This window comes from Chlorobium phaeovibrioides (assembly GCF_003968655.1).
Taxonomy (GTDB): Bacteria; Bacteroidota; Chlorobiia; order Chlorobiales; family Chlorobiaceae; genus Chlorobium; species Chlorobium phaeovibrioides.
The window spans coordinates 1-56,396 of record NZ_RXYK01000002.1 but is presented as its reverse complement, the minus strand read 5'-3'; the positions used below and the strand labels follow the sequence as shown (position 1 = coordinate 56,396).

Genomic DNA, 56,396 nt, shown 5'->3' with positions numbered 1-56,396 from the left:
CAGCACCATTCGTCCAGCTGTTCTGGTTGAGTCACATGCGCAGCCAGCCGACACGGAATTTCTTTTGGCGCTGCTTCAGGACTACTCATCACTGCACCTTGAGCAAAGCGCAACCGGGCGTAACCGCTCCATTGTAAACCAGATTCTGATGAAATAGTGCCCACCCGATTCGGGATTTCATAATCTCCCTGAGTCTTTCTATCTTATGCTCACATCTGCATTTTTCCAGCATCGCCTTGTTTCACTTCAAAACCGCATTGACCGACATGCCGAAACTCACCAGATCAGCTGAACTCTTTGAGAAAGCCAAGAAATTTATCCCCGGAGGAGTCAACTCGCCGGTACGGGCATTCAAATCCGTTGGAGGCAATCCAATCTTCATGGCAAAGGGCCAGGGCGCCTACATGACCGATGTTGACGGCAACACCTACCTCGACTATGTCGGCTCGTGGGGCCCGTTCATCCTCGGCAGCATGCACCCCCGCATCACCGCAGCGCTTGAGCGCACCCTCACAACAATCGGCACCAGCTTTGGCACACCGATTGAAATGGAAATTGAAATAGCTGAACTGCTTGTGGAGATTGTTCCCTCCATAGAAATGGTCCGCATGGTCAACAGCGGCACCGAGGCCACCATGTCGGCCGTTCGCCTGGCAAGGGGCTGCACCGGCCGCGACAAAATCATCAAATTCGAAGGCTGCTATCACGGCCATGGGGACAGCTTCCTCATCAAAGCCGGCTCAGGAGCCCTGACCCTTGGAGCCCCCGACAGCCCCGGTGTCACCAAAGGAACCGCCGAGGACACGCTGAATGCCAAATACAACGACATTGCGTCCGTTGAGCTGCTGGTAGCTGAAAACAAAGGGAACATTGCCGCCATCATCATTGAGCCGGTTGCCGGCAACACCGGCGTCATCCCTGCGAAAAAAGAGTTCCTGCAGGCACTGCGCGACCTTTGCGACCGCGAAGGGATTGTACTGATTTTTGACGAGGTGATGTGTGGATTCCGCGTGGCCCTTGGCGGCGCACAGGAGCTCTATGGCATTACCCCGGACCTCACCACCATGGGCAAGATCATCGGTGGCGGACTGCCGGTCGGTGCATTCGGGGGCAAACGGAGCCTTATGGAGAATGTAGCTCCGCTCGGTGGCGTCTATCAGGCCGGAACACTCTCAGGCAATCCGCTGGCACTGACAGCCGGTATTGAAACACTGAAAATCCTGAAAGACGAGAACCCCTATCCGGAACTTGAGCGCAAAGCTGCATTCCTTGAAGCCGGCTTCAGGGACAACATGCAGAAACTCGGACTGAACTTTGTGCAGAACCGCGTCGGCTCCATGGCCTGCCTCTTCTTTACCGAAACACCGGTGGAAAGCTACGACAGCGCCATCACCTGCGACACGGAAATGTTCGGCAGGTACTTCACCTCAATGCTTGATCAGGGAATCTATCTCGCCCCATCACAGTTTGAGGCAATGTTCACCAGCGCGGTGCATAGCAATGCCGATCTGGAGAAAACGGTCAAGGCAAACTACATCGCCCTCCAGGCAGCAGCAAAGTAACTCCCCCCGAAAATAACGCTGGAGAGTGAAAGAGAAAAAGGAGGCTGAAGAGCCTCCTTTTTTCGTTCCCCATTGAACTCAACAGGGCTATCTGCCGGAACCGGTCTACTCAATAATCCCGGAACGAACCACCTCGCGGGTAATCATTACTCTTGAAGCGGAATCATGCACCATCTGCTCAAGCACAGGAATGAATCGGTCTATTTTCTCCAAATCGTCCACAAGCTCCACAACCATGGGAAGATCCTGCGCAAGCTCCATCAGCTTTGAGGTGTGAATAGCAAGATCGTGGCCGAACGAGAGCACCCCTTTCAGGGCAGTGGCACCGGCCATTCCCTGCAGGCGAGCTTCCCGGACAATCTCCTCATAAAGAGGGCGATGGCCGAAACGGGCATGCTCGCCCACAAAAACCCTCAGCAACTCCCTGGTCTCAAGTTCCATCATGTCCATGGTTTTGCAGCAAGAGTGCCCGAGTAGAGCGCAGCAAACCCGCCAATGACGCTCCCTGCAAGGTAGACCCCTGTATAGAGCAACTGGCCGTCCCTGACAAGCGACGCGCCTTCATACATATACGACGAAAATGTAGTAAACCCCCCACAGAAACCTGTCACGAGAAAAAGACGCGCCTGGGGAGAGATTATCGTGGAGGAAACGGCAAGCTCGCTGATAAAACCAATCAGAAAACTCCCAAGGATATTGACCGTAAAAGTAGCAAACGGAAACCCCGGCATGGAGGGACTGAACGCCAAAGCCACCAGGTAACGGGCAACCGTACCAAGAAAACCCCCGGCCCCTGCAAGCAGAACAGAAGAGAACTGCATCATAAGCCGCTCCTACTGCTCATCATCACCCTTCTGGCGACCCTCAATGCGCCGGTGTGCACAACACATCTCATCATGGATCCCAAGAAGAGTGTTGAAAATACCTATAGCAATGATGGTCGGGGCCCAGAGACCAATAAAAATACCGACCAGCTCATGGTTACCCCCGGTGCCAAAAATGAACACATAAATCGAGAGCAGGATGGAAAGCGTCGCCCCAATAAAATAGTACATCGGATTCATGCGCAAAAAGCGTTTGAAAGATGAGCAAAAACATCTGTTGCATGAATGAAATGTACACATTTGACTCCATTATGAAAACACGAGAGCAGCACGCAATGCATGTGCTCTATGGAGCGGAAGTCGAGAGAATCCGGGATTTAACAATTGGAGAAACGGGCCCCCGGGGTTATATTTCTGTCTTTTCGTTTCATGGCGAAAACAGCAGAACGGCAGTGGCTATCCTCCGTTTTCCCATCTCCCTTCCTTTTCCACAAGGAAATCACTGCTATTTTTTCATCTGTCTGAAGAGAAAATTCTATGCAAAAAACTATTTCACGCCGCCAGTTCCTGAAAGTTGCCGGTGTTCTGGGGGGCATGTCGCTGCTTCGTCCCGTATGGAGCCTCAGCCAGGCGGGAGCACCTGAAAACGGTGGCGCCGTTTCGGGCACCGTCACCTGGGTTCCAAGCATCTGCAATTTCTGCTCCTCGTTCTGTGACATTCATGTTGCCACGAAGGAGATTGACGGGGTCAAGCGAGCCGTCAAAATTGAAGGCAATAAAGAGAGCCCTCTCAACCGCGGACGGATATGCGCACGCGGGCAGGCAGGCCTCTACCAGACCTACGACCCTGACCGCCTCAAGCAGCCTCTCATAAGGGTTGAGGGAAGCAAACGCGGGGAATGGAACTTCAGAGCTGCTACATGGGATGAAGCTTACAGCCACATCATCGGCAAAATGAAGAAGGTCAACCCCTGGGAGATCAGCCTTGTCGGAGGATGGACGGCGTGCGTCTCATACATGCATTTCAGTCTCCCGTTCTGCCAGTCCCTTCAGATACCAAATATTGTAGCATCCCCCCTTCAGCACTGTGTAACGGCGGGACACCTCGGCACTGATCTGGTGACCGGCAACTTCAATGTGCACGACGAAATTCTCGTAGACTTTGAAAACGCCCGCTATATTCTTTTCAGCCTCAACAACGCCTCAGTAGCGGCAATTTCCACAGCCCGTGCCGTCCGGTTCGGTCAGGCGAAAAAAAACGGAGCGAAAGTGGTATGCCTCGACCCGCGCATGGGCGAACTGGCATCAAAGGCTGACGAATGGATTCCGGTAAAACCCGGCACAGACCACGCCTTCTTCCTCGCATTGCTCCACACCCTGCTGCGCGAAAGGCTCTATGACGGGCCCTTTGTTTCAAAGCATACCAACGCCCCGTTCCTTTCTTTTGTGGACGAAAAAGGCGCAGTACAACTCGCTGCAGACAAGGGCGAAGACGGCAACCCTTCAGCATATTATGTTTTTGACCTCATCAGCCAGGAGGTCCGCGCTGTACCAGCGTACACCAACACCAACGAACGCACCAAATCAGGCGCACGGATACAGCCGGGCCTCAACGCCCCGAAAAACCTGACCTGGGAAGGCCGTGCGGTCACAACCGTTTTTGACCGTTTCATTGCGGAATCGGAACAGTACACCCCCGAATGGGCAGCCGAAATTACCGACATCCCTGCGGCAACAATCAAAAGAATTGCCATCGAGTTCGGTCAGGCACGACCAGCCGTGGTCGACCCCGGCTGGATGGGCGCCAGGTATCACCACCTTATCGGCCAGCGGCGTCTGCAGGCCATCATACAGACCCTCGTCGGCGGCATTGACCGTCCCGGCGGCTGGATGATGAACGGCGAACTGCACCACAAGGCAGAGAAGTCCTGGCACAACATGCAGCAGGGCAAGAGCGACAAGGACCTCCTGCCTGTCGAACGCCCCGGCATGGGCTTCGCATACGGCCTGCTTGACATCTTCGCCAACCCCAAGGCCTGGAAGCACGGCATGCCGGCATTCTCGTTCGCATGGGCCGAAGAGCAGGCGAAAGCCGGCAAGCAGTCCGCGTTCCTCCCGGCAATGGCCGATACCGGCCTGCTTGAGGCGGTGAGGGGAGAACTGAAGTACCACGGAAGACCTTACAACATCAAAGCCATCATCCTCAACGCGGCCAACCCGATCCGCCACTACTTCCCGGCAAAGCGGTGGGAGGAGATCCTCTCGCACAAGAACCTCGATCTCGTGGTAGCCGTCGATGTGCTGCCCTCCGACTCGACGCTCTATGCGGATGTTATTCTGCCGAACCATACCTACCTTGAGCGCAACGAACCCCTGCTCTACCCGCTCGGACCCAATACGGGCATCGGCTTCACGACCAGGATCAGGGCCATCGACCCGATCTACGACACACGCGACACGGCCGACATTCTCTGCGCCATCGCCGAGGGGATGGGCAAGCTCGACTCTTACATCCACGGAGTAGCCGAATACGCGGGTCTTGATCATGCAATGCTGAAGCGCGAAGTCGCAGCCGCAAAAAAAGCCGGCAAACCGCTGAACGAGGCGTTCCTGAAAACCGCCTATGAAGCCATGGGACACTTTGCCGGGCATGTGACCGGCAAGCACATGAGCGCCGCCGAGGTGGAAGCGACCATCATGGACAAGGGGCTGCTCATGCTGAAAGACGCCGATACGGTGGTTGACGAAATGAACATGCCGGGCAAAATCCCCGTACCGACATCCACCGGACGGCTCGAGCTCTTCAGCCCGATCCTATCATCCTTCGGTGAAAAAGCCGGACGCAAACCCATCTTTGACCCGATTCTTGGGTATGTGCCGAGGGTAATCAGCGACACCTCTCCCGAACCCGCCCTCAAGGCGGACGAATTCTACTTCACCTACGGCAAGGTTCCTGTGGTGTCGCACGCATCGACCAACAACAACAACGCGGTGCTTGCCGCTGTGACAAAACCCAAAGAGGGCGCATTCACGGGCCTCTGGATGAACGCCACGAAGGCGCTTGCACTCGGCCTCCGGGAGGGTCAGGAGGTGGAAGTAACCAACCTCCGCTACGGCCCGAAAGTAACGGCAACGCTCTTCGTCACCGAGATGATACGCCCGGACACGGTCTTCCTCCCTTCGTCCTACGGAAGCCGCAACAAGATGCTCTCGGTCGCAGGAGGAAAAGGAACGGCACTGAACGAGCTGATGCCTTACAGCCTCGAGCCGATAGCAGCATCGTTCATGTCACAGGAATTTACGGTAAGCGTCACGCCCGTCAACAGTTAAATGGAGGAGTAAGCACCTATGGCGCGATATGGAATGGTAATGGACATGCGAACCTGCGTTGGATGCCAGGCCTGTATGGCTGCGTGCACGGCGGAAAACCAGACCCCGTTCTGGAACGAAAAGTTCCGCACGCATGTCGAAGACAAGGCTGAAGGCATCTTCCCTGATGTACGAAGAGTTCTGCTTCCGAGGCTCTGCATGCACTGTGAAAACACACCATGCCTCACAGCCTGCCCGACCGGGGCCACATACATGACTGAGGACGGCATTGTCAAGGTCAACTATGACCGATGCATCGGCTGCTACGCCTGCTGCATTGCCTGCCCCTACGATGCACGGTACGCCTACGACGGTGAGGATGTGAAAAAGGAAGAAGAGGTTTACGGCAAATTCACCAGCCACGATCAGCCGCATGTTGACAAATGCACATTCTGCGACCACAGGGTTTCAGAGGGGCGCGAACCCGCATGCGTCAGCACCTGCCCGACCCATACAAGGATTTTCGGCGACCTCGACGATCCCGAAAGCGAAGTACACAAACTGGCAACGAGCGGCAAAGCCCAGGCATTGAACCCGCAGCTCGGAACATCCCCGAAAGTATTTTACATCCCATCATAGTTTAGGAGGAGGACCATTATGACATTTGTTCATCAGGAAGTGTGGCACTGGCAGATTGCCACATACCTTTTCTTGGGCGGACTTGGCGGCGCAACATTTGCAATCAGCGCCCTCATTCACCTGTTTGAAGGGTGCGACCGCAAAATGCTCTCAATAGCTGTCATGTCGTCGATAGGGTTCCTTGTTCTCGGGACCATCTTCCTCCTTGCCGACATGCTCCAGCCGCTGAAGGCGATTTATGCGCTCACAAACCCGAGCTCATGGATATTCTGGGGTGTTATTTTCATCAACTTCTATTTTATTGCGGCCATTGCCTATGTCATACCCCTTCTTGAGGTATGGCCGAAGCTGCTGCCCATCATCAAGAAAATCCCTACCGGCATACTCAGCCTGCTTGAGCGCTTCAACAACCTTGCCGCTCTCGTTGGATCAGCCGCCGGATTCCTTGTTGCCATCTATACCGGCCTGCTCATTTCTGCAGCACCAGCCATCAGCTTCTGGAACACACCTGCCCTGCCGCTGCTCTTCGTCATCTCCGGATTCTCGACAGGGGCCGCGTTTCTTCTCCTTCTCTCAACCTTCTCAAACAACGAAGAGTCGTGGAAAATCGCCGCAAAGCTTGAGGAGCTGGACGCAATCCTGATTGTAACCGAACTGATCATCCTCGGAGCCTACTTCAACTTCGCCCTTTTCCTCCCCACCGGAGCCAGAGAATCAGCACAAGTTCTTTTCCACAGCCCGGTATTCATCATCGGCTTCTTCATACTTGGCCTCATCGTCCCCCTTGCCATTGAAACCCACGGAATCTTTTTTGCGGACCATACGAAGAAATCCAGAAGCCTGCTCATGGCAGCAAGTATTTTCGTACTGGTAGGCGGATTCCTCCTCCGGTACTATGTTCTCAAGGCGGGTCTCTACCAGTTCCCCTGGTAGGCATCAAGCCCCGAACCGGCAACAGACACCCAAAAGCCCGTCCAGCAAAAGAGCCGGACGGGCTTTTAACTCATAGGATACAATGAACGATCCCCAACAACGGGCACTTCACTTCAGGTTTTTCAGCAGGGCATTCGCATACCCGAACGAAGCCTTCATGCCCGAACTCCGTAAATGCGCAACAGAGCTGACTGATACCCCCGAAATATTCATGGCGTTGATCGGCGCATTTGAGCAGGAAGAGACAGAGCAGCTTCAGGGTGAATATACCCAGCTCTTCCTCAACGGCTACCCGACCACACCCTGCGTACCCTACGAATCGGTATACCTCGAAAAACGCATGCTCGGAGAATCATCCATTGGCGTTCAGGCAGCTTACAGTGAGTGGGAAATGACCGTCGCGCCAGGTCTTATTGACCACATTGCCACCGAATTCGAATTCCTCGCCTTCCTCGCCTCAGCCGAATCCATGGAAGGCTCACTCGCCAAAGATGCCCGTACCGCCAGAGAAACATTCATGAAAGAACACCTCTGCCGCTGGATGCCGCGCCTCGCTGCCGATATGGCAAAATCCGCCAGAATGGAGCCCTACCGTATCCTCGCCGCCGCCCTCAAGACAATCTCCTGCACCGACTGACCAAACTAAAAGTTGGGGACACTCATGACAGAGTGTACTAATTAGTACACTCTGTCATGAGTGTCCCCAACTTTTACGCGGTTTTTTCGTGATGGACGGCTTTGAGGATTTTGATGTTGAGGATGATGAAGCGCCAGAGCTGATAGAGCCGGCAGCGCATCAGGAACTTTTGGAATGTTGTGGGCCTCATGGCGTCTCCTGTGGTTTGGTTATTCGGGGATGTACTGCCAGCCGATGCGGCCCTGGAATTTGTGCATGAAGGTGGTTTCCACCATCTGCTTGAGCCAGGCGCCGCTGATTCCCCTCTCTACTCTGGTGACGAACATGTCACGACCTTCGCTGTTGTCGTAGTGGGTGTGGTCGGGAACGACGGGGTAGATGATCATGACAATGGCGGAGCCGTTCCAGAGGGATTTACCGTTGGAGGCTATGCAGACGGTCAGCATTTCGGTCATGCGTTCGCGGTGGGTCATGCGGCCTGTCCGTATCAGGTCAATCACATTGAAGGCGACCACCCTGCCGGTGACACCGGAAATCATGCCGGTTCTTGGGGCGCCGGCGATAATGGCTGTCCCGTTTTTTGTGATGTGGGGGCGGGAGATCGGCCCGGGAGGGGCAAAAGCGATGCCGGCGGAGAAAATATTTTTATAGATCGGGTGGTTGTATTGCGCAGGCCAGGCCTGGGGTGTGTGGCGGAGTTCGTCGTACTCAAGGCCGTAAATGCCATCGGCATAGATGAAACCTGCCGGGTTGCATACCTTTGAGGTGATGTCGTTCCCCTCACCGTCGAAAAAGGGAAAGGTGACCCCTTTCGACTGGGGAATGAGCATGGCAAAATCGTAATCGGTCTGGCCATAATTGCCCTCAAAATCCTCCCAGTGGATACTGCGTTCATCTACCGAGTGTACGCCGCGGCGGACTGCTTTTTCAATACCGAACTCGTCCATGGCATCCTCGATGAGGTCGCCCCCACGGGCAATTCTGCCGTCCTGGCGCACAACATTGATGCCGCCAACGCCGAAGTCGCCTATTTCGGGTTCATTGGAGAGGTATACAAGATCCGCCCTGTCGCGCAATCCTCTTTGTGTGAGGTCGTGATGGATGTTGGTGATGTACTCGAATGCCGCTCCCTGGCAGGCGGCCATGGGGTGACCTGTACCGATAACCAGCTTGCGCCGCTCGCCCCGTCTCATGCGCTCCACGGCCTCAAGGTAGGCATCACGAGTCTGGATGGCGGTATCGAAATGGCAGATAGACCGGGTGAACTTATGGGGTCCGAGACCGGGTGTCGCATCATAATTCATGTGGGCGCCGGTTGCAATAATCAGATAGTCATACTCCAGTATAACCTGAGAGGGAGAGCCGGCAGATTCAAGAACCACATGGTTGTTATCGGGATGGACCGAAACAGCCACTCCCTGAATGAAGTTCACATTGAATTTGTCATAAATCGGCTTTAACTTGAATACGGTGTTCCGGGGCTTGACCGCATCAATACCGAGCCATACCCATGAGGGCACAAATCCGAAATAATCAAACTTGTGGACAACCGTTATTTCATGCTCTTTACCCAGGGAGTCCCCCAAGTACATTGCGGCAGTATGGCCTGCAAAGCCGGCGCCGATAATGACAACCTTTGCCATGGTGATCTTCTCCCGTTTATACTTAGTGCGAGGCAGCTTGAGGAAAGTCCTTTCGGAGAGCAACACCATAAAATACTGTTAAAAAAAGACAGAAGCGAACAGATGAGATGGCAACGGGCGAAGAAGCCCTGAGGAACAACAACAGAGATAAGGAATGCAAAAGAAACGGCTGGTTGGCATTGATTACGGAACCAAACGCATAGGACTGGCCGTGGCCGATCCACTCCGCATATTTGCCCGTCCTGTGGGCACATTCAGCCGCGAAGGGCTACAGGGGGCGCTGGAGGAGATTGAACGCCAGGACGGTATTGCAACACTCGTTGTTGGTTACCCGCTCAGCTCCGGAGGCGAAACAAACGCAATGACCGGCGTCATTGACCGCTTTATTACAGAGCTCGGGGAGGCGTTTCCCGATGTCGCAATTGAACGGGTTGATGAGTACCACTCCTCCCGTGAGGCCGTGCACATTCTTGCTGCAGCGGGAGGGAGCAGAAAAGATCGCCAGAAAAAGGGGCGGCTCGACACGGCAGCCGCCTGCGTGCTGCTCACCCGTTACCTTGAAGAAAGCTCCGGAAGCCTGTAAGTGCGCTGTTTTTCGTGTAGCTTTTCCTGCATGGCTTGTTTATCTTACAGATGAAAACCTTCCATAAACCACCACCACTTCACCCCGTCCCGCAATAGTAATGGAAACTTCTGCAATGCTCAGCATATTCAAAGAGACCCAGGCCCTTCTTGATGGCCATTTCAAGCTCACCTCCGGCCGCCACAGCGACTCCTACTTTCAGTGTGCAAAAGTGCTGCAGCACCCGGAACATCTCGGCACTATCTGCAGCGCCATTGCCGACCATTTCAGGGAAAGCGGCGTGGACACAGTCATTTCGCCTGCCATCGGAGGGATTGTGGTCGGCACCGAAGTAGGACGCCAGCTCGGTGTCAAAACAATTTTTGCAGAGCGCAAGGACGGCAGAATGACCATCCGCCGCGGCTTCAGCCTTGAAAAGAACGAGCGGGTACTGGTGGTGGAAGATGTCATCACCACGGGAGGATCGGTCGCAGAGGTGATGGCCCTGGTAGAAGCCGCAGGAGCAGAGGTTGCTGGCGTCGGCTGCGTGGTCGACCGAAGCAACGGCACTGTCAGGCTTGCCGACTCTCAATTCTCCGTCATCTCGCTTGAGGTACACAGCTGGCCGGCCGAATCCTGCCCGCTCTGCCGTAACGGCGTGCCCATTGAGGCCCCCGGAAGCAGGGCCGCCAGCCCCTCCCCCTCTGCATGAGCAGCCGCCAGCCCATCAGGACAGTCTCTTTCATCGGCCTCGGACTGATAGGGATGTCGCTCCTCAGGGCACTGAAAGCCAGTGTTCCGGCAGGGAAAAACTCTCCCGTCATGAGCGGCTACGATCCTTCGTTCAGCGAAAGCGACCGCGAAGCAGTCCTGTGCCTTGGGCTTGACCGTTTCACCGACAACAGAAACGAGCTCTTCAGCGCCGACCTGGTGGTGCTTGCCGCTCCAGTTGAAACCAACATTGCACTCCTGGATGAACTCAAAGAGCTCGCTCCGAAGTCCACTCTGGTGGCGGATGTGTCCAGCACGAAAACCATGATCTGCCGTCGGGCAAAAGAGCTCTCAATCCCCTTTATCGGCATGCACCCGATGGCAGGAAAAGAGCAGCAGGGCTATCGGGAAAGCAGTGAAGAGTTGATTCGGGGCAGCCGGGTGATTCTCTGCGGGGAGCCGGATGATCTCAACTCTTTCAGAGGGACGCTTCTCCGGGAAATGCTTGAGGCGGCAGGATGCCGCATCAGCCTGATGGACGCCGAGGAGCATGACCGCGTTACAGCCTGCATCAGCCACCTTCCCCAACTGGTATCAACGGCACTGATGACCCGGTGCGCCGGTGCGCTGGAGTCTTCAGGACCCGGATTTCTCTCCATGGCGAGGCTTGCCGCGAGCCCCTGGAGCATATGGCGCGACATCATCTCGACCAACAGCGGGAACATTGCCGATGAACTTGAACGGTTTTCTCTTGAGCTGAAGGAACTTGCGGATGAAGTCCGCCGGAATGACCGGAAAAAACTTGAAGGACGATTCAATGAAGCCAACCGGCAGCATACCCTGCTGAAGGAGATGAACCGCAAATGAGCCTTGGAATTGTTGTCAATGTGTCGCGCCAGAGCGCAATTGATCTTGCCCGCAGGCTTGCCCGGTGGCTGGACGAAAGGAAGGTTGACTATGTGTTTGAATCGCTTTCGGCTGAAAAAACCGGGAGCCATCGTAGTGCGCCGATTGAAGAGCTCAATACTCAATGTGATGCATTCATTTCGCTCGGTGGTGACGGCACCCTCCTTTTCACTTCACAGCACTCCGTCACAAAACCTGTCATCGGGGTCAATGTCGGCCGGCTCGGATTCCTTGCGGAGTTCTCGCCAGAAGAGATGCTGCCTGCCGTGGAACGGTTCCTCAATGGCGACTATTCCATCCACACCCGATCACAGCTTGAAGCAGGTCTTCTCACCAATGGCAGCCCGGAGCATTTCCGGGCCCTCAACGATGTCGTGATTGAAAAGGGAACCTACCCGCGCATTCCCGCATTCATCATAAAGCTTGACGGCGAACTGCTCAGTTCATACAGGGCTGACGGCATCATCATTGCAACCTCAACCGGATCCACCGCCTATTCAATGTCGGCAGGCGGCCCCATCATTGCCCCGAAATCGAGCGTGGTGGTCATCACCCCCATCTGTCCGCACATGCTGACCGTCCGCCCGATAGTCATCAGCGACGAAAAGAGTATTGAGGTATCTGTTGACGCACCCGACGGCGCTTTTCCGCTCAACTGTGACGGCCATCTGCGTAAAATGCTTGCCCCACAGGAGGTGGTGACGATAAAAAAGTCAAACCAGTCCATCAATCTGGTGGCCAACAGCAGCCGCGACTACTGCGAAGTGCTCCGGACGAAACTGCTCTGGGGCAGGGAAGCCTGAAAACAACACTGCACCCCGAGGTCGGCAGCGGAACCCTTACCCTTCAGCAGAAGAGGCTTCACAAAAGGGCCATTTCCCCTGCTCGGACAGAATCATCTCAACAATCTCCCTAATGCATCCGTCGCCTCCCTCATAGGCAGAAATATATCCCACACGGTTGCGGAGATAGTCGGCCCCATTGATGGCTGTCACGGGAAACCCGACCTTTTCAAGAACAGGAATGTCACCGATGTCGTCGCCAATGCAGGCACACGCTTCGTCAGATAGGGCGTATCGATCACGAAACGACTCATAGGCCGAGAAAAAGTCGTCGGCAGAAAAATAGAAATCCCTCACACCCAGTTCACCCAGAAGGGTACGATACCCCTCAGAACTTCTGGGGGAGTAGACCGCAACCCGAATCCCCTGACCAACAGCCTCCTTTATGCCCAGAGCGTCCCGTATGGAAATGGAGCAGAGTTCAAGACCGTTGCCCTCAACGGTAATGCGACTGCCATTCAGCACTCCGTCAATGGGAAAAAACAGGGCACGGACCGCCTTAAGCGCCTGGCTGACCCGTGAAGACGGGTCGGCCTGGGAGGGCTGCATACCGAAGTATTGGAAACCTGACAATGTGGTGGGGTTTAGGATGAAGGAAGTGACTGCACGCAGCCATAAAGAGCGAGCAACTGACTGACAAGAGGAGCAAAATCGCCGAGAGGAATCTGGGTGGCAGCATCCGACATAGCCCTCTCCGGGTCGGGATGCACCTCAAAAAACAGTCCATTGACGCCGGTGGCAACCGCTGCCCGTGCCAGCGGCAGAACATACCCGCGCTCTCCGCCCGAAACCCCATCTCCGGCACCCGGCAGCTGCAAGCTGTGTGTTGCGTCGTAAATGACAGGCCAGCCTGACTCGGCCATTTTCACAAGCCCCCTGAAATCAACAACAAGGTTGTTGTAACCAAAACTTGTGCCGCGTTCAGTCAGCATGATGCGCCGGTTACCGGTTGCTGAAACCTTGCCGGCAGCGCGTGCCATGTCCTGCGGCGCCATGAACTGCCCTTTCTTGATGTTGACGGCAAGTCCGCTCTCTCCGGCAGCCACAAGAAGCTCGGTCTGGCGGGAAAGGAATGCAGGTATCTGCAGCACATCAACATACCGCGAAGCCAATGCAACATCTTTGGTTTCATGCACATCAGTAAGCACCGGCATACCGTATGTCCTGCCTATATCGGCAAGCACCTCAAGAGCCTTCTCGTCACCAATTCCGGTAAAGGAGCTGCCTGATGTCCGGTTGGCCTTGCGGTATGAACCTTTGAAAATAAACTGAACGCCCGTTGCGGCTGTTATGCGCCGCAGCTCTTCAGCAACTTCAATAGCCATCTCCCGACTCTCAATAAGGCAGGGGCCAGCAATCAGAAGGGGGCTTTTGGTTGAAGAGAATTCAATAGGGCCAATCGAGAACTTTTGCACGGCAGAGGAGTGTTGATATTGAGAAACAGAGAATACCCCGAACATTGCAATGTTGAGAAGGTAATCGTTAAATTTACAACATTATCCGTTTAATCACACCCGTCAATCAAACCAGCATGAACCATGAGCAGCACTGACACAAAAGAGCGACTCAAAGAGATAGAGAAACAGCTGGCCGACCTCGTCGGAGAGCAGACACTCATCAAGGCAAAATGGGATGCAGAAAAAGAACTGCTCCGGCAGTCGCGCGATCTGAAATCGCAGCTTGAAAACCTGCGGGTTGAAGCAGAGGAATATGAACGGCAGGGCAACTACGGCAAGGTTGCTGAAATCCGTTATGGAAAAACCGGAGAGATAGAAAAAGCCATAGAGGAGAACAGCCGCCAGATGGAGAGCCGGCAGGCGGCGGGCGAATTGATCATGAAAGAGGAGATAGATGCGGAGGACATTGCTGAAATTGTGGCAAAATGGACAGGCATTCCTGTGAGCAGAATGCTGCAGTCGGAACGCCAGAAACTGTTGCACATAGAGGAGGAACTGCACGCCAGAGTCATAGGGCAGAACGAAGCCGTCACAGCGGTCAGCGACGCGGTAAAACGCTCAAGAGCGGGAATGGGCGACATGAAACGACCCATTGGCTCCTTTATCTTCCTCGGTCCCACCGGTGTAGGAAAAACAGAGCTCGCAAGAACCCTTGCAGACTACCTCTTTGACGACGATGAGGCGATGATACGCATTGACATGAGTGAGTATATGGAGTCGCACACGGTCAGCCGTCTTGTGGGTGCCCCTCCAGGTTATGTCGGCTATGAGGAAGGGGGACAGCTGACCGAAGCGGTCCGGCGCAAACCGTTTTCCGTGCTGCTGCTTGACGAAATTGAAAAAGCGCACCCCGATGTCTTCAACATTCTGCTCCAGATTCTTGACGAGGGCCGACTGACAGACAGCAAGGGAAGAACAGTGAACTTCAAGAACACCATCATTATCATGACCAGCAATATCGGCGCTCAGCTGATACAGTCGGAGATGGAGAAAATTGACGGCCAGAAACGCGAGGATGTGCTTGAAGGGCTGCAGGAAAAACTTTTCACCCTGCTCAAGCAGCAGGTCCGGCCCGAGTTTTTGAACCGGATAGATGAAATCATACTCTTTTCACCGCTCACAAGAGAGGATCTGAAAAAAATCGTCTTGATTCAGTTCAATCTCATACGCGACACGGCACTTCGCCAGCACATCAGCCTCACCATTTCGGAGGATGCCCTCCAGTGGCTTGCCGATGCGGGGTTTGATCCTGCGTTCGGCGCCCGGCCGCTGAAAAGAGTCATGCAGCGGAAGCTCACCAACCGCATTTCAGAACTGATACTTGAAGGAACAATCAGGGAGGGGGAAAGCGTGGCCATTGATCTCCAAGAGGGAGCACTTACCTTTACGGGTGGCAAAAGCACATGATGCAGCTGAAGCTTACTGTACTCCTTTTAGGAGCCTTGCTGCTGCCGCCCTCCATAGCAGCAGCAGGCGGCAGCCATGCCGCTGACAGCCTCTCCATTAAAATAGGGCAGATGCTCATGGTAGGATTCCGGGGAACGACAGCTGCGAGTTCACCCGATATCCAGCGCGCCATCAGGGAGAACCACATAGGAGGAGTCGTACTCTTTGACTATGATGTTCCGTCCCGTTCACGCCCCCGCAACATCGTCAGCCCCGAACAGCTCGCTCATCTTACCCGCGATCTGCAGGCGCTCTCACAGACCCCTCTTCTCATTGCCATTGATCAGGAAGGAGGAAAAGTCTCGCGCCTCAAAGAGTCAGCAGGCTTCCCCCCATCGGTAACGGCGGAGTATCTGGGGAGCGTCAACAATCCCGACACCACCACCACCGCTGCCCGGAGAACCGCCCGCACCCTCCGAAGCCTCCATATCACCATGAATCTCGCGCCGGTGGTTGATCTCAATACCAACCCCCGGAATCCGGTCATCGGCCTGCTCGGCAGAAGTTTTTCGGCTGAAGCGGACCGGGTGACCCGAAATGCCGCACTGACGCTTGATGCATTTGAAAAAGAGGGCGTTCTCGGCACCCTCAAGCATTTTCCCGGTCACGGGAGCTCAACGACCGACTCACATCTTGACTTTACCGATGTATCCGCCTCGTGGTCGCCGGACGAGCTGCTTCCCTACCGGCGCCTCATCGCAGATGGGTTCAGTGGCGCCATCATGACAGCTCATGTTTTCAACGCCACGCTTGACCCCCGATATCCCGCCACACTCTCAAAACCGACCGTGACAGGATTGCTCCGAAACGAACTGGGGTTCCGCGGAGTGGTTCTCAGTGACGACATGCAGATGAAGGCCATTGCTGACCACTACGGCCTTGAAGAGGCCATTGCGCTGGCCATCAATGCGGGAGTGGACATCCTCGTCTTTGCCAACAACACTTCAAAATATGAGCCTCATATTGCAGGGAAAGCTGCAAAAATCATACGGTCTCTGGTCAAGAAAGGAACCATATCCCAACAGCAGATTGACGCATCGTTCATTCGCGTCACAACACTCAAAAAGCAGCTCCTCCCCACCTCTCAAAAAGTAAGAAACCAATGAAAACCCTTTACCTCGCACGGCATGCAAAATCAGACTGGAACAGTAACTGCTCCGACTTTGAACGGACACTGAACGAGAAAGGGATGAATGACGCGCCTCTCATTGCGGCAGCCATTGCAGCAAAAAAAGGGCCGAAACCCGACATTCTCATCAGCAGCCCTGCCAAAAGAGCGCTCAGCACCGCTGAAGCGTTTGCAGAAGCCTTCGGAATCGGGAAGGAAACAATCCATATGGAGATGGGGATATACCATGGAGGTGCTGATGAACTGCTGGAACTGGCACAAAGCGTCCCCGACAGCGCAGAGAGCCTGATGCTGTTCGGCCACAACCCCGCCATGAGCGAATTTGCCAACCGCATGGGAAGGAATGCGCCGCACCATCTTTCACCATGCAGCGTGGTGCGCATTGACCTGGATGTTGCGGAATGGAAGGAGGCAGGAAAAGAGAAGGGAGAAACCCTGTGGCATGAACATCCTGAAAAGAATCACGACCACTGAAGGGCGCCCCCCTGGAACATTCAGTCGCGCTCGGGCTTTGGCTCCCTGGTCATAAGATCAAGAATCGCCTCCTCTGCAGCCTTCCCCTCAAACAGCATTTCGTAAACCGCGCGGGTGATGGGCATGTCCACATCGAGCGAACTGCTCAGCTCATAAACCGCACGGGAGGTATGCACTCCTTCAGCAACCATGTTCATATGGGAGACAATGTCCTCAAGCGTGCGCCCCTTTCCGATCTCCTCACCAACAAAACGGTTCCGGCTGTGCCGGCTCAGGCAGGTTACGACCAGGTCACCAATGCCCGAAAGTCCTGAAATAGTCATGGGATCACCACCCAGCTTCAGCGCAAAGCGGGATATTTCCGCCATCCCACGGGTAATGATGGCCGCCTTGGCGTTGTCACCGAAACCGATGCCATCGGAAATACCCGCCGCTATGGCGATGATGTTCTTGACCGAACCGGCAACTTCCACGCCCACAATATCGGTGTTGACATAGACCCGGAACATCCCCGTATGGAAAACCTCCTGCACCGCTTCAGCGGTTTCAATGGAAGGGGAGGATGCCACAACTGTAGTAGGCTGGTTGCGGGCAACCTCTTCTGCATGGCTGGGCCCATACAGGGCGGCAACCTGAGAGGGAAGAAGATTGGGAAGTTCGTCAGCCAGAACCTCCGACATGCGTTTGCCGCTCCCCACCTCAATACCTTTCGCCACATTAACCACAGTGCGCCCCTCAAGCCGAAGAGAGCTGAACTGTCGTACAGTTTCGCGAAGCGCCTGTGAAGGCACTGCCGTCACTATCATGGAGGTGTCTTGAAGCGCAAGGGAAAGATCGGATTCAACCTCCAGTGAAGGGGGGAAAATTGACCCCTTTAGGTAACTGGTATTTTCACGATCGCGCCGAAGCTGCTCCGCAAATGCCGGCCGATGGGCCCACAGTTTCACCCGGTACCCCTTTTCAGCCAGAAGAATGGCAAGTGTGGTTCCCCAGCTGCCAGCACCGAGTACCGAAATATCCATCAGCTGAGAACGAGTCGCTTATGCATGCTTTCTGAATGTCACGCGGTTTTCCGTCCCGGAAATAAGGCGGCGGATATTGGCCCGATGGGTAAAGAGAATGGCAAAAGCCACCAGAAGGCCGAAAATTATCAGGTGGTAGTCAAGGCTGTCATGAAATGAGAATGACTCGCCGAACAGGCGGATGTAATAGTCAAGCCCTCCACCAAGCTCAAACACATACTTCCGTATGGCGATGATGAGGGGGAATGCTACAGCAGCAAAAATGGAAGCCACAGAAACATAACGGGAGAACCAGACGGTCAGGAGAAAAATGCCTATGACCATCAGCATGCTCACTGGAGCAATACCTATAAGCATTCCTGCGGCGGTACTGACCCCCTTGCCCCCTTTGAACCCGGCAAAAACGGTAAAGACATGGCCGATGACGGCACTCATGCCCGCAAGAAGACGAAGCGCCACCTCATTGATGTCGGGGAACGCCCCTATCGGGTGGTGACGGAAAAAGGCGACGACCGACACAGCGGCAACAACACCTTTGACGATGTCAATCAGGGTGACGGTCAGTCCGGTTTTCCATCCCAGAACCCGGAACGCGTTGGTTCCGCCGGCATTTCCGCTACCGAAGTTTCTGATGTCAATGCCCTTCATCATCTTTCCAGCCATGATGCTGGTAGGAATGGAGCCGATGATGTAGCTCACGGTAAGAATCGCAAGTAATGTCAGCATATCCTGTTCTGATTTTGTTTTATGGAGTGAACCCCGCTCACCTCCATGAGAAAAAACAAAAAAACATCAGGCATTGGAGACCTGACCTATAAGATAGGCATTTTCTCCCTGAGATTTCAAAGCCTCCATCACCCGGTCCGATGCATCCGGGGCAACAATCAGCACAAGACCGATACCGAGATTGAATGTGCGACGCATATCCTCCTCCGGAACAGAGCCCTCACGGCGGATGAGATCAAAAATCGGAAGCTCCGGCCACGCATCCCAGTTCACATCAAGCCTCAGTCCATCGGGCACAATGCGCATGGTATTGCCCATGAGGCCGCCACCGGTAATGTGCGACAGTCCGTGAATATCCGGCGAACCGAAAAACGGCTCTACCACCCGGAGATAGGAACGATGCACTTTCAGGAGCTCCTGACCGACTGTTCCCTGAAGGCCGCTGAAGGTCTCGTTCATTCTGCCCTCAAACACCTTTCTGGCAAGCGAGTAGCCATTGGTGTGGAGGCCGGTGGAAGGAAGCGCAATCATCACATCGCCTGCCTGTATTCGGGAGCCGTTGACAATTTTTGCATGGTCAACAACACCCACAATTGTGCCGGCAAGATCAAAATCCTCCAGAGTATACACGCCCGGCATTTCAGCCGTCTCACCCCCAATCAGAGCACAGCCGTTTTCACGGCAGGCATCTACCATGCCGCTGACAACTGCAGCTGCAACCTCAGGGTCAAGCTTTCCGCAGGCATAGTAGTCAAGGAAAAAAAGCGGTTTTGCTCCGCAGACAAGAATATCGTTGACACAGTGGTTCACCAGGCATGAGCCGACCGTGTCGTAGGCGCCAAGTTCCACAGCGATTTTCAGTTTTGTCCCCACGCCATCAATGCTGCTGACCATCACAGGGCGCTGGTAACTGGCGAAATCAGGTTCAAAAAAGCCGCCGAAGGCACCAATGTCAGTTATGACTCCCGGCGTATTGGTCTGACGGACCTTCCCTTTGATGAGACGGACAAACTCTTCGCCTGCCCCGATGTCGACTCCTGCTTTTTTATAATCCATAGCTCTCTGGCTCCATCCTGTTTTTTATCATTTATGCTCTCCCGGCCCCGGGCCACAAGAAACTCAGGGCTTTCCTGCGGGGACCTCAAAAATGCCCGCAGCATCTTCACCGGAAAAAAACTCGCTGTGCAAGGCATTGATGGCTGCCACAACATCATGCTCCCCGACAACAAACCCCACATTGATTTCGGAAGCTCCCTGTGAAATCATACGGAGGTTCACCTCCTTCAGGGCACCGAAAATTCTTCCGGCAACACCCCGCGACATGCGGAGATTATCACCAACAACACTGACGGTGGCAACACCATGCTCAACATCAACCTCGCCGAACTCTCTGAGGTCGTCGAGAAGCATGTCGGTAAAACACGCATCATCAACCGTAACGGAGACGGAAACCTCACTTGTCGCAATCATTTCAACTGAAATGGCGTAACGGGCAAACACATCAAACAGTTCGTTCATGAAACCGTGCCTTCCCAGCATACGGTTTGAACGGATATTTATTATTCCCTGGCCCTTTTTGACCGCGATGGACTTGACCAGACCGCCGTAGCTCATACCCGAAAGGCGGACGGGGTCGTTGGTTATAACGGTTCCCCGGGCGTCGGGATGCCAGGTATTGAGAACAAAAACCGGAATATTCTTTTCAACTGCCGGGGCTATGGTATCAGGATGCAGTACCTTGGCGCCGAGATAGGCAAGCTCCGCAGCCTCGGAAAAGGTCATCACTCTGATGCTTCGTGCATCAGGCACCACTCTGGGATCGCAGGTCATCACACCGTCAACATCGGTCCATATCTGAATGGCCGAAAGATGCAGCCAGGCACCAAGCAGCGCTGCCGAAAGGTCGCTTCCGCCTCTACCGAGCGTCGTTGTCCGACCATCAGCAGTTGCGCCTATGTACCCCTGGGTCACAACGGTCGTGCCTGCTGCAAGCAGCGGGGCGATGACTTCAGTTGCCCTCGCCCTGCACTCCGCCTCAATCGGGCGGGCGAACCCGAAGTTGCCATCGGTTATCATGATGGTGCGGATATCCACCCACCTGGCGCTGTGGCCGGCCGCCTGCAGCGCTGCCGCAAATACTGTTGTGGAGAGGAGTTCGCCAAAGGAGCAGAACATGTCACGCGAGCGTTCGGTCAGTTCGCCAACAATTTCAACGCCTTTGACGAGAAGCTCAAGGCGCGAGAGAATTTCCTCAATCCTGAGGACAAGCTCCGCTTTTGCAGCCTCTTCGGTGAGAAGTTCGTCAACAAGACCAAGATGGTGGGCGCGCACCTCTCCGGCAAGCGCCAGCGCATCATCAAGCAAACCGCTGCCGGAGGCATCGGCAATACGAAGAAGCATGTTGGTTATGCCGCTGCAGGCGCTGAGCACAACCAGCGGGGTTGACTCCTGCTCCTGTCGGGCAACAATCGAAATGGCCTGCCGCATAGCCTTGGCGGATCCAATGGAGGTACCGCCGAATTTCATCACAGCCATAAAATCTTGCACATTGTTTACAGCAGCAAACCCGCTGCCGTGAATGCCCCGACCCGAACGGGAAGGGAAGGTTCTTTCAGGAGTGCAAATATAGCTTAAAAAATGAAAATCTTCTATGGCCCCGCGAGGGGAAGAGCTTGTAGTATGGGAGAATGTTTATATTGTGCCACTGAATTTGAACAACGATACCATATGCCCCTGTCAGGAAAAAACAACACAGTCCAGCTGGCGATAGCTCTTGAAGCCACCAGCCATGAACTGGCAATTGCGCTTCTCTCGCTTGAAGGCATCGTCTCCTTCCAGGAGGAGGATGAACTGCTGCTGGCCTATCTGCCCGAACAGGGCTGGGACCCTGACAGGGAACAAGCCGTGAGGGCCATACTGCAACGGCTTCCCGGTGAACCCCCGGCAATGGAGGTTTCATTCATCACCGATCGGAACTGGAATGCCGAGTGGGAGGCCCACCTGAAACCCGTTGAAATATCAGACCGGTTCCTCATTGCCCAGAAAAAAGGGGAGGCGCCAAGAAAGCCCGGGCAGATTGTGCTGACCATCAATCCAAAAATGTCGTTCGGCACCGGATATCACGAAACGACACGGCTGATGCTCCGACAGCTTGAAGAGATGGACATCAGGAACGAGCGGATTATCGACATTGGAACAGGGACCGGCGTGCTGGCCATCGCTGCACGAAAACTCGGCAACACCCAGCCGATTCTCGCGTTCGACAACAGCAGCTGGGCTGCTGAAAACGCAGCTGAAAACATTGTTGAAAATGAGGTCAGCGACATCCGCGTTGAACTGCTGGATGCTGAAGAGGATCTGAAAAACAATCTACAACAGGGATACACCCTCATACTCGCCAACATCAACAAAAATGTCATCGACCGGATTCTGCCGGTCATCGCCCAAAGCGCACCCGAGGCATCCGTCCTTCTTTCCGGCATCCTTGCCTGGGACGAGGCCTGGCTCAAAAAACTGCTCAAACGGCTCAAGTACGAGGCCGTGAGGACAATCTACGAAGAAGAGTGGCTCTCCGCTCTGGTCCGACGCAGTTCACCATAAACCTTATCACAAAACAGACTCATAGTATGGAACGCGTTTCCTGCATAGATATTGGCACCAACACCGCTCTTCTTCTCATTGTCGACATTGACCCGCTGAAAGGCACAATAGAGCCGGTATATCACAAACAGGCAATAGTGCGCCTCGGCCAGCAGGTCGACGAACTGAAAATCATTGATCGCGAGGCCAAGGAACGGCTGATCAACTGCCTGCTGGACTTCAAAAAAATCAGCGACGACGAGGGGGCGGATACCATTATCGCAACCGGGACCAGTGCGCTGCGCGATGCAAAAAACCGGATGGAGGTCACCAGCGAACTGGTCCGGTCAACCGGTATCGTCGTTCGCTGCATCAGTGGCGAAGAGGAGGCCGAGCTCACCTTTTTCGGGGCAGTTTCAGGAATGGGGAACATTCCCGACCCCTTTACAGTCACGGACATAGGTGGGGGAAGCACAGAAATTTCCATGGGCTCCACAGGCGGCATTACCCAAAGCGTCAGCCTCGATATCGGCTCCGTTCGGCTGACCGAGCGGTTTTTCCACTCCCTCCCCCCGGCACCCGAAGAGTACACCATGGCAAAAGAGGAGATCAACCGTGTTCTGACCGGGGCGGTCCTCCCCTTTTTCGCCTCCCGCGAACAGGTATATGGCGTAGCCGGAACCATAACGGCCATTGCACAGATTGTTCAGGGGGACAGGGAGTTTGATGTGACGAAAGTCCACAACTACCTCCTCAGCTACAACGATGTTCATAACCTTCTGGAGCGCCTGAAAGAAATGAAGCTCGAGGAGATTACCGCATTGGGTATTCCCGAAGGACGGGCAGATGTGATTACCATGGGCACACTGATTCTCCATCAGTTCATGCGCCTCCTGGGCATCGGAGAAATCCGTGTCAGCGCACAGGGGCTCCGCTACGGTCTTGCACTCAAGGAGCTTCTTCGCCTTCAGGGCGAAGGCTGAGGCAGAAATAAACGGTCGCTTCACCGGCAGCATTGCGCGAGAAAAAGAGAAATCGGCTGCTGCTCTCTTTGAGGCGGTAAAGCCGGCGGAGTTCTTCGGGCGAAAGCGGAAAATCCCTTCTCTGTATGGAGGCCCCGAAAATCTGATGCTCTTTAAGAAACCGCCGGAACAGCTTGGGTTTGTAGGGGGTGAGGGCAACAAGCCGGAACGCCCTGCCGGGAAACACTGCTTCTGAAGGGCCGCCCGTCAAGTAATCTACCGAGTGGTTCAGAAACTCCAGCCCGAACTCTTCGGCAACCTCCGCCGAAAGCCCTGCCTTGATGATTGCAGGGTCGGGCTCAAAGAAACAGGGGCCGGGCTCCGCCGTAACCCTCCTCTCTACCCCCTCTCTACCCGAAACCTCGTACTCACCAATACCCGATGAGTGAAGGCAGACCGCTTTGCGTTCAGGCTCTTTCTCCTGCGCCGTTCCCTTGAGGAGAATCAGCATGCTCTCCCTGCACTGACGGTCGAGAGAGACAACAATGATTGAGGAAAGTGAAGGGAGTTCTCGCTTCAACCCTGAGAGTTCAAGCGCAGGGGAGGCTTTTATGCATACCCCGGGCGCCTTGTGGATCAATTCATTGTGGCCCGAAACAACATCCGGAGAGCTCTCGCTGAGTCCCACCCTCCGCCTCCCCGACTCACGCCGGTCGGGGTCAACGAATATCCAGTCAAGAATGCCGGAAGGAATGGAGTCGAGAACAGCGAAGGCATCGCCACATTGAATGGCCACATTCTTCCGTTCAAGAACCTGCATGGTATGGGAGGCAAGTCTGCAGAGAAGAGGATCGCGCTCAACGAAATCAATACGGGCGAACGCTCCTGCAAGAAAAGAGCTGTCAATGCCCAGTCCGCCTGAGAGATCAATCGCCCTCTGACCACTCATCTGCGATGCACGATAGGCAGCCACCCGTTCAGCCGATGCCTGCTCAAGAGCACGGGAGGTATAGAGCAACGGTCGGGTGGAAAGTCGGGGCAGTTTTTTTGCCGCCTTCTTCCTGCAGGCTATCTGCTCTGCTATCGCCCTGACGGGAATGTCTGTCCGGCCGGCATTGCGCATGGCGTATGCAGCCGGATCCTCATCAGCGTTCCGGCCTATCTCCTCCATCACTTCAGGCCGGAGGAGCAGCTCAAGCTCATCCTCCCTCACCCTTTCACGCCCTCCAGGGCCACAACCTCGCCAAGCGCCGCCGTCAGCAGGTCCAGATCCCCTTCGTCAATAATAAAGGGGGGCATCAGGTAGACCAGCCGGCCGAAGGGGCGCACCCAAACCCCGCGCCTCACAAACTCCTTCTGGATGGCGGCCATGTTGACCGGCCGATCCAATTCAACCACGCCGATGGCTCCCAGCACCCTCACATCCACCACACCCTCAATCGAGTGGCAAGGCTCAAGCCCCCGCAAGAGACCCGCCTCAATTCGCTGCACCGAGTTCTGCCAGGAAGACGAATGCAGCAGTCCGAGACTTGCTGAAGCTACCGCAGTGGCAAGCGGATTGGCCATGAAGGTCGGGCCGTGCATGAAGACCCCCGGCTCGCCCGACGAAATTGCATCGGCAACCTCTCCCGAAGCCAGGGTTGCGGCAAGCGACATGTACCCACCGGTCAAAGCCTTTCCAACAGTGAGAATATCGGGCACCACGCCGGCATGCTCCATGGCGAACAGTTTCCCTGTCCGGCCGAATCCGGTAGCGATTTCATCAAAAATGAGCAGCACGCCGTAAGCTGTGCAGAGCTCACGAAGCCTCACCAGCCAGTCGGCAGAATAGAACCGCATACCCCCCGCCCCCTGCACCACCGGCTCCACAATAACAGCAGCCAGCTCATCGTGATGCTTCTCCAGCAGGCCGGCAAGCGGCGCAATATCCTCTTCGGTACAGGGTTCACCATAGCGGCACCGGGGAGCGGGGGCAAAAAACTGCTCCTGAATGGCGCCGCGGAACAGTGAGTGCATTCCAGTCATTGGATCGGAAACCGACATGGCGCCAAAGGTGTCGCCGTGATAGCCGCAACGGAGCGCGAGCATCCTTTTTTTTCCCGGCCTGGAAAGGGCTTCCCAATACTGGACAGCCATTTTGATGGCAATTTCAACAGCAACAGAACCCGAATCGCTGAAAAAGACCCTGTCGAGTGAATCGGGAGTCATTTCCACCAATTGGCGGGCAAGCCTCACCGCCGGCTCATGGGTAAGCCCCCCGAACATCACATGACTCATCCGCTCCAGCTGCTGGCTTGCTGCACTGTTGAGCACGGGATGATTGTAGCCGTGAATGGCCGCCCACCATGACGACATACCATCAACCAGCTCCCGACCGTCCTCCAGCTGCAGGCGAACCCCGCTTGCCCCGGCAACCGGAAAAACAGGCAAAGGATTCTTCATTGAAGTGTACGGATGCCAGATGTAGCGGCGGTCGAAATCAAGATCAATCATGACAGTGCGAAATCGTCTTTATGGAAAAAGGTCACGGTTCTGGCACAAGAAAGCCCAGCTGCTCAAGATCAGTCCTGTGGAAAGAGGCGGAGCGGAAATCAATCACAGGCAAAGAGAGAGAACGGCGCGACAGCTCCCGCCGGATGGTTTCAAGCGAGTCCTCTGCAATGAGGGGATCGTGCTCTCCAAACCGGTTGTAGATAATCCCCCTCAGCGGAACTTCACGACAGAGGCAGGCCTCGACGGAAAGCAGGGTATGGTTGATGCTTCCGAGGCGCGGAGTTGCAACAAGCAGAAGATCCCATCCACCGCTCTTGACATAGTCAAGAAAAAGCATGTCGGGAGAAAGAGGGACAAGCAACCCTCCCACTCCCTCAAGCAGCACCTCGTCATACTGCTCCAGAAGAGCGTTTACGGAGGCACTGATACCGGCAAGATCAACCTCGCTTCCAGCCATGCGGGCGGCAAGATGGGGAGAGGCGGGAAGGGGAAAAACCTGAGGGCAGGTAAGCCGGAGACGGTCAGCCTCCTCAAGGGGGATGCCCATCAGCCGCCGGTGCTCCACAATATCGTCTGCAATGCCGGTGCAGCCGGTCTGGACTGTTTTTGAAGTCATGACCCGCACCCCCCGGTGAAGCAGGGAGGCAGCGAGCAGCCCGGTCACAGCGGTCTTTCCCACCCCGGTATCAATTCCGGAAACAACCGTAAGACGGCCATTCACAGCTCTCTTCTCCTCAGCACGCAATAGAGCGGGCGATAGGTAAGGCTGACCCCTCCCTGTACCCGAAACAGGCGGCTGTAGTTCTCCATAAAGTCCAGATAACGGCTTCTGCTCCACCGCTCCCCGCCAAGACCGTTGACTCCGGTCTGGCGAATATGGCCAAGCACCTCACGAGGCGAGGAAAAAGTGAGCTGCTCCCGGCTCTCCTTCAGTTCAAGCAGCTCAAAATGCCGTCCGGCAATCTCCCCGATCTCCTCCGTGGTCCGGTAGCTGAGGCCTCCCCCTCCAAGCATGGCAATTTCCTCCATATTGCCCACAGTAAAAGAGGTGAAGGCAAACAGTTTTCCCGGGACGAGGCTCCGCCTGACTGCGGCAAAGAGCTTGTCAAGATCGTTGAGCCACTGCAGGGTAGCGTTTGAGACCACAAGATCCTGCGAACCGGGCAACTCACCGCACTCCTCAATATCTCCCTTGAGAAAACTGAACTCCGCGATACGCAAACGGCGGGCAATCTCCCGCAATGGCTCCCGGCACTCCCCGACAAGATCGTTGGCCGTCAAGCTGGCCACCGGAAAAGCCTCCAGAAGAAGCTCCGTCAAAAGCCCCGAGCCCGCTCCGATTTCCAGAACCCTTCCCAGCCTCTCCTCTCCAGCATGCAGGCGTACCATGGAAACCAGCTCACGGGCCATAGCCTCCTGCACCACCGCACTTTCAGGGTAGGAGCAGAGCGCCCGGCGGAAACGCTCTCCGACAAGCATTTTGTCCTTCACTCCGCTCATGCCGTCAGCTCCATAATGGTTGAATGGTGAAAAAAAGGCCAGTGAGGCATTTCTGAAACAATCCGCTGCCCGGTCCCCTCCCATGCGGAGCGCTGGCTTTCGGGAAGAAAAATTGCGTCTTTCAGCCCGATAATTGCCCGGGAATAGCTCCACCCCGTCGGCTTTTCGGCCGGCCCGCCGGAAATCGCCTTCCTGATCAAACGAAGCTCCTCCTGCTGGTCGGCAGCGCCTCTCATGGATGACATGGTGGTGAAATGACGGAGCACCTCCCGCGAACCGCACATCCGCCGGTTGAAACGCACTCTGTTCTCTTCAGAGTAGCTCTCAAGCGTCGCGTCAAACACAGCAGGATCAATGCCCAGATCCGCATGACGGGGATAGAGCGTTCCATTCACGGCAACAGCGAAATGGGGCACCGGAACGCCGGAGCGCCCGGCCGCCCAAACGCCCAGAGACCATGCCAGAAGAGTCCGGCGGGGATACTCCTCAGCCGCCAGGCAGAGTTCCGCGCTGCACTGCGGGCTCCGGTAATCATGAAAAGCAACCATGTCGCCCCGGAACCCCTGTTCAACGGAGCGGGCAAAAAGAGCCTTCGCCGGAGCAGAGTCCATACCCCACCCGCTGAAAAAAAGCACCAGCTCTTCAGCTCCCGTTTTTCTCAACCACACCTCCTTCATGCAACCTCCCCGAGAGCATCCAGAACTCCCGAAACATCTTCCCGGTGAAGGGTGGCGCGAAGGGAAATGCGGAGACGGGCCGTATTTTCAGGAACCGTCGGGGGACGAACCGGCAGAGCCAGAATTCCCCGTTTTCTGAGTGCTGCGGCCATGGCAACCGCCTGACTGTTCGCTCCGGCGTAAACCGGCACAATATGGCTGTCTCCAGGAACAGTGAACCCCTTCTGCTGCAGAGAAGTGCGGAGGCTGGAGGCAAGTGCCTGCAGCCACGCCCTCTCCTCCTGCATCCGGCTCTGGCGCCGAAGGGTCCAAAGACTCCAGGAAAGCATCACCGGAGGGATGGCCGTCGTAAAAATAAAAGGCCTTGCAGTATTGACCAGATACTGCCGCAGGAGAGGAGCCATGATGGCATAGGCTCCGGTGGACGCAAATGCCTTGCCGAATGTGCCCACAATAATGTCAATTTCTTCACCCAGACCCTCCTGTTCAGCGAGCCCCAGACCCCGGAGGCCAAGTGTGCCAACCGCATGAGCCTCGTCAAGGATGAGAATGGCCCCGTACCTCTTTTTCAGCTCAACGAGGCGTCCGCAGTCTACCCTGTCGCCATCCATGCTGAAAATGGATTCGGAAATAATAAAACACTGGCGCTGATTTTTCGTCCCCTCAGAGAGAAGCTCCTCAAGATGGTCGTAGTCGAGGTGGCGGTAACGCATCCAGCTGGCATCCGAAATTTTCAGCCCGTCAATAATACTTGCATGGTTGAGCCTGTCGGAGAGCACAAGGTCATGGCGGCCGGCAAGAGCGGGAAGAATGCCTGTATTGGCATGGTAGCCGCTGTTGAACAGCATGGCCGCCCGGTCGCCATAGAGCGTTGAGAGCTCCGCCTCCAGCGCATCGGCAAGTGGATGGTTTCCGGTGAGAAGGCGAGAGGAACAGCTGCTCATGGGGGGCAGCTCAGGGCCCATCTCCCTGAGCCACGCAGAACGCAGGGCGGCGTCATCACCAAGACCCAGATAATCATTGGAAGAGAGGTTCAGGAGAGACTCCCGGCCGATTGTAATATGACGACCGGAGCGACCGGCAACACCGGGTATTGTCCGGTACCGGTCGGCCCTCTGCATTGCGTTGAGCTCGCGCTGTAAACGGTCATGAAACTCCATACTGCCCCTTCAGGAAAAACTGGCAAGGCGCTCGGAAAAACGCTGGTCATCAGCCAAGTCACGCCCCCGTGTGGTCAGGTACCCTCCCGTCAGGTAGCCATCCGCGCCCGAAAGCATCAGAAGCCCCTGAAAATCCTTCATGAGCGTCTCACGGCCGGCAGCAAACTTGATAATCGAATGCGGGTGGACAAGACGGGCCAGGGCGAACACCTTCACAATGTCGGCAAGAGGCACCGATTCGGCAGCCTGAAGCGGAGTCCCCTCAATGGGAACGAGAACATTGATGGGGATGACTGAGACATCAAGATCGCGAAGAGCAAAAAGCATGGCAACGCGATCCTCCATGCTTTCACCCACGCCGATAATTCCCCCGCAACACACATTGACTCCCTCCCGGCGAAGCAGGCGGACGGTCTCCATTCTCTCTTCAATCCCGTGCGTATCGGCAATGAGACCGGCATACTTTTCCGGCGCCACCTGAAGATTGATATTGTAATGGGCAATGCCGTGGCGAGCCAGAGCTGCTGCCGTTTCAGGTCCGAGTATGCCGATGGATGCGCAGACATTGAGCTCAGGCAGTTCCTCGTGCAGCCGGTCAATCATGGCAAGAATCCGCTTGAACTCCGCATTCATTGTTCTGTAACCGTAACCACTGGTGACAAGCCCGAAATGAGACACACCATGTTCGGCGCAGCTTCTGGCCTCAAAGAGTACAGCATCCTCGTCAACCAGGGGATAAACCTCAATATCAGCATGGTTATGTCGCGACTGGGCGCAGAACCGGCAATTCTCGCCACAGACCCCCGACTTGGCATTCATGATGGAGCATGCATGAATACCGCCCTTTCCCCAGCGGTTTCTGACTTTGTTGGCCAGCGAGGCAAGATCAAGCGAAAATTCCCCGGGAAGCGAAGCAAGAAGCTGTGCCTCTTCAAGAGAGATTGGCTCTCCAGTTTCAAGAACCCGGTATGCTGCTGCAATTGCCGGATGAAGCGTTTTTATGTCCATATTCTGCATTGAATTTACTGTCCAACCGGTTTACTGTTTCAGGGTAGCCTCTCCCGACCCTATCAGATGAACTGTTCCGTCCGACTCCACAACTCTCAATTCACCCAGAGCAGAAAGGCCCGAGACCCGCCCGGCTATTTTTCCATGAAGACGCGAAACCTCAACCTCCCGGTCTTTCAGCCAGGCGTGGCGCTCAAGATAGTCGAGCACAAAAGCAAGATCATCAACTTCACACCATTCATGGTAGAGTGGCTCGAAATGGTTGAAAATCTCCGCCAGAAGCTGCGGCCTGGACGCGATTCTGCCGGAGGCAAGCAGGAGCGATGTGGCGCTTTGGGAAAGATGGGGGGGAAAGCTCTCCTGATTGACATTGATGCCGATACCAACCACGACGAAATGCGCACAGTCCGCCTCCGACTCCATTTCGCAGAGAACTCCCGCCAGCTTCCGGCCATCGGAATAAATATCGTTCGGCCACTTGATTGCGGCTGAAAGATCCGGCAGAAGTGAGGCAATTGCCTTGTGGATTGCCACGGCAACAAGCAGAGTAAGCTGGGGAATGCGCTGAAGAGGCACACGGGGTCGAAGCACAAGGGAACAATGGATATTGACCCCCGGAGCCGACTCCCAGCTCCGGCCAAGCCGTCCCCGACCCCCGGTCTGTCTGTCAGCCGAAACAACAAGACCTTCAGCAGCCCCTTTCCCCGCAAGAACCCGTGCCGTTGTGTTGGTTGAAACAAGCTCCTCTTCCCAGACCATTTCCCTGGCGAACGCACTGGTATTGAGAAAGCGCGCAACCTCCGGCCCCGAAGGAGTTCCCGTCATTGAGGAAAGCCTGTAACCCCGCCCGCTGAGTGCCTCGATCCCGTAACCCCCCCTTCGAAGCATCATGATATGCTTCCAGACCGCGCTCCGGGTCATGCCGAACTCCCGCGAAAGAGCAGCGCCGGAAAGAAAACCGGAAGCAGAAGAGAGTCGGCCGAGAATCTGCTGCGAAACTTCGTTCATGAGAGAGGCAGGGAAAGATTGCCGAAAGAGGGATCGGCAGTTATTGTCAACCTGAATGTAGCATCAGGTTGACAACTTTGCAAGAAGAGAAAGCCCGAAGCATTCAGCGCTCCATGGCGGCAAGCCGCGAAGCCTCGTAATTTCTTCTGTAGACCTCAAGTCCCTGAAACACCCTGTAGGCTATTTTGGTCTGTTCCTGGCGGTCGCGAAGAATCTTCTCCTCCTGAGCGTTGGAGATATAACCGACCTCAACCAGCGCACTGGGCATGGAGGGAGTCCAGAGCACCATGAATCCGGCCTGTCGGACGCCCCGGCCGTTAATGGTGGACGATCGGTCAATGGGTCGAAGAATTTCCTGGGCAAGGGAGGTTGACTGGCGCACAAAGGCGTTCTGGGCCATGGTACTCATGATCAGATGCTCCTGTGTAAAGCCCTTGTACCTCTCCTCGGAATCGACCTCCTGACTGATGACGGCATTTTCAAGCATGGCCACATCAAGGGCGGATTTCGTTTTATGGGGGCCAAGAATGTATACCTCCGCTCCACGGATACTTCTCTTGTTGTTTGCGTTGGCGTGAATGCTCAGAAAGAGCTTGCCCCCTTCATGGTTGGCAATTTTACCCCGTTCATGCAGAGGAATGAACCGGTCGTCCTTTCGCGTATAGACCACCCGTACGCCAGGCCACTTCCTGGCAATGATGCTGCCGAGATCACGCACGATATTAAGCACAACATCCTTCTCCCTCGTACCCTTCAGCCCTACCGCCCCGGGATCTTTTCCGCCATGGCCGGCATCAAGCACAATGGTGTCAAACTTCCATTTCTCCATATCCTTCTTGATGACACTGGCTATCTGGCGCGTTTTTTCGCTCTGGCGCAAGGCCTTCACATCCGCTTCGCTTCGCACAAGAAGCCGGTAGCGGTTGGAGGTCTGGCTCTTCTGGAATTCCATCGGGGCGACCACCCTCGCCTCCGGATCAAACGAAACGGCAAAACGCAGCCCCTCCGGAGTAACCGACGCCCTGATGCCGCGAACGACTCCCTCCCCGAAAGTTTTTGAGAGCGCCGCAATATCGCCGGAAGCCCCCTTGAGGGTAAAAGCCGCATTACCTGAGGCATCCGGCTGCAGAAGCACAGCCTCCGTCGGTGCTCCCGATGCCGTCATGATAATAATGGCGCCGTTGGCCCGCTCTTCAACAGCAATACTGACAATACGGGTCGGACCGGCAGATACGGCAGAAGAAGTGTCAGTCGAAGGCGTAGTCAACGACCCCAATGAAGCGGTTGAACGCGCCCGGGGACGCGGCTGCATCCAGACCTTCAGCATTCCCTCTTTCTGACTGTAGAGTATGTCCCGATCAAGCCAGAGAGAAAACATCCCGGCGGCGTCGGCAGCAGGAAGAAAAAGACGGCCGCCAATCAGGCGAGGCGAGGCACGAAGCTGGAGCATTCGAGGCGCCGCAGAACGGCCGCGAGGCTCAATGCGCACAAACGCTCCGCCATCCCTCGCAATCAGGACACTGCCGGGCGAATTGAGAGCCTCTTCAGCAGAAAGCGTCCCTCCTGCAACACGGAGACTGAGCCGCAACGCTCTGGTCATGGACTCAAGATCAACACAAAGGGAGCCCCTGTCGTTACGGGTAAAAACCCCTATGGTATACCCCTCCCCCCCTCCAAGCGAAACCCGCAGTGGAAGGGTCGGCTGTGCCTCACCCGAAACCGGGGCGGCAGCCGCGGCAACGGAAAAAAATGCCGCAAAAAAGAAAGCCATCAGAAAGGGAACAGCTGAACAGCGGCGAAGCCGTGACAGGGAGAGCATCATGAAAATCCCGTGCGTTAGGGGTTAGGTTACAGGGTTCAGGGGGAATTTCCTGAATCAGTATAATAAATATACTCTTCCTCTGAAACCCCTCTGAACGAAAGTAGCGGGAGAACCCTTTTGGGAGTAAAATTTGTTTTTACGGATGCAAGGTCTATCTTTTTCAAAATTCCCATCAACACACTCTTCTTGATAACGCACTTACCACCGGGACTGAAGCAATGGCAGTAAAAACACCCTCACTTTCAGCCAAGAACAGAACCCTCATTGTTGTTGAATCGCCCTCAAAGGCAAAAACCATCAACAAATATCTGGGTGACGGCTATGCGGTGTTTGCATCGGTCGGACACATCAAGGACCTTCCCAAAAAAGAGATCGGCCTTGATTTCGACAACCATTACGAGCCCAGCTATGAGGTGATAGCCGGGAAAGACAAAGTGGTCCGCCAGCTGAAAAAGCTCTCCGCGGAGGCCAGTGCCGTCATGATTGCAACTGACCCCGACCGCGAAGGTGAGGCCATTGCATGGCACATTGCCAACGAAATCGGAAAAACGAGCAAACCCGTCACCAGGGTCATGTTCAATGAAATCACCAAAAGCGCCATTCTCGAAGCCATAGCAGACCCCCGCCAGATTGACTACAAGCTGGTCCGCTCACAGCAGACCCGACAGGGTCTTGATAAAATTGTAGGCTACCGCATCAGCCCTTTTTTATGGAATGTGGTTATGCGCGGCCTCTCCGCCGGTCGGGTCCAGTCCGTCGCTCTTCGCCTCATCTGTGAAAGGGAAATGGAGATCAACCGCTTCGAGATACAGGAATACTGGACCATTGCCGCCGACTTTATCACTTCAGAAAAAGAATCGTTCAAGGCTCGCCTGATGAGCATCAACGGCGAAAAGCCCGACCTCAAGAACCAGGCCTCAGCCGAAGCCGCGGCTGCCCTTGTCTCAAAGGGCAACTACAGGCTGAAGGCAATCGCACCGCGCACCCAGCAGCGCCGTGCGCCCCTTCCGTTCACCACATCACTGCTCCAGCAGGCCGCATCGAACCAGCTCGGGTTCGGTTCAAAAAAAACCATGCGTGCCGCCCAGCAGCTCTACGAAGGCATTGACCTTGGAAGCGAAGGGGCAACCGGCCTCATCACCTACATGAGGACCGACTCCATACGCATTGGTGATGAAGCAAAGGGGCAGGCGCGCCATTTCATTGAAAACGCTTTCGGCAAGGAGTATATCGGTTTTGGTGGAGCCGCAGCAAAATCATCAAAAAACGCACAGGACGCCCACGAAGCCATCCGCCCGACTTCCGTCAACCGATGCCCTGAGGATCTGAAACCCTATCTGAGCACTGACCAGTACCGCCTCTATGACCTTATCTGGAAGCGGTTTGTCGCAGCCATGATGGCGCCGGCCAAAATTGAGCAGACCCGCGTTGACATTGCCGACCCCGAAGCCCGTATTTCGTTCAGAGCCAACGGCAGCAGGGTGCTTTTTCCCGGATTCATGAAAGTGTTCAACGACCAGGAGGAGTTGGCCTATGAAGAGCGGAAATCAACAAAAGACGAGGGAGAAAAAGAGCAGACTGTCCGGCTGCCCAAAGTGCTTAGGGAGAACGACCCGCTCAATCTCGGCCCGATAGACAGCCGCCAGAGCTTTACCCGTCCCCCGGCCCGCTTCAGCGAGGCCACGCTGGTCAAGGACCTCGACAATTACGGCATTGGCCGACCCTCAACCTATGCATCGATTTTCTCAACCCTGCAGGACAGGCGGTATGTTGAGCTGCAGAAAAAGAAGATTATCCCGACAGTCCTCGGCATGGATGTTTCCGAGATACTGGTCTCCAACTTCCCCGAACTGTTCAATGTCGATTTCACCGCCGGGATGGAAAACGAACTTGACAAAGTAGCCGTCGGCGAGGATGACTATGAGTCAGTGCTCGACCGTTTCTACAAGCCCCTTGAAGCAACCCTCAGCGCCCGGAAAGAGGACCCTGTCATTCCCCAGAACCGGGATGCGGCCCCTTGCGAAAAATGCGGAGAGGGGAGGATGATTGTCAAATGGACCCAAAGCGGAAAGTTCCTCGGCTGCTCGCGCTATCCGAAGTGCCGCAACAACATCCCCATTGCCACAAACAAAGAGAAGCCAAAGGATACCGGCATTCTCTGCCCCTCCTGCAATGAAGGGCACATGCTGCTGCGCAATGGCCGCCACGGAGCCTTCCTTGCCTGCTCAAGCTACCCGAAATGCAAGGGTCTGCTCAATCTGGGCAAGCAACGCCAGATTGAACCAATGAAGCTCCCTCCCGTACTGACTGATCTTACCTGCCCGAAGTGCGGCGCTCCCATGAACCTGCGAATCGGCAAACGGGGACCGTGGCTCGGATGCTCCAAATTCCCAAAATGCCGGGGACGCATGGCATGGAACTCGCTTGAAGAACCGGTACGGCTGCATTGGGAAGAGGTCATGGCAGAACACATCAAAGCCAACCCGGCCATCACCATCACCATGATTGACGGCAGTCCTGCATCCATGACCATGCCGATTGACGACATCATCACCAGCGCAGAAGAGCGTGGGCTGGTAAGGGTTGAGGCAGAGGAGCAGGCTGCCGAGAAAACCCCGGCTACAGAATAAGCAGCGCTGTCCGGTAGACAATGAACGACATCACCCAGGCTATCGAGAGCGAGTAGACCGAATAGAGCAGGACGGGCTTCCAGCGGCCGACCTCTTTTTTCATCACCCCCAACGCTGCCATGCAGGGAAGGTAGAGCAGTACAAACACCATGAGGCTCAACGCTGTCGCCTTGTTGAATGAAGGATCCCTCTGGAGTGTCGCTTTGAGATCAGCCGACCCCTCCTCTGCTGAAAGAGCATAAATGGTCGCCATTGTTGAAACAACCACCTCTTTTGCTGCAAGCCCCGTCACCAGAGCTATTCCTATTCTCCAATCAAACCCGATCGGCCGGAGCACTGGCTCCATCAGCATACCTGCCCTTCCCGCAAATGAATATGCCAGCTGGTCACTCCGAAGCATGCGCCCAAGCTCGCCACTCAGCTGCTCCTTTTCAGCCGGCGTCATACCGCTATCCGCCTGAATTTCCGCACTCCGCACAGCAAAAGCCCCATCAAGCTCCGGATTCTTCGGATAGTTGCCGGCAACCCATATCAGAACAACTGCAGCCAGAATGAGCGTCCCGGCTTTTTTGACATACATCAGCGCTTTGGCCCTGGCCTGAAAAATCACCGAACCGAAGGTCGGCCACCGGTAGGGAGGAAGCTCCATGACAAAAGGCTCCGAATCACTTCCCAGAACGGTCGACTTGAGAACCCACGCGGTCCAGAGCCCAACGGCTATACCGAGCAGATAGATGCCGAAAAGAATGTTTCCCGCCATGGCCGGAGAGAAAAATGCACCACAGAGCAGCACATAGACCGGAAGCTTCGCGCCACAACTCATGAAGGGAATGATCATGATGGTAACCAGCCGGTCTGTCCGGCTCTGGAGAGTACGGGTTGCCATAATGGCTGGAATCGAACAGCCGAATCCCGTAATCATGGGGATGAATGACTTGCCGTGAAGGCCGAACCGGTGCATGACCCTGTCAATGACAAAAGCCGCCCTGGCCATATATCCCGATGCCTCCAGAAAAGAAAGGCCGATGAACAGCAGCACAATGTTGGGAAGAAACACCAGAACGCCCCCAACCCCGGCAATGACTCCGTCCACAAGAATGGAGCGGAGCATCTCATTGGGAAGAAGCGGCGCAACGGCATTCGCCGCCAAAGCAAAAAGAGAAGAGAGGGCATCCATGGCAGGAGCTCCCAGAGAAAATGTAAGATGGAATACCGCCCAGACAACAAGCAGAAACACGGGGAGCCCAAGGAGACGGTTGAGAACAACCATATCAATGTAATCCGTCATGGTTGCCGGCCTCTCCTTCGGCCCCCGGACACACTCCTTCATTGCTCCACGGATAAAGGCGTTCCTGTCTTCGGCAATCAGCTCCTCCGGATCTGAATCATCCTGGCGGCGCACTTCCTTCATTGCCTCCTGCAGAACCACCTCAACCTTCACCCATACCGGATACTGCCTCACCTCCCGGTATGCCTCCTTGTCACTCTCAAGCAGCTTGATTGCAAGCCAGCGGCTGTTGAACCCCTGAAGTTCCGGCTCATGGTGCACCAGAGAGGCAATTTCATTGATTCGCTCCTCCAGAGCGGGCCTGAAAAACAGCTTGTTCTTCTGTATCTCTATCTTCCCCGTTCCGACCCGTACAATATGATTGAGAAGGGCATCGATCCCTGTCATTTTTTTCGCTGAAGTGGGCACGATATGACACCCCAGAAGCTGCTGCAGCTGTTTGGTTTCAATGGATATCCCCTGCTCCTCAACCTCGTCCATCATGTTCAGGGCCACAAGAAAGTCAACCTCCATCTCCATCAGCTGCGTGGTAAGCAGAAGGCTCCTCTCAAGATTAGGGCCCTCAATCACATTGACAACCACATCCGGCCGTTCTTCAATCAGATACTGGCGGGTCACAATCTCTTCGGGAGAATAGGGTGTCAGTGAATAGGTGCCGGGAAGGTCGACCACCCGTATGCGGTAGCCGCCGAAATCACAATGTCCCTCATATTTTTCAATGGTGACTCCCGGGAAATTGCCAACCTTCTGGTGAGCCCCGGTCAGAGCATTGAACAGAGAAGACTTGCCACAGTTCGGGTTTCCCGCAAGCGCAACCGTCAGCTCCTTCATGGCCGTGCCCCCCACTGCCAGCGATTCCTCTGCCCGCCAGACATAGGGCTGCCGTCACCAACGCCCCCGTTTCTCTGAACCATAACACCCTCTGCCTCCTGGCGGCGCAGAGTAAGATAGAGCCCCTTGAAAAAAATCTCCATCGGGTCTCCCAAAGGCGCCACCCGCAGAACCTTGAAGCGGGTTCCCTTGATTAAACCCATATCCATGATTCTTCTTCTGACAGCCCCCTCCACCTTCAGGCCAGTCACCTCCCCCTTGTCGCCAATTTCCATATCTGAAAGCCGCATACTCCCACTCCCTCTTGAATAACCCCTGAACGGGAAACATAAATTAGATTTAATATAAATAACATACAGGGAACAGGAAAAAGTTTCCCTCAGTTTCCTCTTCAGCAGAAACTGACTGCCGTCAAAGCATTTACTGGCCGTGAACGACAGCCTCTCCGGGAAACGGAGGCCAACCCATGCTTCGGCCGCCAATCACATGGCCATGAATATGCATCACGCTCTGGATGGCATCAGCTCCGCTGTTGAACACCATGCGGTACCCGCTCTGGCGGATGCCGAGAATATCGGCAACCGGGGCGGCAGCGAGAAGAATATGACCCGCTACCTCCTCGTCTTCAGCAGTAAGGTCGCTGAGGGAAACGATATGGCGGAGAGGGATGATGAGGGCGTGATGGGGTGCTGCAGGGGCAATGTCGCGAAAAGCAAGCACATGGTTGTTTCGATAGATGATATCGGCGGGGATGCTCCCCTCCACGATACGACAGAAAATACAGTCGGGATCCTGATGCGTCATAAGTCACCTCTCCTGTTCAATGGTTGAGCCTCCGCCTTCAGTGCTGATTTTTGATGCAAGAACCTTGTCGATTCGCTGGCCGTCAAGGTCGACAATCTCCAGCCGCCAGTGCTCCCAGACCATTCTGTCGCCAGTCTGCGGCATGCGGCCAAGCATCCACATCATCAGACCGCTGAGTGTATGATACCGTCCCTTATCCTCTTCAGGAACCCCTTTCAACTCAAGAGTATCCTTCAGTTCAGGGACCGGAATGAGTCCGTCAAGAAGCCATGATCCGTCTTCGCGCTGTACCGCCCAGGAGTCCTCGCTGTTACGCGGCACAAACTCTCCCGTTACCGCTTCAAGCATGTCCTGAAGGGTGACGAGACCTTGAATTTCCCCATACTCATCAACAACAAACACCATCTGGGTGCCGGAGGTCCGGAAATGGTCGAGCAGCTCCATACCTGTCAGGGACTCGGGGACATAGACCGGCGGCTGCAGCTGAGAGGTGAACTCTTCAAGAGTACCTTTCAGCGACTTGGAAAGCAGCTGCTTTGCGTTGACAACCCCCAGCAGCGACTGAAGACTGCCCTCGCAGACGGGAAACCGGGAATGCTCAGATGCCGTCACCTTTCCGATATTCTCGTCAGCCGGCCGGGAAACATCGAGAAAGACAATATCCGCCCTCGGCACCATAAGGGTACCCAACTGACGATCATCGAGACGAAAGACATTGCGGACCATTTCATGCTCATGCTGCTCAATCACACCGGCCTCTGAGCCCTCTTCAAGCAGAGCATGAATCTCCTCCTCGGTAATGCGCTCCACCTCGTGCGGATTTTTTCCAAGAAGACGCAGGATTGTATCAGTTGAAAGTGACAGAAGTTTCACAAAAGGGCGAGCCACAGTCGACAGGGTCACCATCGGAAAAGCCAGAAAACGGGCGGCCCCTACGGGATTGAACTGCGCAAGCCGTTTAGGGACCAGCTCACCAGCCACAATAGTAACATAGGTAATGGAAACAACGGCAGCGGCCGTTGCCGCAAGGCGACTGAATTCCTCCTCCATACCCAGAGAGGAAAACCAGAGTGCCAGCGGTCCGGCAAGGACACCCTCGCCGATGATGCCGTTGAGAATGCCGATTGATGTGATACCTGTCTGGATGGTTGAGAGAAAACGGGTGGGCTCCCGAGCAAGCTTCATGGCGGCCTCCGCCGCACGATCACCGTTTTCTGCCAGCTTTGCGAGACGCGAGCGTTTAGCCGTCAGAAGGGCAATTTCGGTCATGGCGAGCATGCCGTTGAGCAAAATCAGAAAAAAGAGCAGAAAGAGTTGCATACCGTCAGTTTAGGATAACCCGGAAAAAAACTTGCCGCAGGGGAGGTCATCCCCCACTCAGCCAGACCCTCAGACTTTCTGAAGAATCTTTCCGGATGATTCTTATACACTTTTTCCCGGCTGATTCCAAGCCCCGACCGCAATAATAACGAACCGAAAAACTTCCGGCAACCTGCAATCCGCCCGGGACCTGCTTTCTAATGAGATTCCTGCGCCTCAACATAGGTTGTACCGTCCACTCCGTTGGCATGCAGCTCAAGAACAACCTCTTCATTGCCGGCAACGGCATAGTGGGGCGCATTGGCTGGCTCGGTAAAGAAACTTCCCGGAGGCAGGGCACGAAGTTCCTGTTCCAAAAAGCGGTCGCCATAGGCGAAATACAGCGTCCCCTGCAACACGGTCACCATCCTGTTGGCGTTGGGATGAAAATGCGGCTCCAGCCTCGTGCCGGGTGCCAGACGAATGCGTTGTGCATAGGGCTTGGGGGTGGAGGGATCTCCAGCAAGGATGACCGTTTCAAGACCGTGCAGCTTCTCGTTCTTCACCCATTCAAGCTCCACCGGCAGAATCATCCGCCCTGCATCCAGCTTCGCCCCTCCAGCGCAGCCCGACAGTGAAAACCCGAAAACCATCAGAAGAAGCAGGGAAACGGTACGAAGCGCAAGCCTGTTTGTATTCATAGCAATAATGGTTGAAGATTGGAGGACATTCTCAGAGGGAAATGTACGCACCCGGCACACAAGTGCCAAGTGATGGACGGGAACCCAAACATTGTGTATATTGACCCATACTTATTGGCATATGACAACTATGACAACCCGATATCATGAAAATGCTCCGAACACTCATTCTGCCCCTCCTGATTTTCACGGCATCATGCCAGAGCCCCTCAACGCCGATGAGGGATTATGATGGCAACAGCTACCGAACTCTCAGGGCTGCGGGAATGGTATGGAGTGCCGAAAACCTCAACACGGCTCATTTCCGAAACGGCGACCCGATTCGTGAGGTTTCAGACCCCCAAGAGTGGGCCGCAATGACAACACCTGCCTGCTGTTACAATGCAAACAGCCCTGAAAACGGAAAAATCTACGGGCGCCTCTACAACTGGTACGCCGTCAATGACCCCAGAGGGCTTGCCCCTGAAGGGTGGCATGTTGCGACCGACAGCGAATGGACGAAACTGACAGAGAGCCTCGGAGGAGATGAATCGGCGGGAGGGGCGCTTAAAGCCACAGAACTGTGGACTGCCCCCAATGAAGGAGCCACAGACGCCATCGGCTTCCGGCTGCTGCCGGCCGGCGGACGGCGCGACACTGACGGTGACTTTCTGGCCACGGGAGGATACAGCAGAATGTGGACTTCGACAGAACTCTCCCCGCAGGCAGCAGAGGGTCGTTCATTCGTCTATTTTGACGGAAGGGTACGAAAGGGAAAGGTCAACAAGAAAACAGGGCTGGCGGTCCGCTGCGTACAGGACTGAACCTTCTCAGAAACCTCCGGTAAAGGGGCTGCTTTTCTCCTTCCGTATTGCAGATGAGAGAAACTCGCGGTTCATCATGGCAATGTTTGCGACGCTGATGCCCTTGGGGCATTCCGCTTCGCAGGCATATGTGTTGCTGCACCCGCCAAAACCAAGATCGTCCATACATTCCACCATCTTCAGGACCCGTTCCCGGGCCTCGACCTTCCCCTGCGGGAGCAATGCCAGGTGTGAGACCTTCGCCCCGACAAAGAGCATAGCTGCGGCGTTGGCGCAGGCCGCAACACAGGCACCGCAGCCGATGCAGGCTGCAGCGTCGAATGCCGCATCACTGTCCGCCTTGCGGACAGGAATGGAATTGGCATCAGGAACGCCTCCGCTGTTGACGGAAACATACCCGCCAGCCTGATTGATGCGGTCGAGGGCACTGCGGTCGACGATGAGATCCCTTACAATCGGGAACGCCTTGGCACGCCAGGGCTCAATGGAAATGGTCTCGCCATCAGCGAAAGAGCGCATGTGAAGCTGGCAGGTGGTCACCCCTTTCACAGGTCCGTGCGGCCTGCCGTTGATGTAGAGACTGCAGGTTCCGCATATTCCCTCGCGGCAGTCGTGATCAAAGCATACCGGCTCGGCACCTTCATCTACAAGCTGCTGGTTGAGGATGTCGAGCATTTCAAAAAAAGAGCTGTCAGCCGAAACCCCGCTCACACTGTATGAGACCATTCCGCCTTTGGCTTCTGCATTTTTCTGCCGCCAGATCCTGAGAGTGAAATTCATTGTTTCCGTTCCAATATTATCGTATTCGCCTATTATTTGTAGCTTCGCTGCGAGAGCTTTATATCCAGAAACTCCAGCGGCTCTTTGTGCATCGCAGGCGGCTCATCTCCCATAAGCGACTCCCAGACTGCAACGAAAGCAAACTCATCATCGTTGCGCAGAGCCTCCCCTTCAGGGGTCTGGTACTCCTCCCTGAAATGACCACCGCACGACTCCTTCCGCTGCAGGGCATCCTGCACCATGAGCTCACCAAGCTCAATAAAATCCGCAACCCTCCAGGCTTTTTCAAGCTCCGGGTTGAACTCATCCAGCCCGCCCGGCACCTTCACCCCCGTCCTGTACTCCTCCTTCAGTGCCGCAAGAAGCTCAAGCGCCTTATGGAGCCCCTCTTCATTACGCGACATGCCGCAGTACTCCCACATTATTTTACCCAGACGGCGGTGGAAATTCTCCACACTCTGCGTTCCCTTCGTATTGAGCAATTTCTTCAGCCTGTCGCCAACAGCCTCCGCCGCAAGGGTGAACTCCGGCGAGGAGGTCTCTATGGGGGGGGTGTGAATTTCATCAGCAAGATAGCGGCTGATGGTCGAGGGCAGAATGAAATAGCCGTCAGCCAGCCCCTGCATGAGCGCTGAAGCCCCGAGCCGGTTCGCTCCATGGTCTGAAAAATTGCACTCACCTATGGCATAGAGACCCGGCACGGTAGTCATCAATTCATAGTCTACCCAGAGCCCTCCCATGGTATAGTGGACGGCGGGATAGATCATCATCGGACTCTCATAGGGATCCTCGGCAACAATCTGCCGGTACATATCGAAAAGGTTTCCGTAGAGCGCCTCAATGGTATCGCGCCCTTTGCGCTTGATTGAGTCGGCAAAATCAAGATAGACGGCAACTCCTGTACGGCCGACACCATATCCGGCATCACAGCGCTCTTTAGCGGCGCGTGAAGCCACATCCCTCGGCACCAGATTGCCGAACGCAGGATAGCGGCGCTCAAGATAGTAGTCGCGCTCCGACTCCGCTATCTCCGATGGCTTCACCTCGCCCTTCCTCAGCCGCTCAACATCTTTTTTATGCAGTGGCACCCATATCCGTCCATCATTCCGCAGGCTTTCGCTCATCAGCGTCAACTTCGACTGGAAATCACCATGAACGGGAATACAGGTAGGATGAATCTGCGTGAATGAAGGGTTTGCCATCATCGCCCCCTTGCGGTAGGCGCTCCATACCGGAGTCACATTGGAACCCATGGCATTGGTGGAAAGATAGAACACATTGCCATAACCTCCACTTGCAAGCACCACGGCGTGAGCTGCGTGCCGTTCAATTTCACCGGTAACAAGGTTACGGGCAATGATGCCTCTTGCTTTACCCTCAACCAGCACCGTATCAAGAACATCACGGCGGTTGAAAAGCCTCACGGTGCCGGCGGCAATCTGACGGTTCAATGCCCCATAGGCACCGAGCAGAAGCTGCTGGCCGGTCTGGCCGCGCGCATAAAAGGTTCTTGATACCTGCGCGCCTCCGAACGAGCGGTTGGCAAGAAGACCTCCGTATTCACGCGCAAAAGGAACCCCCTGGGCTACAGCGAGATCAATAATCTGGTTGCTGACTTCCGACAGACGGTACACATTTCCCTCACGGGCCCTATAATCGCCGCCTTTGACGGTATCGTGAAAAAGCCTGTGGACGCTGTCGCCATCGTTCGGGTAGTTCTTTGCAGCGTTTATGCCGCCCTGAGCTGCAATGCTGTGCGCCCGGCGCGGAGTGTCCTGATAGCAGAATGCCTTGACATTGTAACCCAGCTCACCCAGCGAAGCGGCAGCCGAAGCGCCGGCAAGGCCGGTACCGACAACAATGATATCAAGCTTGCGTTTATTTCCGGGGCTTACCAGCCGGCACCCCGAATGGTAGGCTGTCCATTTATCAGCAAGAGGTCCTTCAGGAATTGCCGCGTTGAGTCGTGTCATGGAAGTAATAAGGGTTTTCTCAGAGTCTCGTTAAGGGGATAAAGGCTATCCACAGCGGTATCAGGCTGAAGCCAACCGTGATGACAATGGCATAGGCAGAGCCTGCAAGCTTCAGCGCAGGCGTGTAGCGGCTGTGGTTCAAGCCGAGCGTCTGAAATGCCGACTGTATGGCGTGGTTGAGATGGAACCCAAGCACAAGAATGCTGAGGATATAAAAGAAAGAGTACCACCGGTTTGAGAAGAGCAGCATCGCCCTGCTGTAAAAATCATGCTGTGCTATTCCCTCGGGAGGCGCTATGAAACCGGTTTTGATCAGATAGAAATCCGCCAGATGCATTGCCAGAAACAGAAAAACAATAATGCCGGTATGGAACATATATTTCGACAGGAACGAGGTCTCCGAACTGTTACTCTCCTGATAACGCACAGGGCGTGCAGCCCGGTTCTGGCCAGAGACCATCATGCCGAAAAAGATATGGAGAAGAAAACCGCCAAAGAGAACCGGCTCGGCAATTTTTATGACGGGGTTGGTGGCCATGAACTCTGCCGCGGCCGTAAAGGCCCGGCCACCGTCACTTGAGAGAAGCAGGAGGTTGATGCCGAGATGAACAAGAAGAAACACCGCCAGAAAAAGACCGGCCAGCGCCATCAGCACTTTTCCGGCAATGGAGGAAGAGAGAAGCATTGGTGAATGAAATGAGTGATTGGGATTGTTTCGCCGTTCGGGCGTCAAGGTACTCTCTGGCCAATGAACTTCCAAAGAATTCCTCGCCCGTTCAGCTGTGGTTCAGGAAATGTCACTGAAATGTTTCATGAACTGTGACCGTTCCCAGGCAGCGGGATGAAGAGAGTGCTTCATGCTCATCCGGCCTTGAAAGTCGGAAAGAGAGGAAAAACCCAGCCGATCCATATACTCTTCAAGCCCTTCAAGCATAGTTCGGATTTCCTCAAACCCTTTCAGATAGAGCACCGAAGCAATCTCGACCGCCTTTGCTCCGGCCAGCAGCTGCTTGACGAGCGCATCGCTGTCGTGTACGCCGGTGGAAGCAACAAGGTCGCACCCTACCCGACCGGAAAGCATGGCTATCCAGCGCAGGGAGTTGTAATAATCAGCGGGCGTACTGAAAAGAGGAGCCGGCTTTAGCTCCAGCGTATCAATATCGATATCAGGCGAAAAAAAACGGTTGAACATCACCAGGCTGCCGATTCCTGTGGAGGGAAGAGCTTCTGCAGTATGGGCCAGAGCGGAAAAATAGCTGCTGACTTTAGCGGCAACGGGAATCCTGACCGCCCGGGTGACGGCATTGAGCACATCAAAATAGACCTTTTCGTTTTCTGCTGAACTCTTTGACGGGTCGGAAGGCATCACAAAAATATTGACCTCAAGACCGTCTGCGCCTGCCTCTTCAATTTCACGGGCAAACTGCACCCACTCTCCCGGAGAGACACAATTGATGCTTGCAATAACCGGAACTGAAACCTCACGAGAACAGGCCCGTATAAGCTCAAGGTATGCCCAAAGAGCGTCTCCGCGGGAATATTCCCTGATGTAATCCTCTGCCTGGGCGTAATAAAACCTCTGCTCATTGCCTCCAAGGCTGCGTGCCGCATCCTGCTGTATCTGCTCTTCAAAAAGCGATTTCAGAACCACAGCCCCGGCACCGCACCGGGCCGCCTCGCTTACCTGTTCAACGCTGCCCGTGAGGGTGCAGCTTGCCGCAATGACCGGGCTTTTCAACTCAAGCCCCATCCAGGTCGTCGAAAGATCTGCCATATATCCAGAGTTTATACTGTTTCAAATACTCTTCACACTGACAACGCCTTCCGGCTCCCAGAAAATTCCTCAACGGGGAAGAATGTCTTCTGCTGCAACCCTACCGTAAAGAGCCGGGCAGTCCGGACGCCTGCATAAGCCTTCTTGCGAGAGCCGTATTCGGGTAGAACCCGGCAAACATATGGGCATTGTGACCAAGCGCGAATACAGGAACAGGAACTGCGGTATGCACATTGCTGGTCCAGCCTACCCCGGCCCGACGATTGAGAATGCCAACAACTGCCGGCGAAAAACTGTCTGCGGCGCCGTACTGACCACCCCGGGCCGCGCCAGCCGACATGGTCGCCCTGAATGCATCCCGCAGCTCCCGCTCTTCGTCACGGGAGAGGAGAAGCCCCGAATCAGCACCGGCCCCCAGACCCGCAAATACCCTCACGCTGTCGAGTGCCGCCAGAAAACTCACCCCGCCGGCTTTTTTCCATGCAGCAACTTTTCCTGAAAGCTTCTCCATGGAGATTGTCTGGTAATGGAGAAGCTCGAGCCGGCTGTCATAAGCCCCATCCCGATTGCCCAGCGAGAGTCCTCCGCACTCATGGTCGGCAGTCACGACAATCAGCGTCTCTTCGGGGTGGCGGTGATAAAACGCAACCGCCTCACGAATGGCGCGATCAAAAGCAGCAACATCCCGACCGGCAGCGGCAGCGTCGTTGGCATGGCATGCCCAGTCGATTTTTCCCCCCTCAACCATCATGAAAAAGCCCTTCGAATTATCCAGAAGCCTGATCCCCTCACGGGTAAAGAGTGCAAGATCGGCATCTCTGGCGGGCCGGTCCATATCAAAAGGAAGCGCCCCAAACATGTCGGAGGGCCCCGAGGCGATGCAGGGCGTACCAGGCATCACAGCCCTCAGAGATGCACTATTCTTCACGACCGAGTATCCCGACAACTGCATGAGGCTGTCAATATCTCCCCGGTCAACCACCGCCCTTGAGCGTTTATGAGGGAAGTTCCCCTCTGGCCGTCCGCCACCGAAATAATCAACCCCGCTGGAGGCCATCTGAAGAGCAATTGCATACAAGCTGCCGCGCAACGGCTCATGCGCGTAAAAACAGGCCGGTGTGGCATTGTCGATGCCGACACTGCTCACAACACCAGTCCTTCTGCCATCACCCTCTGCCATTTCAACAATGGTTTTGAGGGTATCACGATGGTTGGCCGCCATTGAAACCGTGCCCACACTGGTTGCATACCCGGTCGCAAGCGCTGTCCCGGCTGCAGCCGAATCGGTGATATAGCGGTCTGCTGCGGAAGTCGAGATCATTCCCGTCACGGGAAACGAGGGAAAGGACAGAGAGTCACCGGGAGCAAGAAGCGCCCGTCCGAGCTCAACCTGTGCAAGCCCCATGCCGTCGCCGATAAAGAGAAAGACATAGCGGGCCCCCGAGTCGGCTTGAGATGCAAAGCGCTGCCCCCCGCCGTTCAGAGAGACCTCCGAAGAGCAGCCGGTTGAGGTTATGAGCAGGACAAGCGTCAGCATCCTCTTCAGGACGAAGAGGAAAGAGGGGGGTCCAGAAAAGGGTTTGGGCATGAATGGAATGCTTGAGTGTGTTGTTGATGCGGCTGACCAGAAAAGATACGCATCCGGCAGAAGCCGCTGCGTCACAAATCCGTTACATCGTTAACAATGGAGGGCTCCTGGCAAAGGGCAAGACGGCCCGAAACATATCGGACCACGGCACCGACGGCAAGCTCCCGCTCACAATCGCAGAAAACCTGATGGCCGGAGCGCTCCAGCCAGAGAATCTCCCTGTCGGCCTGCGGCGTAGCAATACCCTCGCTGAGAAGAGCAACACTTTCAGGCAGAACCGTCTGTTCATGCCGGTTATGGACAATGAATACCGGACAGCCGACCTTCGGCAGAAGGAGTGCTGTATGGTCGACAAGCTCAAAAAACGAAAGGATGGCATCGGTCGGAGCCCACTCATAGTGAGCCTTGCAGCTGGCTGAATCGGGGTCGGCAAACACCGATTTGAGATTCCATTTTCTGAAAACGGCGCTGAGCATGCCTGCAGCAAAATGCATTGGACGCCCGGGCCCAAGCAGGGAAACCAACCTGAAGGCCGGTGTCACAAGAACGAGTGAATCCACTCGCCCGGGAAAAACAGCGGCAAGATTGAGGCCGAGAAGAGCCCCCATGCTGTGGCCCACCACTACAAGACGACGGGCCTTCAGGGAAAGCTCTTCAAAAGCCGCCTCCGCATCATCAAGCCACTGACGCCAGCGAACCCCTCTCAGCGCTTCCGGAGAAGGCGCTCCATGACCACGGAGTAGCGGAATGCTGAAGGGAATGCCCAGTGCTTCAAGCGGACGGCCAAGCGCCTCAACGCTCTCGCCGGTCGAAGTAAACCCATGAAGAATCAGGACGCCAAGAGGGCTCTTCGGCGCAGTATCAACAGCCATACCATTCCGGTCTTTGTTTGAATGCCCCTGCAGATGCAGTTGCCACTACTATGCTTACAGGAATATACCGCTCATAAAGGGAAAATTCCCGTAAATTGGCTACTTTAAATAAAGAAGTCCTCCGCAAGAAGAACCAACATATGATTGCTGATACGATGAAACGACGCACCCTGCCGGCCGGATTCCTGATGCTTGCACTTGCACTGAGCTCATGCTCCACCGGCCGGAGCCCTTTTTTAAGGGAGGAGAGCAGACGCATTTCCCCCGAAGAGGCCTACCGGCTGGGAAAACTCAAAAACACCCCCTACAGCATCAACGGTCGGGTCTATGTGCCGATGAGCTACGAGCAGGCTCTCGCATATGAAGAGGTTGGAATGGCTTCATGGTACGGACACGAAACCCTCAAGAAAAACAACGGTCAGCCAACGGCATATGGGGAACAGTTCGACCCTTCAGCTCCGAGCGCGGCTCACAAATACCTGCCCCTTCCCTCGGTTGTAAGAGTGACCAACCTTGAAAACAGCCAGTCTATCGTGGTAAGGGTCAATGACCGCGGCCCATTTGTTGACGACCGCGTCATAGATTTAAGCGCCGAGGGGGCCCGGCAGCTTGGTTTTTACCAGAAGGGTACGGCAAGGGTCCGCGTAGAAGTCATCAGCGAGTGAACCCGCCCCCGTTCAAGGCTTGATGACCGAAGCATCTTCCATGAATTTTTTCAGACCGCTCTCTGTCAGGGGATGGACGGCAAGCCGGCTGATGACGCTGAAGGGAATGGTGGCGATATCGGCACCGATTCTTGCCGCCTCAACAACATGCTGGGGATGGCGGACACTTGCCACAATCACCTCAGCCATATAGCCGTAATTGTCGTAGATGTCGACAATATCCTCAACAAGAGCCATTCCGTCGGTACTGATGTCGTCAAGCCGCCCGACAAACGGGCTGACGAAGGAGGCCCCTGCCTTTGCGGCAAGAATGGCCTGGCTGGGCGAAAAGACAAGAGTGGCGTTGGTGGCAATGCCAGCTTCGGACAAGTGGCGTATAGCCTTGAGACCATCGATTGTCAGAGGACACTTCACGACAACATTGTCATGAATGGCGGCAAGCGCCTCCCCCTCCTTTATCATTGAAGCGGTATCCAGCGAAGTCACCTCGGCGCTGACAGGCCCGTCAACCAGGTCGCAAATGGCCGCAATATGGTCAAAAAAATCAGTGCGCGTGAAATTCGAGGGGTCTTTCACGATTTTTGCAATCAGCGACGGGTTGGTCGTCACACCATCAAGCATCCCAAGCTCCGCGGCAGAGCGGATTTCGTCAAGATCTGCCGTATCGATGAAAAACTTCATCTCTCCTCCCTATGGATTGACCTGCGGTTTATTGAGCATTGCATTGAAATTCCTTGCGGGTCGGCCTTCCCAATTGCGCTTGTGGTATGCATAACCGGCAATGAGCGGCATGGCAATGGTAGCCTCGGCATAGACCATCTGCTCATGCACCGTATCAACCTTGCCCCATGAGCTGGCCTCTTTGAGGGTTGAGCCCGAAAGAGCACCGTCCCTCTCGTCAGCCACGGTAATCTGGACGGCATAGGTATGCATGGAAACATCCTCGTAGCCAAGCACTTCGGCCGCAACCACAATATCCTGGGTAAAGTTCTTCGGAACACCTCCACCGATCATGAAAATTCCTGTCCGGTCATTCTCTATCTTGATGCGGGTCAGCTCACGAAAATCTTTCACCGAGTCGATTGTAACATGGCTTTCGGGATTATGCCACTGGTGGTGTACCAGGCCAAACCCGGCAGAGCAGTCGGAGAAAGCAGGGCAGAAAATCGGCACTCCCTTCTCAAAAGCTTTGTAGACAATGGAGTTTTTATCATGATTGTTCGCCTCAATGTAGCGGCCCATCTCCTCGATGAACTCCCGTGAAGAATACGGCCCATGCGGCATGGAATCAGCAATGAAAGCAAGTGTATCGTCACACACGCGAAGGTCGTCCTCGTCAATAAATGTGTCATAAATGCGGTCGATGTGCAGGTCACGGAGAACGGCATCATCAATGAACTGCGTGCCTTTGTAGTGAAGGAAGCCGAGCGCCTCGAAAAAATCCTGATCAACAATGTTCGCACCGGTGGAAACAATGGCATCAACCATATTGTTTTCAAGCATGTCAATGATGACCTGCTTCAGTCCGGCACTGATGAGAGAACCCGCAAGCGTCAGGATGACAGCGCACTCCCGGTCTTTCTGCATCATATCAAGAATGGACGCAGCGCGGGCAAGGTTCCTTGCCTGAAAAGCCGTCTCCCCCATCTGGTCCACAAGAGGGACAATATTGAGCTGTTTGATATCAATATGGCGTACAGGCTCATTGAGAAGAGCCTCTTTCGTAACTGCAGGTTTCATTGTGTACACTGTCCCGTTTATTGAAAAAAGAGAAAAAAAAAGAGAGTAAGCTTACTATATCACACACTCACAATGCCGGATGCTGCTTCCTTCCGGATCTGACATGGTTGGGCAGGCGAATGTTGTATAGGACTTACTCTCAAAAATATCTGATTTCGCCATGTTCTTCTGTCAACAGATTGAAACAAAAAAACATCGAATCAAGTTGCACAATATAGCCCAACCAAAACTATTATCAAACAAAGCCCTTTTATCTTTATCCGAACTATTATAACTTCTGAAGCATTCACAAAAAACCTATCTCCACAAAGCCTCCCCTGGAGGCGTATTGCCGCACTCCGGAGCGGCATCATTCATTTCTTTATGGGAACACCGCGGATCTTAAGCGGGATGCGGCCAACAGGAAAGCTGCACCTCGGACATTACACAGGAGCACTTGAAAACTGGGTGGTACAGCAGAACCTCACCAACCCCGACGGGACCAGAGGCTGCGAAACCTGCTTTCTCATTGCCGACTACCACAACCTGACCACCTCGCTTGACACCCGGGAGATATACCAGAACACCATTGAGATGCTCATTGACTGGCTGGCAGCAGGAATTGACCCCGAGAAAAGCCCGGTGTTCCGTCAATCGCAGATCAAGGAGCACACAGAGCTCTTTCTGATTTTCTCAATGCTCATCACATCCTCCCGCCTTGAGAGAAACCCGACACTCAAGGAACAGGTCCGCGACCTGAACATGGACTCTCTCACCTATGGCCATCTCGGATACCCGGTCCTTCAGGCGGCAGACATACTTCTGTACAAAGGCACCCTGGTGCCGGTTGGCGAAGACCAGATTCCTCATGTTGAAATCACCAGGGAGATTGCACGAAAGTTCAACAGCCACTACCCGCACCCACAGAGCGGACCGGTCTTTGTTGAGCCCGAACCAAAAATCACGAAATTCTCCCGACTGGTAGGTCTTGACGGAAAAGCAAAGATGTCCAAGTCGCTCGGCAACACCATTCTCCTTTCCGACGGTCCGGAAGATGTCATGAAAAAAATGCGCAACGCGGTGACTGACACCGAAAAAATCCGCAGGAACGATCCCGGACGGCCCGAGGTCTGCACCGTCTTCAGCTACCACTCCCGGTTCAGCGCACCCGACACCATAGCATCCATAGCAAAGGATTGCCGCTCAGGTGCACTGGGATGTGTTGACTGCAAAAAAATGTGTGCCGCCGCAATCTCTCTTGAACTTGAACCCATTCTTGAAAAACGGCACAATTTCGCCTCTGACCCCGACACGGTTCGCGACATTCTGCTTGAAGGTGAAAGAAAAGCAAAAACCATAGCCCGACACACCATGGGGGAGGTCAGGGCAGCCATGAACCTGGGAGAACAATGAGCAACCGGAGCGCATTCATTTTTGACATGGACGGGGTGTTGACTGACAACATGCGCCACCACGCCGACTCATGGGTAGAACTCTTCCGCGACTACGGGCTGGAAGGGATGGACACCGAACGATATCTTGTTGAAACCGCCGGGATGAAAGGGCATGATGTCCTTCGCTACTTTCTTGACCCCGACATCAGCGCCACTGAAGCCGACCGCCTCACCGAACTCAAGGACTTTGTCTACCGCGTCAATTCGCGCAGCATGATCCGCCCGCTCAAAGGGCTTGAGGGCTTTCTCGCCAAAGCCGCCGACAGCGGAATTGCAATGGCAATAGGAACCGGAGCGGGCCATAAAAACATCGACTTTGTTCTTGACATACTCCACATGCGAAGCTCCTTCGGGGCAATTGTCTCCGCATCCGATGTGGCCCGCGGCAAACCCGACCCCGATGTTTTTCTGCGGGCAGCGGAACTGCTCAATGTTCCCCCCTCGTCATGCATCGTCTTTGAAGACGCAATTCCCGGCCTTGAAGCGGCCAGAAGTGCCGGCATGGCAGCAGTAGCAGTCACCACAACAAACAGCAGGGAGGCATTCAATCCTTTCGGCAATGTCATTGCAGTCATTGACGACTTCGCTGCACTCGACCCCATTGAACTTGTCCGGAACATCCCGGCAAGCAACCCATTGACATCACCATAAAAGAGCGATGCAGCAATTTTTCAGACCAGTCATTCAGGACGCGCTCCGCAGTGCGGGGATAGAAACCGGCCAGCCGGTTCAGATAGAAAAGCCGGCCTCGGCAAAATTCGGACACTTTTCCACAAACATTGCATTTCTATCCGCAAAAGAGCTCGGGAAAAACCCAAGGACGCTTGCCCAGGAACTCATAGGCCACCTCCGGTTCCCTTCCGGAAGCATTGAAAAAACAGAGGTTGCAGGCCCCGGATTCATCAACTTCTTCCTGACCCCCCCCTTCATCATGGACTCCCTTGGTGAGGTTCTCCGCCAGGGGGAAGCATTCGGTCGGGGGACCTCAGGCAATGGAGAAAAGGCAATTGTGGAGTATGTGAGCGCCAACCCGACCGGTCCGCTGACAATCGGCCGGGGCCGCGGAGGAGTCCTTGGCGACTGCATAGCCAACCTGTTTGAGGCTGAAGGCTACAGCGTCACGCGTGAATACTATTTCAATGATGCCGGACGCCAGATGCAGATTCTCGGCGAGTCCGTACGGTTCCGCTACCTTGAACGGTGCGGACGGAAGGTTGACTTTCCCGATACCCATTACCAGGGTGGCTACATCGGCGACATTGCAGACCGCATCTACCAGGAACAGGGCGACTCTCTTGCGGACACAGAGGGAACCGGCGAATTCAAGAGCACGGCGGAAGCCATCATTTTCAGCTCCATCAAAAAGACGCTGGAGCGGCTCGGAATCCGCCACGACTCGTTCTTCAACGAACACACCCTCTACACCCCCGATGAAAACGGAGCGACCCGAAACAGCCGGGTTATTGATGCGCTTAGCCAGAAAGGCTTTATTGATGAGTACGAAGGGGCAACATGGTTTCTGACAACAAAACTGGGGCAGGAAAAAAACAAGGTCCTCGTAAAGTCAACCGGCGAGCCAAGCTACAGACTGCCTGACATAGCCTATCACCTCACAAAATACGACAGAGGCTTCGGAGTCATCGTCAATGTGTTCGGGGCCGACCATATAGACGAGTATCCCGATGTTATTGAAGCCCTCAAAATACTCGGCCATGACACCAGCCGTATTCGCATAGCCATCAACCAGTTCGTCACCACAACGGTTGACGGAGAAACCGTCAAGATGTCGACACGAAAAGGCAATGCCGACCTTCTTGATGACCTTATAGACGATGTTGGAGCCGATGCGACCCGTCTTTTCTTCATCATGCGAAGCAAAGACTCCCATCTGAACTTCGATGTGGATCTTGCCAGAAAACAGTCGAAAGACAACCCCGTCTTCTATCTGCAGTATGCCCATGCCCGAATCTGCAGCCTTCTGAGGATGGCGTGGAGTGAAAACGGCTTCAACCCTGAGAAACTGCCCGACCTTGCTCTTCTCAAAACACTCTCTTCACCCGAAGAACTGCAGCTTGCCCTTGCTCTGCTTGACTTTCCCGACATGGTCCGCTCTGCACTCCGCCTGCTGGAACCGCAGAAAATGGTTGACTACATGCACTCCATAGCAGAACTCTACCACCGTTTTTATCAGGAATGTCCCATCCTTAAAGCTGAAGCCGACACAGCCAACGCGCGCCTCCTTCTCTCCCTTGCCACGCGGCAGGTACTGCAGAACGGGTTCAGGATTCTGGGAATCAGCGCCCCCGAGTCAATGTAGCAAAGAGGCACCGGCACCCTCACTCTCCGTACAGCCCCTCCCGCCGGATATACCGGTCAATGGAGGAGGGGAGAAGAGAGGAAACACTCTGGCCTTCGGCAATCCTCCCACGGAGCATTGTTGATGAAAGCGGGCAGGAAAACTCAACAAACCTTATGCCCGAAACGGCGTCCGGCCGTTCAGTCATATGTTCTGCGCCTCTGGCAAACACCACAACATCCGCCAGCTCCTCAATTTCCTCAGGACTCTTCCACGAACCGAAATTGCGCCAGCTGTCTTCACCCACAAGCAGACTCAAACTTGCTGAGGGGTAGAGAGAGCGGACAAACCTGAGAAGATTGACTGTATAGGAAGGGCGCTTCTGCTCAAGCTCCCAGCCGCATGCATCACAGAATGTGCCGGTACGGTTGAGTTCATGACAGAGCAGCTCCGTCATCGCTTTACGCTGTGAGTCGCTTGCACTGCGCCGCTGTTTGAGCGGGTTGTCAGAAACAGAAAGAATAAGACGATCAACACAGAGCAGTTCCCGCGCAAACAGAGCCAGGGCGAGATGACCGTTATGGGGAGGGTCGAATGTCCCTCCCAGTACCCCGACATGCATGCGGCTCCGCCTCAGGAATTGGAGAAATTCCTGAGAATTTCCTCTCTCAGCCCCTTCATCTCCTCCAGAGACTCCGGGTATTTCTGAAGAAACTGATCCATCGCCGTGCGAGCCTCAAACCACTTGCCGCGCTTGACAAGCACTTCAATCCGGCCTACCAGTGCCTTCCTGTACCAGGGGGTTTGGGAATAACGGCTAACCACTTCGTCAAAAGCAATGCCTGCGGCCTTGTATTTTTTAAGAACCACATACTGCCGGGCAACAGAATATGCAGAAGCAGCGAGCTTGTCATAGAGAACCGGGATCGCCTTTGTCGCATGGGTTATGGAGCCCTGGCGTTTCATCTCACGACTGAACCCTTCAAACCGTTCACGGTAGGATGCATTGTCCGGATTGATTTTCAGCAATTCACGGTAGGTATCAAGATCCCGTGAAACAGCAGCCGAGTCACGGGTACCGTACTCACCAAGCCAGAGAGAATAGGACTCGATCGCTTTTCGGGTATACTCCTGATCAAGTTCATAAACAGGGGACAGTTTTTCATATGACTGCGCAAGCATGAAGCCAGCCTGCTCCCTGAACGGGGAACGGGGAACCTGCTGAAGAAGCCTGTCGTACATGTCAGATGAGAGCAGGTACTGCTCCGATTGAAAGTAGGAGTCTGCAAGGAGAAACAGCACATCATCCTCAAGCGCTGTTGCCCGCGAGGAGAAAAGAAGCGGCTCAAGTTCCGCAGCAGCTTTTTCATACTCCTCTTTCTGGTAGAACTCAGAAGCGCGACTGTAGCCCTCCTTGACCTGAGTCTCTGCTTTTACCACCGGCTTTTGCGAGGAACACCCCCAAAGAGCCATTGAGGCGAAAACAATCACCACCAACGCTGAACGAAACAATATCAGACCCTGCTTCATAAAACTCCCATATCCAGTTAATTTCCCTTTCATCATTGAAGATACGCAAATCCCGACACATTCACCCCTTAGGGAATGTGAAGTCTCCCTGTTCACAAGCTTCTCCGGCAGTAAAAAAAACTGGTACCTAATATGGTACCCCAAAAGCCATACATACCGGAACGCCGCTCCGATTTGAACTCATTGAAATATGCAACTTTTTTCTCAAGAAATAGAGACGGCTCAAAAAAATCCCGCCGAAGCAGGGCTTGATAGATAGACCCGGCTCCGCCTACAACCGGGCAACACCTACCAGAGGAACACCCTCCTCATTTATTTCGCATCGGACAGGTATTGTCCGTCGTCTCCCCCTACATTT

At 54.9% G+C, this 56,396-nt stretch carries 55 protein-coding genes and 1 other RNA gene (1 of these 56 running past the window's edge); 21 read left to right on the top strand and 35 right to left on the bottom strand.

Translation table 11 applies throughout. From position 1 onward, the window contains the following. Both recO and hemL read left to right on the top strand, forming a co-directional pair. On the top strand, positions 1-157 hold the 3' end of the coding sequence (recO, locus tag EKD02_RS01910) for a DNA repair protein RecO (RefSeq protein WP_041469915.1). The gene continues 632 nt to the left of window position 1, outside the view; the window shows 157 of its 789 coding nt (coding positions 633-789); its start codon lies off the left edge, out of view; its stop codon occupies positions 155-157. A gap of 109 nt (positions 158-266) precedes the next feature. Further along, complete coding sequence (gene hemL, locus EKD02_RS01905) at positions 267-1,562, top strand: glutamate-1-semialdehyde 2,1-aminomutase (RefSeq protein ID WP_011890914.1); 1,296 nt, start codon at positions 267-269, stop codon at positions 1,560-1,562. Positions 1,563-1,667: 105 nt separating this feature from the next. On the opposite strand, the gene EKD02_RS01900 is transcribed toward hemL, so the two are convergent. From EKD02_RS01900 to EKD02_RS01890, 3 genes are read right to left on the bottom strand one after another with little or no spacing between them, the layout of a single operon-like run. Further along, positions 1,668-2,012 carry a DUF190 domain-containing protein gene (locus EKD02_RS01900; protein ID WP_011890915.1) on the bottom strand — a complete coding sequence of 115 codons (345 nt, stop codon included), beginning with the start codon at positions 2,010-2,012 and terminating at the stop codon, positions 1,668-1,670. After that, complete coding sequence (crcB, locus tag EKD02_RS01895) at positions 2,003-2,386, bottom strand: fluoride efflux transporter CrcB (protein ID WP_011890916.1); 384 nt, start codon at positions 2,384-2,386, stop codon at positions 2,003-2,005. Before crcB ends, EKD02_RS01900 begins: the two co-directional genes overlap by 10 nt. Before the next feature lie 9 nt (positions 2,387-2,395). Then, complete coding sequence (locus tag EKD02_RS01890; RefSeq protein ID WP_126383692.1) at positions 2,396-2,626, bottom strand: hypothetical protein; 231 nt, start codon at positions 2,624-2,626, stop codon at positions 2,396-2,398. A gap of 297 nt (positions 2,627-2,923) precedes the next feature. Here EKD02_RS01890 and EKD02_RS01885 point away from each other — a divergent pair, with 297 nt between their 5' ends. The 4 genes from EKD02_RS01885 (at position 2,924) to EKD02_RS01870 (ending at position 7,904) form a co-directional block, all read left to right on the top strand. Further along, a complete protein-coding gene (locus tag EKD02_RS01885) occupies positions 2,924-5,716 on the top strand; it encodes a molybdopterin-dependent oxidoreductase (protein WP_126341617.1) in 2,793 nt (930 codons plus the stop codon). Positions 5,717-5,734: 18 nt separating this feature from the next. Beyond that, positions 5,735-6,334, top strand: coding sequence for a 4Fe-4S dicluster domain-containing protein (locus EKD02_RS01880; protein WP_011890919.1), 600 nt, complete (start codon positions 5,735-5,737; stop codon positions 6,332-6,334). Between the two features lie 18 nt (positions 6,335-6,352). Beyond that, the gene (gene nrfD, locus EKD02_RS01875) at positions 6,353-7,267 is read left to right on the top strand and encodes an NrfD/PsrC family molybdoenzyme membrane anchor subunit (protein ID WP_011890920.1); all 915 of its coding nucleotides are present in this window, start codon (positions 6,353-6,355) and stop codon (positions 7,265-7,267) included. Positions 7,268-7,349: 82 nt separating this feature from the next. After that, a complete protein-coding gene (locus EKD02_RS01870) occupies positions 7,350-7,904 on the top strand; it encodes a TorD/DmsD family molecular chaperone (protein WP_126383555.1) in 555 nt (184 codons plus the stop codon). Between the two features lie 209 nt (positions 7,905-8,113). Here EKD02_RS01870 and EKD02_RS01865 read toward each other — a convergent pair whose 3' ends face one another. Then, positions 8,114-9,547, bottom strand: coding sequence for an NAD(P)/FAD-dependent oxidoreductase (locus EKD02_RS01865; RefSeq protein ID WP_041470237.1), 1,434 nt, complete (start codon positions 9,545-9,547; stop codon positions 8,114-8,116). A gap of 154 nt (positions 9,548-9,701) precedes the next feature. On the opposite strand from EKD02_RS01865, the gene ruvX reads away from it, so the two are divergent. The 4 genes from ruvX (at position 9,702) to EKD02_RS01845 (ending at position 12,529) form a co-directional block, all read left to right on the top strand. Beyond that, on the top strand, positions 9,702-10,130 hold the full coding sequence (gene ruvX / locus EKD02_RS01860) for a Holliday junction resolvase RuvX (protein ID WP_011890923.1): 429 nt from the start codon (positions 9,702-9,704) through the stop codon (positions 10,128-10,130). Positions 10,131-10,230: 100 nt separating this feature from the next. Further along, the gene (gene pyrE / locus EKD02_RS01855) at positions 10,231-10,821 is read left to right on the top strand and encodes an orotate phosphoribosyltransferase (protein ID WP_011890924.1); all 591 of its coding nucleotides are present in this window, start codon (positions 10,231-10,233) and stop codon (positions 10,819-10,821) included. Continuing rightward, entirely contained in the window at positions 10,818-11,687 is an 870-nt protein-coding gene (locus EKD02_RS01850; protein WP_126341620.1) for a prephenate dehydrogenase, read from the top strand. The genes pyrE and EKD02_RS01850 overlap by 4 nt, the downstream gene beginning before the upstream one ends. Then, positions 11,684-12,529, top strand: a complete 846-nt coding sequence (locus EKD02_RS01845; RefSeq protein WP_126341621.1) for an NAD(+)/NADH kinase — start codon at positions 11,684-11,686, stop codon at positions 12,527-12,529. The genes EKD02_RS01850 and EKD02_RS01845 overlap by 4 nt, the downstream gene beginning before the upstream one ends. 36 nt (positions 12,530-12,565) lie before the next feature. Here EKD02_RS01845 and EKD02_RS01840 read toward each other — a convergent pair whose 3' ends face one another. Further along, positions 12,566-13,117, bottom strand: a complete 552-nt coding sequence (locus tag EKD02_RS01840; RefSeq protein WP_126341622.1) for a KdsC family phosphatase — start codon at positions 13,115-13,117, stop codon at positions 12,566-12,568. 35 nt (positions 13,118-13,152) lie between these two features. Next, positions 13,153-13,983: a 3-deoxy-8-phosphooctulonate synthase gene (gene kdsA / locus EKD02_RS01835; protein ID WP_225739519.1), complete on the bottom strand. Its 831-nt coding sequence runs from the start codon at positions 13,981-13,983 to the stop codon at positions 13,153-13,155. A 123-nt stretch (positions 13,984-14,106) separates the two neighbouring features. Between kdsA and EKD02_RS01830 the strand changes: the two genes are divergently transcribed. Genes EKD02_RS01830 through EKD02_RS01820 form a run of 3 tightly spaced genes read left to right on the top strand, consistent with a single transcriptional unit; the run spans position 14,107 to position 17,074 of the window. Then, positions 14,107-15,432 carry an AAA family ATPase gene (locus EKD02_RS01830; protein ID WP_126341624.1) on the top strand — a complete coding sequence of 442 codons (1,326 nt, stop codon included), beginning with the start codon at positions 14,107-14,109 and terminating at the stop codon, positions 15,430-15,432. Further along, the gene (locus EKD02_RS01825; protein WP_126341625.1) at positions 15,429-16,577 is read left to right on the top strand and encodes a glycoside hydrolase family 3 N-terminal domain-containing protein; all 1,149 of its coding nucleotides are present in this window, start codon (positions 15,429-15,431) and stop codon (positions 16,575-16,577) included. The genes EKD02_RS01830 and EKD02_RS01825 overlap by 4 nt, the downstream gene beginning before the upstream one ends. After that, complete coding sequence (locus tag EKD02_RS01820) at positions 16,574-17,074, top strand: SixA phosphatase family protein (protein ID WP_126383553.1); 501 nt, start codon at positions 16,574-16,576, stop codon at positions 17,072-17,074. Before EKD02_RS01825 ends, EKD02_RS01820 begins: the two co-directional genes overlap by 4 nt. A gap of 20 nt (positions 17,075-17,094) precedes the next feature. Here the strand turns inward: EKD02_RS01820 and EKD02_RS01815 are convergent, their stop codons facing one another. The 4 genes from EKD02_RS01815 to lysC form a co-directional block, all read right to left on the bottom strand. Next, positions 17,095-18,096 (bottom strand): NAD(P)H-dependent glycerol-3-phosphate dehydrogenase, encoded by a 1,002-nt coding sequence (locus tag EKD02_RS01815; RefSeq protein WP_126341627.1) that lies wholly within the window; start codon positions 18,094-18,096, stop codon positions 17,095-17,097. An 18-nt stretch (positions 18,097-18,114) separates the two neighbouring features. Then, complete coding sequence (plsY, locus tag EKD02_RS01810) at positions 18,115-18,822, bottom strand: glycerol-3-phosphate 1-O-acyltransferase PlsY (protein WP_011890933.1); 708 nt, start codon at positions 18,820-18,822, stop codon at positions 18,115-18,117. Positions 18,823-18,888: 66 nt separating this feature from the next. Then, on the bottom strand, positions 18,889-19,878 hold the full coding sequence (gene purM, locus EKD02_RS01805) for a phosphoribosylformylglycinamidine cyclo-ligase (RefSeq protein ID WP_011890934.1): 990 nt from the start codon (positions 19,876-19,878) through the stop codon (positions 18,889-18,891). Positions 19,879-19,941: 63 nt separating this feature from the next. Next, positions 19,942-21,357, bottom strand: coding sequence for a lysine-sensitive aspartokinase 3 (gene lysC / locus EKD02_RS01800; protein WP_011890935.1), 1,416 nt, complete (start codon positions 21,355-21,357; stop codon positions 19,942-19,944). Between the two features lie 192 nt (positions 21,358-21,549). Here lysC and prmA point away from each other — a divergent pair, with 192 nt between their 5' ends. Beyond that, on the top strand, positions 21,550-22,422 hold the full coding sequence (gene prmA, locus EKD02_RS01795; RefSeq protein ID WP_041469922.1) for a 50S ribosomal protein L11 methyltransferase: 873 nt from the start codon (positions 21,550-21,552) through the stop codon (positions 22,420-22,422). A 26-nt stretch (positions 22,423-22,448) separates the two neighbouring features. After that, complete coding sequence (locus EKD02_RS01790) at positions 22,449-23,384, top strand: Ppx/GppA phosphatase family protein (protein WP_126341629.1); 936 nt, start codon at positions 22,449-22,451, stop codon at positions 23,382-23,384. Here the strand turns inward: EKD02_RS01790 and EKD02_RS01785 are convergent. From EKD02_RS01785 to EKD02_RS01745, 9 genes are all read right to left on the bottom strand, one after another. Continuing rightward, complete coding sequence (locus tag EKD02_RS01785; protein ID WP_126383551.1) at positions 23,350-24,576, bottom strand: THUMP-like domain-containing protein; 1,227 nt, start codon at positions 24,574-24,576, stop codon at positions 23,350-23,352. The genes EKD02_RS01790 and EKD02_RS01785 overlap by 35 nt on opposite strands. Continuing rightward, positions 24,573-25,856 (bottom strand): adenosylmethionine--8-amino-7-oxononanoate transaminase, encoded by a 1,284-nt coding sequence (gene bioA, locus EKD02_RS01780; protein ID WP_126383549.1) that lies wholly within the window; start codon positions 25,854-25,856, stop codon positions 24,573-24,575. Before bioA ends, EKD02_RS01785 begins: the two co-directional genes overlap by 4 nt. A gap of 31 nt (positions 25,857-25,887) precedes the next feature. Beyond that, positions 25,888-26,577, bottom strand: a complete 690-nt coding sequence (bioD, locus tag EKD02_RS01775) for a dethiobiotin synthase (protein WP_011890940.1) — start codon at positions 26,575-26,577, stop codon at positions 25,888-25,890. Further along, complete coding sequence (gene bioC / locus EKD02_RS01770; RefSeq protein WP_011890941.1) at positions 26,574-27,356, bottom strand: malonyl-ACP O-methyltransferase BioC; 783 nt, start codon at positions 27,354-27,356, stop codon at positions 26,574-26,576. The genes bioD and bioC overlap by 4 nt, the downstream gene beginning before the upstream one ends. Next, complete coding sequence (locus tag EKD02_RS01765; protein ID WP_011890942.1) at positions 27,353-28,033, bottom strand: pimeloyl-ACP methyl esterase BioG family protein; 681 nt, start codon at positions 28,031-28,033, stop codon at positions 27,353-27,355. The genes bioC and EKD02_RS01765 overlap by 4 nt, the downstream gene beginning before the upstream one ends. Then, entirely contained in the window at positions 28,030-29,193 is a 1,164-nt protein-coding gene (locus EKD02_RS01760; protein WP_126383548.1) for an aminotransferase class I/II-fold pyridoxal phosphate-dependent enzyme, read from the bottom strand. The genes EKD02_RS01765 and EKD02_RS01760 overlap by 4 nt, the downstream gene beginning before the upstream one ends. Before the next feature lie 9 nt (positions 29,194-29,202). After that, positions 29,203-30,201, bottom strand: a complete 999-nt coding sequence (gene bioB / locus EKD02_RS01755) for a biotin synthase BioB (protein WP_126383546.1) — start codon at positions 30,199-30,201, stop codon at positions 29,203-29,205. Between the two features lie 30 nt (positions 30,202-30,231). Further along, complete coding sequence (locus tag EKD02_RS01750) at positions 30,232-31,209, bottom strand: biotin--[acetyl-CoA-carboxylase] ligase (RefSeq protein ID WP_011890945.1); 978 nt, start codon at positions 31,207-31,209, stop codon at positions 30,232-30,234. A 103-nt stretch (positions 31,210-31,312) separates the two neighbouring features. Continuing rightward, positions 31,313-33,031: an N-acetylmuramoyl-L-alanine amidase family protein gene (locus tag EKD02_RS01745; protein ID WP_126383544.1), complete on the bottom strand. Its 1,719-nt coding sequence runs from the start codon at positions 33,029-33,031 to the stop codon at positions 31,313-31,315. A gap of 218 nt (positions 33,032-33,249) precedes the next feature. Here EKD02_RS01745 and topA point away from each other — a divergent pair, with 218 nt between their 5' ends. Then, on the top strand, positions 33,250-35,661 hold the full coding sequence (gene topA, locus EKD02_RS01740; RefSeq protein ID WP_126383542.1) for a type I DNA topoisomerase: 2,412 nt from the start codon (positions 33,250-33,252) through the stop codon (positions 35,659-35,661). Here topA and feoB read toward each other — a convergent pair. The 5 genes from feoB to EKD02_RS01715 all read right to left on the bottom strand — a co-directional run bounded on the left by feoB (position 35,651) and on the right by EKD02_RS01715 (position 40,584). After that, a complete protein-coding gene (gene feoB / locus EKD02_RS01735) occupies positions 35,651-37,780 on the bottom strand; it encodes a ferrous iron transport protein B (RefSeq protein WP_126383540.1) in 2,130 nt (709 codons plus the stop codon). The genes topA and feoB overlap by 11 nt on opposite strands. Further along, positions 37,777-38,070, bottom strand: coding sequence for a FeoA family protein (locus EKD02_RS01730; protein WP_011890949.1), 294 nt, complete (start codon positions 38,068-38,070; stop codon positions 37,777-37,779). The genes feoB and EKD02_RS01730 overlap by 4 nt, the downstream gene beginning before the upstream one ends. Before the next feature lie 130 nt (positions 38,071-38,200). Then, on the bottom strand, positions 38,201-38,584 hold the full coding sequence (locus EKD02_RS01725; RefSeq protein ID WP_126341637.1) for a histidine triad nucleotide-binding protein: 384 nt from the start codon (positions 38,582-38,584) through the stop codon (positions 38,201-38,203). A 3-nt stretch (positions 38,585-38,587) separates the two neighbouring features. Beyond that, entirely contained in the window at positions 38,588-39,904 is a 1,317-nt protein-coding gene (locus EKD02_RS01720; RefSeq protein ID WP_011890951.1) for a hemolysin family protein, read from the bottom strand. Positions 39,905-40,101: 197 nt separating this feature from the next. After that, positions 40,102-40,584: a cupin domain-containing protein gene (locus EKD02_RS01715; RefSeq protein ID WP_126383538.1), complete on the bottom strand. Its 483-nt coding sequence runs from the start codon at positions 40,582-40,584 to the stop codon at positions 40,102-40,104. Between the two features lie 146 nt (positions 40,585-40,730). Here EKD02_RS01715 and EKD02_RS01710 point away from each other — a divergent pair, with 146 nt between their 5' ends. Then, the gene (locus EKD02_RS01710) at positions 40,731-41,387 is read left to right on the top strand and encodes a fibrobacter succinogenes major paralogous domain-containing protein (protein WP_126383536.1); all 657 of its coding nucleotides are present in this window, start codon (positions 40,731-40,733) and stop codon (positions 41,385-41,387) included. Positions 41,388-41,393: 6 nt separating this feature from the next. Here the strand turns inward: EKD02_RS01710 and EKD02_RS01705 are convergent, their stop codons facing one another. The 6 genes from EKD02_RS01705 to EKD02_RS01680 all read right to left on the bottom strand — a co-directional run bounded on the left by EKD02_RS01705 (position 41,394) and on the right by EKD02_RS01680 (position 48,374). Further along, a complete protein-coding gene (locus EKD02_RS01705; protein WP_126341641.1) occupies positions 41,394-42,167 on the bottom strand; it encodes a succinate dehydrogenase/fumarate reductase iron-sulfur subunit in 774 nt (257 codons plus the stop codon). A 32-nt stretch (positions 42,168-42,199) separates the two neighbouring features. Further along, positions 42,200-44,140 (bottom strand): fumarate reductase/succinate dehydrogenase flavoprotein subunit, encoded by a 1,941-nt coding sequence (locus tag EKD02_RS01700; RefSeq protein ID WP_126341642.1) that lies wholly within the window; start codon positions 44,138-44,140, stop codon positions 42,200-42,202. Between the two features lie 19 nt (positions 44,141-44,159). After that, the gene (locus EKD02_RS01695; RefSeq protein ID WP_126383534.1) at positions 44,160-44,825 is read right to left on the bottom strand and encodes a succinate dehydrogenase cytochrome b subunit; all 666 of its coding nucleotides are present in this window, start codon (positions 44,823-44,825) and stop codon (positions 44,160-44,162) included. A 102-nt stretch (positions 44,826-44,927) separates the two neighbouring features. Continuing rightward, positions 44,928-45,914 carry a dihydroorotate dehydrogenase-like protein gene (locus EKD02_RS01690; protein ID WP_011890957.1) on the bottom strand — a complete coding sequence of 329 codons (987 nt, stop codon included), beginning with the start codon at positions 45,912-45,914 and terminating at the stop codon, positions 44,928-44,930. 100 nt (positions 45,915-46,014) lie between these two features. Further along, positions 46,015-47,502 (bottom strand): alkaline phosphatase, encoded by a 1,488-nt coding sequence (locus EKD02_RS01685; protein WP_126383532.1) that lies wholly within the window; start codon positions 47,500-47,502, stop codon positions 46,015-46,017. A gap of 71 nt (positions 47,503-47,573) precedes the next feature. Then, complete coding sequence (locus EKD02_RS01680) at positions 47,574-48,374, bottom strand: alpha/beta hydrolase (RefSeq protein ID WP_126383530.1); 801 nt, start codon at positions 48,372-48,374, stop codon at positions 47,574-47,576. Positions 48,375-48,514: 140 nt separating this feature from the next. On the opposite strand from EKD02_RS01680, the gene EKD02_RS01675 reads away from it, so the two are divergent. After that, on the top strand, positions 48,515-49,039 hold the full coding sequence (locus tag EKD02_RS01675; protein WP_126383528.1) for a septal ring lytic transglycosylase RlpA family protein: 525 nt from the start codon (positions 48,515-48,517) through the stop codon (positions 49,037-49,039). A 12-nt stretch (positions 49,040-49,051) separates the two neighbouring features. Here EKD02_RS01675 and fsa read toward each other — a convergent pair whose 3' ends face one another. The 3 genes from fsa to ffs form a co-directional block, all read right to left on the bottom strand. Then, a complete protein-coding gene (gene fsa, locus EKD02_RS01670) occupies positions 49,052-49,720 on the bottom strand; it encodes a fructose-6-phosphate aldolase (RefSeq protein WP_011890961.1) in 669 nt (222 codons plus the stop codon). A gap of 9 nt (positions 49,721-49,729) precedes the next feature. Beyond that, positions 49,730-50,779 carry a 1,9-bis(guanidino)-5-aza-nonane synthase gene (locus EKD02_RS01665; protein ID WP_126383526.1) on the bottom strand — a complete coding sequence of 350 codons (1,050 nt, stop codon included), beginning with the start codon at positions 50,777-50,779 and terminating at the stop codon, positions 49,730-49,732. A 40-nt stretch (positions 50,780-50,819) separates the two neighbouring features. After that, positions 50,820-50,918, bottom strand: an RNA gene (ffs, locus tag EKD02_RS01660) — signal recognition particle sRNA small type. 224 nt (positions 50,919-51,142) lie between these two features. On the opposite strand from ffs, the gene trpS reads away from it, so the two are divergent. Genes trpS through argS form a run of 3 tightly spaced genes read left to right on the top strand, consistent with a single transcriptional unit; the run spans position 51,143 to position 54,529 of the window. Beyond that, entirely contained in the window at positions 51,143-52,171 is a 1,029-nt protein-coding gene (gene trpS / locus EKD02_RS01655; protein WP_126341647.1) for a tryptophan--tRNA ligase, read from the top strand. Continuing rightward, positions 52,168-52,863 (top strand): HAD family hydrolase, encoded by a 696-nt coding sequence (locus EKD02_RS01650; RefSeq protein WP_126383525.1) that lies wholly within the window; start codon positions 52,168-52,170, stop codon positions 52,861-52,863. The genes trpS and EKD02_RS01650 overlap by 4 nt, the downstream gene beginning before the upstream one ends. Before the next feature lie 7 nt (positions 52,864-52,870). Then, positions 52,871-54,529: an arginine--tRNA ligase gene (gene argS / locus EKD02_RS01645; RefSeq protein ID WP_126383523.1), complete on the top strand. Its 1,659-nt coding sequence runs from the start codon at positions 52,871-52,873 to the stop codon at positions 54,527-54,529. A 19-nt stretch (positions 54,530-54,548) separates the two neighbouring features. On the opposite strand, the gene nadD is transcribed toward argS, so the two are convergent. Then, a complete protein-coding gene (nadD, locus tag EKD02_RS01640) occupies positions 54,549-55,130 on the bottom strand; it encodes a nicotinate (nicotinamide) nucleotide adenylyltransferase (protein WP_126341650.1) in 582 nt (193 codons plus the stop codon). Between the two features lie 11 nt (positions 55,131-55,141). Then, entirely contained in the window at positions 55,142-56,038 is an 897-nt protein-coding gene (locus EKD02_RS01635; protein ID WP_126383521.1) for an outer membrane protein assembly factor BamD, read from the bottom strand. Positions 56,039-56,396 lie beyond the last annotated feature (358 nt).

Coding starts and splice junctions, on each gene's coding strand:
- bioC (WP_011890941.1), bottom strand. CDS start 27,356: ATGAGCGGAGTGAAGGACAAAATGCTTGTCGGAGAGCGTTTCCGCCGG.
- EKD02_RS01900 (WP_011890915.1), bottom strand. CDS start 2,012: ATGGACATGATGGAACTTGAGACCAGGGAGTTGCTGAGGGTTTTTGTG.
- EKD02_RS01705 (WP_126341641.1), bottom strand. CDS start 42,167: ATGAATTTCACTCTCAGGATCTGGCGGCAGAAAAATGCAGAAGCCAAA.
- pyrE (WP_011890924.1), top strand. CDS start 10,231: ATGGAAACTTCTGCAATGCTCAGCATATTCAAAGAGACCCAGGCCCTT.
- EKD02_RS01845 (WP_126341621.1), top strand. CDS start 11,684: ATGAGCCTTGGAATTGTTGTCAATGTGTCGCGCCAGAGCGCAATTGAT.
- EKD02_RS01730 (WP_011890949.1), bottom strand. CDS start 38,070: ATGCGGCTTTCAGATATGGAAATTGGCGACAAGGGGGAGGTGACTGGC.
- trpS (WP_126341647.1), top strand. CDS start 51,143: ATGGGAACACCGCGGATCTTAAGCGGGATGCGGCCAACAGGAAAGCTG.
- ruvX (WP_011890923.1), top strand. CDS start 9,702: ATGCAAAAGAAACGGCTGGTTGGCATTGATTACGGAACCAAACGCATA.
- bioB (WP_126383546.1), bottom strand. CDS start 30,201: ATGGACATAAAAACGCTTCATCCGGCAATTGCAGCAGCATACCGGGTT.
- EKD02_RS01765 (WP_011890942.1), bottom strand. CDS start 28,033: ATGAAGGAGGTGTGGTTGAGAAAAACGGGAGCTGAAGAGCTGGTGCTT.
- feoB (WP_126383540.1), bottom strand. CDS start 37,780: ATGAAGGAGCTGACGGTTGCGCTTGCGGGAAACCCGAACTGTGGCAAG.
- EKD02_RS01720 (WP_011890951.1), bottom strand. CDS start 39,904: ATGCAACTCTTTCTGCTCTTTTTTCTGATTTTGCTCAACGGCATGCTC.
- EKD02_RS01885 (WP_126341617.1), top strand. CDS start 2,924: ATGCAAAAAACTATTTCACGCCGCCAGTTCCTGAAAGTTGCCGGTGTT.
- EKD02_RS01870 (WP_126383555.1), top strand. CDS start 7,350: ATGAACGATCCCCAACAACGGGCACTTCACTTCAGGTTTTTCAGCAGG.
- bioA (WP_126383549.1), bottom strand. CDS start 25,856: ATGATTGATCTTGATTTCGACCGCCGCTACATCTGGCATCCGTACACT.
- EKD02_RS01690 (WP_011890957.1), bottom strand. CDS start 45,914: ATGGCAGATCTTTCGACGACCTGGATGGGGCTTGAGTTGAAAAGCCCG.
- EKD02_RS01710 (WP_126383536.1), top strand. CDS start 40,731: ATGAAAATGCTCCGAACACTCATTCTGCCCCTCCTGATTTTCACGGCA.
- EKD02_RS01820 (WP_126383553.1), top strand. CDS start 16,574: ATGAAAACCCTTTACCTCGCACGGCATGCAAAATCAGACTGGAACAGT.
- EKD02_RS01790 (WP_126341629.1), top strand. CDS start 22,449: ATGGAACGCGTTTCCTGCATAGATATTGGCACCAACACCGCTCTTCTT.
- EKD02_RS01815 (WP_126341627.1), bottom strand. CDS start 18,096: ATGGATATTTCGGTACTCGGTGCTGGCAGCTGGGGAACCACACTTGCC.
- nadD (WP_126341650.1), bottom strand. CDS start 55,130: ATGCATGTCGGGGTACTGGGAGGGACATTCGACCCTCCCCATAACGGT.
- EKD02_RS01750 (WP_011890945.1), bottom strand. CDS start 31,209: ATGAACGAAGTTTCGCAGCAGATTCTCGGCCGACTCTCTTCTGCTTCC.
- EKD02_RS01830 (WP_126341624.1), top strand. CDS start 14,107: ATGAGCAGCACTGACACAAAAGAGCGACTCAAAGAGATAGAGAAACAG.
- EKD02_RS01840 (WP_126341622.1), bottom strand. CDS start 13,117: ATGCAGCCCTCCCAGGCCGACCCGTCTTCACGGGTCAGCCAGGCGCTT.
- argS (WP_126383523.1), top strand. CDS start 52,871: ATGCAGCAATTTTTCAGACCAGTCATTCAGGACGCGCTCCGCAGTGCG.
- hemL (WP_011890914.1), top strand. CDS start 267: ATGCCGAAACTCACCAGATCAGCTGAACTCTTTGAGAAAGCCAAGAAA.
- plsY (WP_011890933.1), bottom strand. CDS start 18,822: ATGCTGACATTACTTGCGATTCTTACCGTGAGCTACATCATCGGCTCC.
- EKD02_RS01695 (WP_126383534.1), bottom strand. CDS start 44,825: ATGCTTCTCTCTTCCTCCATTGCCGGAAAAGTGCTGATGGCGCTGGCC.
- EKD02_RS01850 (WP_126341620.1), top strand. CDS start 10,818: ATGAGCAGCCGCCAGCCCATCAGGACAGTCTCTTTCATCGGCCTCGGA.
- nrfD (WP_011890920.1), top strand. CDS start 6,353: ATGACATTTGTTCATCAGGAAGTGTGGCACTGGCAGATTGCCACATAC.
- EKD02_RS01890 (WP_126383692.1), bottom strand. CDS start 2,626: ATGAATCCGATGTACTATTTTATTGGGGCGACGCTTTCCATCCTGCTC.
- EKD02_RS01685 (WP_126383532.1), bottom strand. CDS start 47,502: ATGCCCAAACCCTTTTCTGGACCCCCCTCTTTCCTCTTCGTCCTGAAG.
- fsa (WP_011890961.1), bottom strand. CDS start 49,720: ATGAAGTTTTTCATCGATACGGCAGATCTTGACGAAATCCGCTCTGCC.
- lysC (WP_011890935.1), bottom strand. CDS start 21,357: ATGGCTGTGATGAAATTCGGCGGTACCTCCATTGGATCCGCCAAGGCT.
- EKD02_RS01865 (WP_041470237.1), bottom strand. CDS start 9,547: ATGGCAAAGGTTGTCATTATCGGCGCCGGCTTTGCAGGCCATACTGCC.
- EKD02_RS01760 (WP_126383548.1), bottom strand. CDS start 29,193: ATGGAGTTTCATGACCGTTTACAGCGCGAGCTCAACGCAATGCAGAGG.
- EKD02_RS01725 (WP_126341637.1), bottom strand. CDS start 38,584: ATGACGCATCAGGATCCCGACTGTATTTTCTGTCGTATCGTGGAGGGG.
- EKD02_RS01715 (WP_126383538.1), bottom strand. CDS start 40,584: ATGAATACAAACAGGCTTGCGCTTCGTACCGTTTCCCTGCTTCTTCTG.
- EKD02_RS01700 (WP_126341642.1), bottom strand. CDS start 44,140: ATGACACGACTCAACGCGGCAATTCCTGAAGGACCTCTTGCTGATAAA.
- EKD02_RS01825 (WP_126341625.1), top strand. CDS start 15,429: ATGATGCAGCTGAAGCTTACTGTACTCCTTTTAGGAGCCTTGCTGCTG.
- purM (WP_011890934.1), bottom strand. CDS start 19,878: ATGGATTATAAAAAAGCAGGAGTCGACATCGGGGCAGGCGAAGAGTTT.
- EKD02_RS01880 (WP_011890919.1), top strand. CDS start 5,735: ATGGCGCGATATGGAATGGTAATGGACATGCGAACCTGCGTTGGATGC.
- EKD02_RS01680 (WP_126383530.1), bottom strand. CDS start 48,374: ATGGCTGTTGATACTGCGCCGAAGAGCCCTCTTGGCGTCCTGATTCTT.
- EKD02_RS01650 (WP_126383525.1), top strand. CDS start 52,168: ATGAGCAACCGGAGCGCATTCATTTTTGACATGGACGGGGTGTTGACT.
- EKD02_RS01665 (WP_126383526.1), bottom strand. CDS start 50,779: ATGAAACCTGCAGTTACGAAAGAGGCTCTTCTCAATGAGCCTGTACGC.
- prmA (WP_041469922.1), top strand. CDS start 21,550: ATGCCCCTGTCAGGAAAAAACAACACAGTCCAGCTGGCGATAGCTCTT.
- EKD02_RS01745 (WP_126383544.1), bottom strand. CDS start 33,031: ATGATGCTCTCCCTGTCACGGCTTCGCCGCTGTTCAGCTGTTCCCTTT.
- EKD02_RS01635 (WP_126383521.1), bottom strand. CDS start 56,038: ATGAAGCAGGGTCTGATATTGTTTCGTTCAGCGTTGGTGGTGATTGTT.
- topA (WP_126383542.1), top strand. CDS start 33,250: ATGGCAGTAAAAACACCCTCACTTTCAGCCAAGAACAGAACCCTCATT.
- EKD02_RS01675 (WP_126383528.1), top strand. CDS start 48,515: ATGATTGCTGATACGATGAAACGACGCACCCTGCCGGCCGGATTCCTG.
- crcB (WP_011890916.1), bottom strand. CDS start 2,386: ATGATGCAGTTCTCTTCTGTTCTGCTTGCAGGGGCCGGGGGTTTTCTT.